At 42.5% G+C, this 57671-nt stretch carries 53 protein-coding genes (2 of these 53 cut by a window edge); 38 read left to right on the top strand and 15 right to left on the bottom strand.

The window, feature by feature from the left end:
- Positions 1 to 198, bottom strand: the beginning of a protein-coding gene (locus BIW53_RS10955) for a DUF350 domain-containing protein (protein WP_070991917.1). The gene continues 696 nt to the left of window position 1, outside the view; 198 of the gene's 894 nt are visible here — the first part of the coding sequence; its start codon is at positions 196 to 198; its stop codon lies off the left edge, out of view.
- An 80-nt stretch (positions 199 to 278) separates the two neighbouring features.
- On the opposite strand from BIW53_RS10955, the gene glnE reads away from it, so the two are divergent.
- The gene (glnE, locus tag BIW53_RS10950) at positions 279 to 3092 is read left to right on the top strand and encodes a bifunctional [glutamate--ammonia ligase]-adenylyl-L-tyrosine phosphorylase/[glutamate--ammonia-ligase] adenylyltransferase (protein ID WP_070991916.1); all 2814 of its coding nucleotides are present in this window, start codon (positions 279 to 281) and stop codon (positions 3090 to 3092) included.
- 43 nt (positions 3093 to 3135) lie between these two features.
- Here the strand turns inward: glnE and BIW53_RS10945 are convergent, their stop codons facing one another.
- The 3 genes from BIW53_RS10945 to tolC form a co-directional block, all read right to left on the bottom strand.
- A complete protein-coding gene (locus tag BIW53_RS10945) occupies positions 3136 to 3711 on the bottom strand; it encodes a TcpQ domain-containing protein (RefSeq protein WP_070992255.1) in 576 nt (191 codons plus the stop codon).
- 113 nt (positions 3712 to 3824) lie between these two features.
- Positions 3825 to 4751, bottom strand: a complete 927-nt coding sequence (gene lpxL / locus BIW53_RS10940) for an LpxL/LpxP family Kdo(2)-lipid IV(A) lauroyl/palmitoleoyl acyltransferase (protein WP_070991915.1) — start codon at positions 4749 to 4751, stop codon at positions 3825 to 3827.
- A gap of 107 nt (positions 4752 to 4858) precedes the next feature.
- A complete protein-coding gene (gene tolC, locus BIW53_RS10935) occupies positions 4859 to 6205 on the bottom strand; it encodes an outer membrane channel protein TolC (protein ID WP_070991914.1) in 1347 nt (448 codons plus the stop codon).
- Between the two features lie 219 nt (positions 6206 to 6424).
- Here tolC and BIW53_RS10930 point away from each other — a divergent pair, with 219 nt between their 5' ends.
- The 9 genes from BIW53_RS10930 (at position 6425) to BIW53_RS20875 (ending at position 16691) form a co-directional block, all read left to right on the top strand.
- Positions 6425 to 7042 carry an NUDIX domain-containing protein gene (locus BIW53_RS10930; RefSeq protein WP_070991913.1) on the top strand — a complete coding sequence of 206 codons (618 nt, stop codon included), beginning with the start codon at positions 6425 to 6427 and terminating at the stop codon, positions 7040 to 7042.
- A gap of 20 nt (positions 7043 to 7062) precedes the next feature.
- Positions 7063 to 7518: a DUF1249 domain-containing protein gene (locus BIW53_RS10925; protein WP_070991912.1), complete on the top strand. Its 456-nt coding sequence runs from the start codon at positions 7063 to 7065 to the stop codon at positions 7516 to 7518.
- Complete coding sequence (locus BIW53_RS10920; RefSeq protein WP_070991911.1) at positions 7505 to 8278, top strand: metallophosphoesterase; 774 nt, start codon at positions 7505 to 7507, stop codon at positions 8276 to 8278. Before BIW53_RS10925 ends, BIW53_RS10920 begins: the two co-directional genes overlap by 14 nt.
- Positions 8263 to 8829: a YqiA/YcfP family alpha/beta fold hydrolase gene (locus BIW53_RS10915; RefSeq protein WP_070991910.1), complete on the top strand. Its 567-nt coding sequence runs from the start codon at positions 8263 to 8265 to the stop codon at positions 8827 to 8829. The genes BIW53_RS10920 and BIW53_RS10915 overlap by 16 nt, the downstream gene beginning before the upstream one ends.
- Before the next feature lie 32 nt (positions 8830 to 8861).
- Entirely contained in the window at positions 8862 to 10757 is a 1896-nt protein-coding gene (gene parE, locus BIW53_RS10910; RefSeq protein WP_070991909.1) for a DNA topoisomerase IV subunit B, read from the top strand.
- A 2-nt stretch (positions 10758 to 10759) separates the two neighbouring features.
- A complete protein-coding gene (locus tag BIW53_RS10905; RefSeq protein ID WP_070991908.1) occupies positions 10760 to 11878 on the top strand; it encodes a PQQ-dependent sugar dehydrogenase in 1119 nt (372 codons plus the stop codon).
- Between the two features lie 8 nt (positions 11879 to 11886).
- A complete protein-coding gene (parC, locus tag BIW53_RS10900; RefSeq protein ID WP_070991907.1) occupies positions 11887 to 14190 on the top strand; it encodes a DNA topoisomerase IV subunit A in 2304 nt (767 codons plus the stop codon).
- Positions 14191 to 14639: 449 nt separating this feature from the next.
- Positions 14640 to 15803, top strand: coding sequence for a winged helix-turn-helix domain-containing protein (locus BIW53_RS10895; RefSeq protein ID WP_070991906.1), 1164 nt, complete (start codon positions 14640 to 14642; stop codon positions 15801 to 15803).
- 720 nt (positions 15804 to 16523) lie between these two features.
- Positions 16524 to 16691, top strand: a complete 168-nt coding sequence (locus BIW53_RS20875) for a phosphopantetheine-binding protein (RefSeq protein WP_175442121.1) — start codon at positions 16524 to 16526, stop codon at positions 16689 to 16691.
- Between the two features lie 295 nt (positions 16692 to 16986).
- Here the strand turns inward: BIW53_RS20875 and BIW53_RS10885 are convergent, their stop codons facing one another.
- From BIW53_RS10885 to BIW53_RS10855, 6 genes are all read right to left on the bottom strand, one after another.
- Entirely contained in the window at positions 16987 to 17244 is a 258-nt protein-coding gene (locus BIW53_RS10885; RefSeq protein ID WP_070991904.1) for a helix-turn-helix transcriptional regulator, read from the bottom strand.
- 9 nt (positions 17245 to 17253) lie between these two features.
- On the bottom strand, positions 17254 to 17622 hold the full coding sequence (locus BIW53_RS10880; RefSeq protein ID WP_070991903.1) for a hypothetical protein: 369 nt from the start codon (positions 17620 to 17622) through the stop codon (positions 17254 to 17256).
- 342 nt (positions 17623 to 17964) lie between these two features.
- Entirely contained in the window at positions 17965 to 18780 is an 816-nt protein-coding gene (locus BIW53_RS10875; RefSeq protein WP_084228130.1) for a helix-turn-helix domain-containing protein, read from the bottom strand.
- Positions 18781 to 18858: 78 nt separating this feature from the next.
- Positions 18859 to 19452 carry a hypothetical protein gene (locus tag BIW53_RS10870; RefSeq protein ID WP_070991902.1) on the bottom strand — a complete coding sequence of 198 codons (594 nt, stop codon included), beginning with the start codon at positions 19450 to 19452 and terminating at the stop codon, positions 18859 to 18861.
- A 392-nt stretch (positions 19453 to 19844) separates the two neighbouring features.
- A complete protein-coding gene (locus BIW53_RS10860; RefSeq protein ID WP_070991900.1) occupies positions 19845 to 20102 on the bottom strand; it encodes a helix-turn-helix domain-containing protein in 258 nt (85 codons plus the stop codon).
- 404 nt (positions 20103 to 20506) lie between these two features.
- The gene (locus tag BIW53_RS10855) at positions 20507 to 21367 is read right to left on the bottom strand and encodes a YicC/YloC family endoribonuclease (RefSeq protein ID WP_070991899.1); all 861 of its coding nucleotides are present in this window, start codon (positions 21365 to 21367) and stop codon (positions 20507 to 20509) included.
- Positions 21368 to 21552: 185 nt separating this feature from the next.
- Between BIW53_RS10855 and rph the strand changes: the two genes are divergently transcribed.
- The 7 genes from rph to trmB all read left to right on the top strand — a co-directional run bounded on the left by rph (position 21553) and on the right by trmB (position 27513).
- A complete protein-coding gene (gene rph, locus BIW53_RS10850; protein WP_070983339.1) occupies positions 21553 to 22266 on the top strand; it encodes a ribonuclease PH in 714 nt (237 codons plus the stop codon).
- Between the two features lie 25 nt (positions 22267 to 22291).
- Positions 22292 to 22936 carry an orotate phosphoribosyltransferase gene (gene pyrE / locus BIW53_RS10845; RefSeq protein WP_070991898.1) on the top strand — a complete coding sequence of 215 codons (645 nt, stop codon included), beginning with the start codon at positions 22292 to 22294 and terminating at the stop codon, positions 22934 to 22936.
- Positions 22937 to 23142: 206 nt separating this feature from the next.
- On the top strand, positions 23143 to 24516 hold the full coding sequence (gene mpl, locus BIW53_RS10840) for a UDP-N-acetylmuramate:L-alanyl-gamma-D-glutamyl-meso-diaminopimelate ligase (protein WP_070991897.1): 1374 nt from the start codon (positions 23143 to 23145) through the stop codon (positions 24514 to 24516).
- A gap of 13 nt (positions 24517 to 24529) precedes the next feature.
- Complete coding sequence (locus BIW53_RS10835) at positions 24530 to 25153, top strand: flavin prenyltransferase UbiX (protein ID WP_070991896.1); 624 nt, start codon at positions 24530 to 24532, stop codon at positions 25151 to 25153.
- 1 nt (position 25154) lies between these two features.
- Positions 25155 to 26075 carry an ABC transporter ATP-binding protein gene (locus BIW53_RS10830; protein WP_070991895.1) on the top strand — a complete coding sequence of 307 codons (921 nt, stop codon included), beginning with the start codon at positions 25155 to 25157 and terminating at the stop codon, positions 26073 to 26075.
- Positions 26076 to 26077: 2 nt separating this feature from the next.
- On the top strand, positions 26078 to 26845 hold the full coding sequence (locus tag BIW53_RS10825) for an ABC transporter permease (protein ID WP_084228146.1): 768 nt from the start codon (positions 26078 to 26080) through the stop codon (positions 26843 to 26845).
- Positions 26845 to 27513: a tRNA (guanine(46)-N(7))-methyltransferase TrmB gene (trmB, locus tag BIW53_RS10820; RefSeq protein ID WP_070991893.1), complete on the top strand. Its 669-nt coding sequence runs from the start codon at positions 26845 to 26847 to the stop codon at positions 27511 to 27513. The genes BIW53_RS10825 and trmB overlap by 1 nt, the downstream gene beginning before the upstream one ends.
- Here trmB and BIW53_RS10815 read toward each other — a convergent pair.
- Complete coding sequence (locus BIW53_RS10815; RefSeq protein ID WP_070991892.1) at positions 27481 to 29358, bottom strand: GGDEF domain-containing protein; 1878 nt, start codon at positions 29356 to 29358, stop codon at positions 27481 to 27483. The genes trmB and BIW53_RS10815 overlap by 33 nt on opposite strands.
- 347 nt (positions 29359 to 29705) lie before the next feature.
- On the opposite strand from BIW53_RS10815, the gene panP reads away from it, so the two are divergent.
- Positions 29706 to 31334, top strand: a complete 1629-nt coding sequence (gene panP / locus BIW53_RS10810) for a pyridoxal-dependent aspartate 1-decarboxylase PanP (protein ID WP_070991891.1) — start codon at positions 29706 to 29708, stop codon at positions 31332 to 31334.
- 134 nt (positions 31335 to 31468) lie between these two features.
- The gene (locus BIW53_RS10805; protein WP_070991890.1) at positions 31469 to 32509 is read left to right on the top strand and encodes a sensor domain-containing diguanylate cyclase; all 1041 of its coding nucleotides are present in this window, start codon (positions 31469 to 31471) and stop codon (positions 32507 to 32509) included.
- 74 nt (positions 32510 to 32583) lie between these two features.
- Here BIW53_RS10805 and BIW53_RS10800 read toward each other — a convergent pair whose 3' ends face one another.
- The 3 genes from BIW53_RS10800 to aepX all read right to left on the bottom strand — a co-directional run bounded on the left by BIW53_RS10800 (position 32584) and on the right by aepX (position 35298).
- A complete protein-coding gene (locus BIW53_RS10800; protein ID WP_070991889.1) occupies positions 32584 to 32979 on the bottom strand; it encodes a VOC family protein in 396 nt (131 codons plus the stop codon).
- Between the two features lie 11 nt (positions 32980 to 32990).
- Complete coding sequence (locus BIW53_RS10795) at positions 32991 to 34241, bottom strand: efflux RND transporter periplasmic adaptor subunit (RefSeq protein WP_070991888.1); 1251 nt, start codon at positions 34239 to 34241, stop codon at positions 32991 to 32993.
- A gap of 148 nt (positions 34242 to 34389) precedes the next feature.
- The gene (gene aepX / locus BIW53_RS10790; RefSeq protein ID WP_217495710.1) at positions 34390 to 35298 is read right to left on the bottom strand and encodes a phosphoenolpyruvate mutase; all 909 of its coding nucleotides are present in this window, start codon (positions 35296 to 35298) and stop codon (positions 34390 to 34392) included.
- A gap of 488 nt (positions 35299 to 35786) precedes the next feature.
- Between aepX and BIW53_RS10785 the strand changes: the two genes are divergently transcribed.
- The 17 genes from BIW53_RS10785 to BIW53_RS10705 are packed head-to-tail and all read left to right on the top strand — an operon-like array spanning position 35787 to position 55842.
- The gene (locus tag BIW53_RS10785) at positions 35787 to 37313 is read left to right on the top strand and encodes an iron-containing redox enzyme family protein (protein ID WP_070991886.1); all 1527 of its coding nucleotides are present in this window, start codon (positions 35787 to 35789) and stop codon (positions 37311 to 37313) included.
- Positions 37314 to 37322: 9 nt separating this feature from the next.
- Positions 37323 to 38540, top strand: a complete 1218-nt coding sequence (locus tag BIW53_RS10780) for an MFS transporter (RefSeq protein WP_070991885.1) — start codon at positions 37323 to 37325, stop codon at positions 38538 to 38540.
- Positions 38537 to 39793 carry a nucleotidyltransferase family protein gene (locus BIW53_RS10775; protein ID WP_070991884.1) on the top strand — a complete coding sequence of 419 codons (1257 nt, stop codon included), beginning with the start codon at positions 38537 to 38539 and terminating at the stop codon, positions 39791 to 39793. The genes BIW53_RS10780 and BIW53_RS10775 overlap by 4 nt, the downstream gene beginning before the upstream one ends.
- The gene (locus BIW53_RS10770; protein ID WP_070991883.1) at positions 39793 to 41556 is read left to right on the top strand and encodes a M3 family metallopeptidase; all 1764 of its coding nucleotides are present in this window, start codon (positions 39793 to 39795) and stop codon (positions 41554 to 41556) included. The genes BIW53_RS10775 and BIW53_RS10770 overlap by 1 nt, the downstream gene beginning before the upstream one ends.
- On the top strand, positions 41557 to 42225 hold the full coding sequence (locus BIW53_RS10765) for an ABC transporter ATP-binding protein (RefSeq protein WP_070991882.1): 669 nt from the start codon (positions 41557 to 41559) through the stop codon (positions 42223 to 42225). It abuts the gene before it with no gap.
- Positions 42222 to 43544 (top strand): ABC transporter permease, encoded by a 1323-nt coding sequence (locus BIW53_RS10760; protein ID WP_084228129.1) that lies wholly within the window; start codon positions 42222 to 42224, stop codon positions 43542 to 43544. The genes BIW53_RS10765 and BIW53_RS10760 overlap by 4 nt, the downstream gene beginning before the upstream one ends.
- The gene (locus BIW53_RS10755) at positions 43541 to 44749 is read left to right on the top strand and encodes an ABC transporter permease (protein WP_070991880.1); all 1209 of its coding nucleotides are present in this window, start codon (positions 43541 to 43543) and stop codon (positions 44747 to 44749) included. Before BIW53_RS10760 ends, BIW53_RS10755 begins: the two co-directional genes overlap by 4 nt.
- 24 nt (positions 44750 to 44773) lie before the next feature.
- A complete protein-coding gene (locus tag BIW53_RS10750) occupies positions 44774 to 47053 on the top strand; it encodes an FAD/NAD(P)-binding protein (RefSeq protein WP_070991879.1) in 2280 nt (759 codons plus the stop codon).
- Complete coding sequence (locus BIW53_RS10745) at positions 47050 to 48390, top strand: aminotransferase class III-fold pyridoxal phosphate-dependent enzyme (protein WP_070991878.1); 1341 nt, start codon at positions 47050 to 47052, stop codon at positions 48388 to 48390. Before BIW53_RS10750 ends, BIW53_RS10745 begins: the two co-directional genes overlap by 4 nt.
- Positions 48387 to 49547: a phosphoglycerate kinase gene (gene pgk / locus BIW53_RS10740; protein ID WP_070991877.1), complete on the top strand. Its 1161-nt coding sequence runs from the start codon at positions 48387 to 48389 to the stop codon at positions 49545 to 49547. Before BIW53_RS10745 ends, pgk begins: the two co-directional genes overlap by 4 nt.
- 11 nt (positions 49548 to 49558) lie before the next feature.
- Positions 49559 to 50674, top strand: coding sequence for an iron-containing alcohol dehydrogenase family protein (locus BIW53_RS10735; protein WP_070991876.1), 1116 nt, complete (start codon positions 49559 to 49561; stop codon positions 50672 to 50674).
- Entirely contained in the window at positions 50664 to 51686 is a 1023-nt protein-coding gene (locus tag BIW53_RS10730; protein ID WP_070991875.1) for a zinc-dependent alcohol dehydrogenase, read from the top strand. The genes BIW53_RS10735 and BIW53_RS10730 overlap by 11 nt, the downstream gene beginning before the upstream one ends.
- An 11-nt stretch (positions 51687 to 51697) precedes the next feature.
- Positions 51698 to 52789, top strand: a complete 1092-nt coding sequence (gene argC, locus BIW53_RS10725; protein ID WP_217495709.1) for an N-acetyl-gamma-glutamyl-phosphate reductase — start codon at positions 51698 to 51700, stop codon at positions 52787 to 52789.
- Positions 52790 to 52809: 20 nt separating this feature from the next.
- Complete coding sequence (locus BIW53_RS10720) at positions 52810 to 53742, top strand: NAD(P)-dependent oxidoreductase (protein WP_070991873.1); 933 nt, start codon at positions 52810 to 52812, stop codon at positions 53740 to 53742.
- Positions 53717 to 54556, top strand: a complete 840-nt coding sequence (locus tag BIW53_RS10715; RefSeq protein WP_084228127.1) for an amino acid kinase family protein — start codon at positions 53717 to 53719, stop codon at positions 54554 to 54556. Before BIW53_RS10720 ends, BIW53_RS10715 begins: the two co-directional genes overlap by 26 nt.
- 2 nt (positions 54557 to 54558) lie before the next feature.
- Positions 54559 to 55185 carry a nucleoside/nucleotide kinase family protein gene (locus BIW53_RS10710; protein WP_070991871.1) on the top strand — a complete coding sequence of 209 codons (627 nt, stop codon included), beginning with the start codon at positions 54559 to 54561 and terminating at the stop codon, positions 55183 to 55185.
- Positions 55186 to 55194: 9 nt separating this feature from the next.
- Positions 55195 to 55842, top strand: coding sequence for a pyridoxine/pyridoxamine 5'-phosphate oxidase (locus BIW53_RS10705; RefSeq protein ID WP_070991870.1), 648 nt, complete (start codon positions 55195 to 55197; stop codon positions 55840 to 55842).
- A gap of 74 nt (positions 55843 to 55916) precedes the next feature.
- Here the strand turns inward: BIW53_RS10705 and BIW53_RS10700 are convergent, their stop codons facing one another.
- Positions 55917 to 56717, bottom strand: coding sequence for an alpha/beta hydrolase (locus BIW53_RS10700; protein ID WP_245699394.1), 801 nt, complete (start codon positions 56715 to 56717; stop codon positions 55917 to 55919).
- A 351-nt stretch (positions 56718 to 57068) separates the two neighbouring features.
- Between BIW53_RS10700 and BIW53_RS10695 the strand changes: the two genes are divergently transcribed.
- On the top strand, positions 57069 to 57527 hold the full coding sequence (locus tag BIW53_RS10695) for a hypothetical protein (protein ID WP_139158830.1): 459 nt from the start codon (positions 57069 to 57071) through the stop codon (positions 57525 to 57527).
- A 21-nt stretch (positions 57528 to 57548) separates the two neighbouring features.
- A protein-coding gene (locus BIW53_RS10690; RefSeq protein ID WP_070991868.1) for a DUF7674 family protein crosses the window boundary here: on the top strand, positions 57549 to 57671 show its 5' portion. Its footprint extends 243 nt past the window's final position; only the first 123 of its 366 coding nucleotides appear in the window; the start codon lies at positions 57549 to 57551; the stop codon falls past the right edge of the window.

Raw genomic sequence — 57671 nt, 5'->3', positions numbered from 1 at the left:
ACTAAAGGCTATTACCGATATTTGGCATGCATAGCTGATACCCAAGGCAAAATTATCCCGTTTGGCCAGCTCCTCTTGTAGCTCCTGTTTAGCTCGATACTGCACCAACAAACGTAAAACGATAACAACCAGACAAATAACGATAAAACTAGAAAAAATCGCAAAAAAATTGATGTTCTCTAACGACAAATAAGTCATATTCGCTCTACTGATAAATTTTAGATATTGTTACTATAACGACTCCCAACTCATTGAGCCATATAGCTATGGAGATTTTTATGCATGATGTCACCTTACCCCCTACGTTGGCTCAATTAGCACAACAGCGCTGGCAGCAGCTATACGATACGGATCCGGTTGATGCTGGGTTGGCGCGTTTACTTGCGATGAGTGATTTTGCTTTTAAGGTTTTGCAGCAAGACCCTTCGTTAGGTGATTGGTTACGTGATGAACAGCTAGTGCAAGCGCGAGATGTGCCAAATCCATTACCAGACGATTTATCATCCCTTGATGAACAAAGCTGTTTTAGATTGCTGAGGAAGTACCGCCAACGCTATTGGCTAAAGGTCATGTGGTTGGATTTAGTAAAAGGTAATGAGATTGCTGACAGTATTGATTATGTGTCTAAGTTGTCAGAGAGGTTGATTGATGCGGCTAACCAATGGGCCTTTGCTCAAACCGTAAAACAATGTGGTACGCCCCTTGATGATGTCGGTAATGCGTTACCCATGTTGGTATTGGGGATGGGTAAACTCGGAGGAAGAGAGCTAAACTTTTCATCGGACATAGACCTTATTTTTTGTTACCCCCATAACGTTCATACTCAAGGTGGGCGCAAAAGTGTCGAAGCGCAGGTTTTTTATACTAAGGTAGCGCAAAAGCTCATTGCTGCTTTAAATCAAGTTACTGTTGATGGTCAGGTTTTTCGAGTCGATATGCGTTTGAGGCCTTTCGGTGACAGTGGCCCGTTAGTCATGAGTTTATCGGCGATGGAAGATTACTATCAGGATCAGGGGCGTGAATGGGAGCGTTACGCCATGCTCAAAGCGCGTTTGTTGGGCGAAGCTAACAAGTACTGGACTGTATTTTACCAAATGATGCGCCCTTTTGTGTATCGCCGTTATATCGACTTCTCGGTTATTGAGTCGCTTAGAAAAATGAAGCACATGATAGCCCAAGAAGTGCGGCGTAAAGGGTTGATAAATAATATAAAGCTTGGAGCTGGCGGGATCCGTGAAGTTGAATTTATTGTGCAAGCTTTGCAGATGATCCGTGGCGGTCGAGACACTAGTTTACAAACTCCATCTTTACTAGAGGCGCTCAGCCAATTAGATGAACTTGAAGTGATCCCCCACGATGCGGTGTGTTCATTAAGAGAAAGCTATTTATATTTGCGCACAATTGAGCAGTATTTACAGGCCTTTGATGATCAACAAACGCAGACCTTGCCACAAAACGAAGTATGTCAGTCGCGGTTACGTATACTGATGGAAAAAACCGATTATCAACACTGCCTTGAGTGTATTCAAGACATCATGACGAAGATCCGTGATGAATTTACTCAGGTGATCGGTGATGAACCTTTTGAGCAGACTCAGTTTGATGAAGCTTTTACTTATGTATGGCTAGAAGGTGATACACAGCAATTGGCAGATAAGCTCGAAGCTGAACAAGTTGAACCATGGCACAATGCGTTACAAAGCTTCAAACAGGCGTTAAAAAAGCGGCAAATGGGTGCCCGGGGTGCTGATATTCTCGATAAACTGATCCCGTGTTTATTGTATCAAGCGGCCGAGCAACAGCTAGTGGCTGAAGAGCTAACGAGTGTGCTCAATATTATAGCCATGATAGCTTCAAGAACAGCTTACTTAGAGTTGTTATATGAAAATCAGGGAGCTCTGAAGCAACTGGTGTATCTGTGTTCCCATAGCTTATGGATAGCCGAGCACATCGCTAAATACCCAATGCTGCTCGATGAGTTGCTAGACCCGGCCGCGCTATACAAGCCATTACCTTTGAATGCCTACAAGCTCGAAATCCGGCAGTATTTTTTACGCATTGAGCAGCATGATCTTGAGCAACAAATGGAGGCTTTACGGCAGTTTAAGCAGGCTCATCAATTACGTATTGCAGCGGCAGATGCCACCGGCGTACTCAGTATTATGAAAGTGAGTGACCATTTGACGGCATTGGCTGAAGCCATTGTAGAGCAGGCGGTTAACTTAGCTTGGCAACAAATGATTGAGCGCTATGGACAACCAGAAGGTTGTAATGACGCGGCAAAAGGGTTCGCAGTTATTGCTTATGGAAAGGCCGGAGGTTGGGAGTTGGGATATGACTCTGATCTAGATTTGGTATTTGTGCATAACAGTGATGGGGACAGTTATACGCAAGGAGAAAAGGCTATTCCCGCAAGACAATTTTATTTAAAACTGGCACAGCGACTCATGCACTTGTTTAATACCAGAACGGCATCGGGCATATTATACGAACTTGATACTAGGTTGCGCCCTGAGGGGAACTCTGGCTTATTAGCAATTAATCTAGAGAGCTTTTATCAATATCAGCTCCAGCAAGCTTGGACCTGGGAGCATCAGGCTTTGGTTCGTGCTCGTATGGTGCTTGGAGAGCAGGAGATGTATGAACGTTTTGGACAGATCCGCACAGCTGTTTTGACACAATCACGAGATTGCAAAGAACTGGCAGAGAATGTTGTTTCAATGCGAGAGAAAATGCGCACGCATTTGTCCAAAGACAGTGACGATACATTCGATCTCAAGCAGGGGCTCGGTGGGATGACGGATATAGAGTTTTTAGCACAATTCCTAGTATTAAATTTTGCGGCAGAGCATCCTCTTATGACTGAGCACACTGACAATGTTCGTATTTTGTCTCACGCAAAAGAGCTCGCAATACTCAATGATGAAGAACAAGTGCTGCTAACGCAGGCATATTGTTTCTTTAGAGAGCAATACCACAAACAAAGTTTAAACCGACAAGGTAAATGTGTGGGCAGGGACACACAGTTAGAACAGTTATCAGCGCAGGTGGTGACGATTTTCAAACGTCATTTAGGTGATTTAGTCAATTAACAATAACATGAATACGGCAGACCGCGAATACTAACGGTCTGCTCTAATTGGCTATTTTACGGCAATTATCTCTAACAAAGCGGGTTGGCTTTTCAGTAATGACAGCTGCCCGTTGGCGATAACAGAAGAACGTATAGATCTCATACTCAAAGTCATCGTTGATTGCTCTGCCTACTTGATACAGAGCGGACAAAAAGTTACTGTCAACACGGAAGTTTGTCTTCACCACGTAATCTTTATCTAAATACCAAAATAACTCTATATCTTCTCTGCGAGCATACTCAGATAATACGCCACGTAGCGTGTCGCCCGATTCGAAGCGCCTAGGTTCATACTCACCAGTCCAACGTTGACTTGACGGTTTTACAGCTCTTTCACGGTCCTTCAGTGCTTCATCTAGTCTAAAGCTTGGTGAACCTAACTCAATGACAAATTTTGCACGTTCGGTATCGCGACTTGAAGTTCGGTTGCGAAAGCTTTCATAAAATTGAGAGAAGCCTCGGGCCGCAACGTTTGAACTAGTACCCATATTCATTTTTGGTAATGCGCCGAATAAAAAGTAGTAGGCTGCGAAAACCAAGATGAAGGCAAGTGATAAGTGCTTAACCCAAAACCACATGGCGGAAACAGGTCTGGCCTTTTTCTTTTTTTTCACTTGAGGCTCAGTGTTTACCTTAGGTTTTGGTGTCGGTTTTTGTATTTTTTTACTTTTTCTTATAACCATAAATAAAGTTAACCGTAGTAAGATGGTGCGTTTTCATCGGGCCTTGTTTTGAAACGACGGTGCAACCACATATATTGTTCAGGGGCCAACATAATCGCTTCCTCCATTCGTTGATTGACTCTTGTCACATCTTGCTTGGCATCGTCACTTGGAAAATCAGCCAACGCTGGGTAAATCTTAAGGTGGTACTTACCGCTAGCATCTCTTGTGCCACTTAGGCTCAGTGTTTCACAATTCTTACTCGATGAAAATATCAAAGTGCCTGTTGTCGTCGCTGCATCAGGGACTGCAAAAAAATTGGTAAACTCGCAGCGGTTTCGGCCATAGTCTTGATCGGGTAAGTAATAACACATTTTTTTATCCTTCAATGCTTGCAGTAGTCCTTTCACATCTCGTTTGGTAATGAGGCTTTCATTGGAACGTAGTCGACCTTTGGTCATAAAGTATTCCATGAGAGGATTGTTATGTGGTCGATAAAAGCCAATACCTTGCTGCGCAGTGCCTAGCAGTCGGCCAAGCATTTCTAAGTGTAGCATATGCGGCACTAGCAATAAGACGCCTTTGCCTTGCTTTTGAGTTTGCTCAACGTGTTCAATACCTTCAATGGAGCCAATTACTCGGTTGATACGCCATTGGGGCCACCACCATGCCATTCCTGTTTCTAATGTTGCAATCCCTGTATTTTCCATGTTTTTTAACACCATTTCATGCTGTTGTTGTTCATTTAACTGTGGGAAGCACAGCTTGACATTGACCTCAGCAATTTTGCGACGTTTTTTCACAAAACGATGTACAAGGCGGCCAAGTAACTTACCAAGGAAGAACTGGACTCGCTGTGGCAGCCAAGATATCAGGTATAAAAACAATACGCCAAGCCAGGTTAACCAGTAACGAGGTGCAAGGAACGACCATTTGAAAGTAGGGGTTGTGACCACAAAATTTATCTCTTACTACACAATGGCAATAGTTTATCGACAAGTGTTCTAAAATACAAAAGCCGACTTTCGTCGGCTTTTATATTTAAAGGTACTGAACGTTGGATTTAGCCTTGGATCAAGCCTTTGTTGATAGCTTCTAAATCACTACGTGAAAGAGTGCCCGCAGCTTGCTTTAAACGCAGCGAAGACAACACATATTGGTAACGAAGGTTTGCAAGGTTCTTTTTCGCGTTGTACAAGCTCTGTGTGCTAACTAGTACGTCTACGATCGTACGAGTACCCACTTCAAAACCAGCTTCGGTTGCTTGTAGCGCACTTTGCGCAGAAACGACCGATTGCTCTAACGCGCGATATGTCGCAACATTCGAAACCACTTGATTATAAGAGGTGATGACTGAACGCGTCACTTCTCTCATGCTCGCTTCTAAATCTTGGCTTGCACCAACGTAGAGAGCGCGTGCTTGTTCAGTTGCCGCAAGAGTAGTGCCACCTGAGTAAATTGGAACGTTGAAAGTCACGCCTACCGTTGTTTGATCTTCTCTTGGCTTGTGTACCATACCGTTAGAGTCGGTAAGAGAGTCGCCATAGCTAGCGTTTAAGTTCAGCGTTGGGTAGTGACCAGCTCGCGCAAGTTCGATCTGATCCTGTGCAATATCTAGACTCGCTTTAGCGATAGCCAGTGATAGATTCTTGTCTTTTGCTACACCAATGAAGTCATTGACTTGTTTGCTAGGTGATACTGTTGAGAAGGTTTCTGTATTTAGCGGGTCAAGCTGACTATGATACTTGCCAGTGATAGTACGAAGTGCTTCACGAGCTGTTTCTACGTCATTTTCTGCGCCAATTTCATTGGCCACTGCGCGGTCATACTGAGCTTGAGCCTCATGAACATCGGTAATTGCTGTTAAACCAACTTCATAGCGTTGTTTGGTTTGCTCTAGCTGACGTTCAATTGCGCGTTTTTCTGCTTGAACAAATTCAAGGCTATCTAGCGCACCTAGAACGTCAAAGTAGCCCTGAGCGATGCGCACAACAAGTTCTTGTTGCGCCTGCTCATATAGAGTCGTTGTTTGTAATGCTTGCTTTTCTGCGATATCTAAATTTTTCCAAGATGACATGTCAAAAATGGTTTGGCGCAGTGATAAGGTACGGCTAAACGTATCGCGAAAGCCACTGCTCATGGTGTAGCCTGTCGCGTCGCTTTGATTACCAGGAAATGCATCTGAGTCTATCTGGCTATAGCCAGCTTCAAAACCGAGCTGAGGAAGTAATACACCTAGAGCTCTGTCTTTAGCAAATTTTTGTGCATCTGCCTGTGCTTTTGCTTTTAGCACTGTTGGATCGTTTGCAGTTGCTATGTCGTATACTTGGAGTAAATCTTCGGCTTGCGATAGATTAGAAGTTAGCGCGCAGGATAAGCCAACTAACAGAGATATAATGCTTTTTTTCATCGTTCGTTCAGTCCTTAGACAACTTTTGTATTGAATGCATGTTACCTTGTTTTTCTTCAGAACGAAAAAGTTAAAACGTAAAACAGCATCAACAAATGTAACAGAATATAATACTTCTTTTTACTAGAAGTAAAAGACCCACAAAGGGTAATAAAGGTACATCATGGGGCTAATTACGCTTAATTTAAACCCCTACTGTCAAAAATTAGGATCTATTTTATGTCAACAATTACGTGTTTTGATAACAAAGATGTATTACTGGAAGATGTACAAACAGTTTTTAGAGGTTTTTTTAAGATCCAAACGTATCACTTTCGCCATGCGTTATTCGCAGGGGGAATGTCTCAAACGATTACCAGAGAAATATTAGAGCGTGGGCATGCTGTAGCTGTATTGCCATATGACCCCGCTACAGATTCACTACTTTTAATCGAACAAATCAGGATCGGTGCAATGGCGAGCAAAGATTCACCTTGGTTGCTGGAATGTATCGCTGGTATGGCAGAGGGAAGTGAGGATTTTGAACAAGTGGCACGCAAAGAAGCGCATGAAGAAGCCGGTTTACAGCTTGATGAACTGTACTTTATGACCTCTTACCTCTCAAGTCCAGGTGGTACGACAGAACGTTTATACCTTTACCTAGCAAAAGCTGACTTGTCAGACGCGGGTGGAATTTTTGGTCTTGATACCGAAGGTGAAGACATCAAGAGTCATGTGCTACCATACAGTGATGCTATTGCGCGATTAAACAGTGGCGAGATAGACAATGCTGCGACCGTGATTAGTTTACAGTGGCTAGCGTTAAATAAAGAGCGGATGTTGGCCCAATGGGCATAATTTAGAAGTGGGGTATATCGTTGAGTGACATAGTAGTAGAACGCGCTTATGTGCAGTCTTTGCCAAAATACATTACGTTGTGTGAACGTAACTATTTGCGTGCGCTCAAGGTGTTACCTCAAGAAGAACATGGGGCGCAAAGGGCGATAGAGCTTGCCAATGTGCATTACGTCATTGAAGTACAAGGGTGCGCTAGATACACGACCGATATCACTATCAAACAGACTTCTGTCAGTAGTGAATTTTTTCCAAACTTGCATTTGTCTGTACGCCTTTATCACGATGCTAAAGTTGCGGAAGTGATCCATGATGATTATCACCAACGCATTAAACCTTCATATCGTTACCCTAACCCAAACATGCATCAAAAAGATGAAAAATATCAAATTAATGCCTTTTTAGCAGATTGGTTAATGGCATGCTTGGAAAGTGGTAAGACGCCACTGAACTGGGATGTAAATAATGGCTTGGTTTGAGCAAACTCACTATTTTAAAAAGCGGCAAATTAAGCTTGCTCATGTTACAGATAGTCATCTTTTTGGTGACCCACAAGGCCAGTATTTTAATGTGAATACCGCAGAATACTTACAGCGAGTATTTGAGCAACTTACAGAGTATGATATCGACGGGGTGATATTTGGTGGTGATCTGACGCAAGATCACAGTCGCGCCTCATATGAGTTATTTAGCTTGCTGCTCAAGCGCTCTGGGTTGTCTTGTCCGGTATTTTGGGTACCAGGCAATCATGATGAAATACAGTTGCTTGAGGATATCAGTGAGGGCCAGATAAGTGCTGCAAAACATTTGTACACGAACAATCTAGATATTTTACTGTTAGACTCCAAAGGGAATACGCCAGCTGGCTGGTGTACAGCACAGCATCTTAGAGAGATCACAGCAGTACTTGAAAGATCAGACAAAAAAACGATTGCTTTTTGCCACCATCATCCGCTACCCATTAGTGGCTACTTAGATAAGCACATTCTTGAAAATGGGCCGCAGTTACTTAATACACTGGTTGATGGCACTGGTGTATTAGCGCTTTTTCATGGTCATGTGCATAACGAGTATCAAGCCCACTTTAGAGGCCTTGATGTATATGCAACGCCAGCTACATCCGTTCAGTTTGCAAAACATGTCAGCGACTGGCAGCAGCAGGATACAGGCCCAGCATGGCGATTACTCAGCATTGATGGACAGAGCTATTATACTGAGGTTATATGGTTAAACGAGTGATTTACATTCATGGTTTTAACAGTTCAGAACTATCAGCCAAGGCCCAGCAATTTGGTTTATGGCTAAAAGAGCAAGCTTTTCAATGTCACTATATTACACCGCGTTTGCACTATGACCCTCGTGTTGCCATTGTCCAGCTTGAAGCTTTAGTTGATGGTAATACGGTGTTGATGGGAAGCTCCCTTGGAGGGTTTTATGCCACATATCTATCGCAGCGGCATAATATTCCAGCGGTTGTGATTAATCCTGCTGTTAGACCTTTTGAATTATTGGCGGATTATTTGGGCCCACAGTATAATCCCTATCAACAGATACATTATCAACTGGGTCAAGAACATGTGTATGCTCTGCGGAAATTGTACTTACAGCGACTCACAGCCCCATCATTGTTGATGCTTTTGCAGCAAATGGGTGATGAAGTTCTGCCGTACCAACATGCGCTGCAATACTACAAATCATGCCTGCAACGAGTAGAGTTTGCTGGTGATCACAGTTTTATGGGCTTTCAACGTTACTTTGACACTGTTGTCAATTTTCTTAAAATCACGTAAAACAGAACGAATTAAATAAAAAGAATTTACCTATGAGCGAGCAAAATTATAACGCCGAAGCTATTGAGGTTTTAAATGGTCTAGAACCTGTAAAACGTCGTCCAGGCATGTATACGGATACCACACGTCCTAACCACCTTGGACAAGAGGTGATCGATAACAGCGTGGACGAAGCGCTCGCGGGGCATGCTACTAAAATAGATGTTATTTTACATGAAGATAACTCGCTCGAAGTGCTTGATGACGGCCGTGGTATGCCTGTGGATATTCACCCAGAAGAAGGCTTGCCAGGCGTAGAGCTTATTCTTACTAAACTCCATGCTGGTGGTAAGTTTTCTAATAAGAACTATCAGTTTTCAGGTGGTTTGCATGGGGTAGGGATCTCGGTTGTAAACGCCTTGTCTAGCCGTGTTGAGATCACTGTCAAGCGTGATGGGCAAGTATATGAAATGGCCTTTGAGCATGGTGATAAAGTACAAGATTTAACGGTGACTGGCACCGTGGGCAAGCGTAACACCGGTACGTCGGTACATTTTTGGCCTGACGCTAGCTATTTTGACTCTGCAAATTTCTCTTTAGCCAAACTTAATCATGTACTTAAAGCAAAAGCGGTGCTGTGTCCAGGTCTTAGAATTCGTTTTGTTAATAAACAAACAAAAGAAACTCAGGAATGGCACTATGAAGCGGGGCTTGAGGACTATTTAAAAGACAGTTCACAAGGTTACGAAGTCTTACCAAAAAATCCATTTACTGGCAGTTTTAGTGGTTCCACAGAGGGCGTTGATTGGGCTCTGCATTGGTTGCCTGAAGGTGGCGAGTCAATCACCGAAAGTTATGTGAACCTCATACCGACTGCACAAGGCGGTACTCATGTAAATGGCTTAAGACAGGGCTTACTTGAAGCAATGCGAGAGTTTTGTGAGTTTCGTAACCTGTTACCACGTGGCGTAAAGCTTACACCTGACGATATTTGGGATCGATGTAGTTATGTATTGTCGGTAAAAATGCAGGATCCGCAATTTGCGGGGCAAACCAAAGAAAAACTTTCTTCGCGTTCGTGTGCCACATTCGTATCAGGTATCGTCAAAGATGCATTTAGCCTTTGGTTGAACGAGCATACCGATACGGCAGAATTGCTTGCTGAATTATGTATCAGCAATGCTCAAAAGCGGATGCGAGCGGCGAAAAAAGTGGTCCGAAAGAAGGTCACTTCAGGCCCTGCATTACCCGGCAAACTTACTGATTGCTCGGGCAGTGAAACAGAGCGTTCTGAATTATTTCTGGTTGAAGGGGATTCTGCTGGAGGGTCTGCAAAACAAGCGCGAGACCGTGAGTTTCAGGCAATTATGCCGCTCAGAGGTAAAATCTTAAATACTTGGGAAGTTGATTCGGGTCAGATCCTCGCCTCACAAGAAGTCCATGATATTTCAGTAGCATTGGGGATTGACCCTGACTCTGAGGATTTATCGGGCCTACGCTATGGCAAAATTTGTATCCTTGCCGATGCGGACTCTGATGGGTTGCACATTGCGACCCTGTTATGTGCGCTATTTGTGCGTCACTTCCCAACCTTGGTTAAACAAGGGCATGTGTATGTCGCGATGCCTCCGCTGTTTCGTATAGATGTGGGCAAAGAGGTTTATTATGCATTGGATGAAGATGAGAAAAAAGGCGTGTTGGACCGCATCGAAGCCGAGAAAAAGCGAGGTAAGGTAAACGTACAGCGCTTTAAAGGTCTAGGTGAGATGAACCCTTTACAACTTCGTGAAACAACAATGGATCCAAATACGCGACGCTTGGTGCAGTTAACACTGGATGAGCAGGAACAGACCATGGAAATGATGGACATGTTATTGGCCAAAAAGCGCTCAGGTGATAGAAAAGAGTGGCTTGAAAATCATGGTGATAAAGCACAGGTAGAGGTGTGATCATGATTCGGTTTGGCATACTAGCAACAGCAGTAGTCACCAGTTTACTTATGTTGATTAACCCTGTCAGTGCAAATGATGAGTTGTTAGCCCGATTAACTTTGCCAAAAGGCTATGAGCTCAACTACTTTGCAAAAAATGTTGAGAACGCTAGACAGTTAGCGGTTTCATCATCAGGAGTGGTGTATGTTGGCTCGCGAAAGGCAGGCAAAGTGTATGCGCTGATTGACCACAATCAGGATGGCGTTGCGGATCGCCAGATTGTATTGGCTCAAGGGCTTAATATGCCATCTGGTTTGGCGTTTAATCAGGGCGATTTATATGTCGCTGAAGTCCATCGTATTATACGTTTCAAAAATATTGATAAACAACTCACAAAACCAACCTTTGAGGTGGTTTTTGATAAGTTACCAACCGCTCGTCACCATGGTTGGAAGTTTATTCGCTTTGCTGATAATGGCGAGCTTTTAGTGCCAGTGGGCGTGCCTTGTAACGTGTGCGCCGAAGACGAAAAATATGGGCGTATTTTCTCTCTTAATTTAGAGAGTAAAAAACTCACCACCATAGCCCAAGGGGTACGCAACTCTGTTGGGTTTGATATCAATCCGCAAAGTGGTGCGCTTTGGTTTTCTGATAATGGTCGAGACATGATGGGGGATGATATTCCGCCCGATGAAATAAACCGTGTGAGCTTTGATGGCGAGCACTTTGGTTTTCCATATGTCCATGGTGGCAGTGTGTTAGACCCTGAGTTTGGCAAAGGCAAAACGCTAGCTGATATGCAAAAATACACAGCGCCTAAACTTGCTTTGCAAGCTCATGTTGCCCCGCTGGGCATTCACTTTTACCGTGGTAAGCAGTTTGCAAAGGTGATGCATAATAGGCTGTTTGTTGCAGAGCATGGCTCTTGGAATCGCAGTGAAAAAGTAGGTTATCGAGTAATGATGGCCACCATCAAAGAAGGCGAAATTACTGCCTATGAGCCCTTTATTAGCGGCTTTTTAGATAAAGAACAAACCTTGGGTCGTCCGGTTGCATTTGCCGAGCTTGCAGATGGCAGCTTGTTGGTGTCGGACGATTTTGCCAATGCGATATATCGCGTTCGCTATAACAATAAATAGGGTGTTACATGACTGATCCTCAAACCTTGTCTTTACAGGGGATTGAACAACAAACGATGGGGCGTTTTACCGAAGACGCCTATTTGAACTACTCCATGTATGTGATCATGGACCGAGCTTTGCCTCATATTGGTGATGGTTTAAAGCCGGTGCAGCGTCGTATCGTGTATGCCATGAGCGAGCTGGGGTTATCAGCTGCCGCTAAGTACAAAAAATCAGCCCGTACGGTGGGTGACGTGTTAGGTAAATATCATCCACATGGAGATAGTGCCTGTTACGAAGCCATGGTATTAATGGCGCAACCGTTCTCATACCGTTACCCATTGGTCGATGGGCAAGGTAACTGGGGTGCCGCGGATGATCCTAAATCATTTGCTGCCATGCGTTATACCGAAGCGCGTTTGTCAAAATTCTCAGAAGTATTACTCAAAGAACTTGGCCAAGGAACCGTAGATTGGACACCAAACTTTGATGGCACCATGGATGAACCCAAGGTATTACCATCTCGTTTGCCACATATTCTACTCAATGGTGTAACTGGTATTGCCGTTGGTATGGCAACAGATATTCCGCCTCATAATGTCAATGAATTAGCTACCGCTTGTTGTATGCTGCTTGATCAGCCAAAGACTACTCTTGAAGAGCTGTTAGAAGTGGTGCAAGCACCTGATTACCCCACAGATGCAGAGATAATTACCGCTAAATCTGATATTCAAAAGATTTATACTACAGGTCGCGGCTCTATCAAAATGCGTGCAGTTTATAGTGAAGAGCAAGGAGACATTGTCATCACCGCTTTGCCTCACCAATGTTCAGGTGCCAAAGTGCTGGAGCAAATAGCGGCCCAAATGACCGCGAAAAAACTGCCGATGGTTGCAGACTTGCGTGATGAGTCTGATCATGAAAACCCAACCCGTATTGTAATTGTACCGCGTTCAAACCGTGTGAAACTTGAACCTTTGATGGCGCATCTATTCGCCACCACTGACTTAGAGAAAAGTTATCGCGTTAACCTTAATATGATTGGCCTTGATGGTCGTCCACAGGTTAAAGATTTACTGCAAATTTTATCAGAGTGGCTGGTGTTCCGTCGTGAAACGGTACGCCGACGTTTGCAATATCGCCTAGATAAAGTCTTGGCTCGCTTGCATATTTTAGAAGGCTTAATGACCGCGTTTTTGAATATAGACGAAGTCATAGAAATTATTCGCACCCAAGATAAGCCAAAAGAAGAGTTAATAGCGCGCTTTGACTTATCGGATAAGCAGGCTGAAGCCATTCTTGATTTAAAACTACGTCACTTAGCTAAGTTAGAAGAAGTGAAAATTCGTGGTGAGCAGGATGAGTTATGCATTGAGCGCGATAAGTTACAGCTCACCTTGGGTTCTGAGCGTCGCATGTCGACACTGATGAAAAAAGAAATCCAAGAAGCGGCTGAGCTATATGGCGATGAGCGTCGTTCACCAGTGATCGAGCGCTCAGAGGCAAAAGCGCTAAGCGAAAAAGATTTGATCCCATCCGAGTCGGTTACGGTGGTGCTCTCAGATAAGGGCTGGGCGCGTGTAGCTAAAGGCCATGATATTGATGCAGAAGGTTTAAGTTACCGCTCAGGTGATAGCTATAAAGCGTCAGCGAAAGGGCGCAGTAATCAACCAGCGGTATTTTTAGATACCTCTGGTCGAGCTTTTGCTACTGAAGCACATAGTTTGCCCTCTGCGCGTAGCCAAGGCGAACCAATGACTGGGCGCTTCAACCTAGGAGCTGGGAGTATCTTTGAGCATGTGGTAATGGGCGATGAAAAAACCCTATACCTAATGGCAACCGATGGTGGTTATGGCTTTATCACTGAGTTTAACGACCTAGTGAGTAAAAACAAAAATGGTAAGGCGCTGGTCAGCGTGCCAAAAGGCGCGCAGCTTATGGCACCTATTACTGTAAATGATGTGGCCACTGACATGTGTATGGCGATTTCAAACGAAGGTCGAATGCTATTGTTCCCACTTCGTGATTTGCCAAAATTGGGCAAAGGTAAGGGGAATAAGATTATTTCAATCCCCAGTGCTAAAGTTCAAGCTCGAGAAGAGTTTGTTAAGGTTTTGGCTTGTGTACCAGAGGGCTGCTCAGTCACCCTTCATGCAGGTAAGCGAAAACTAACGCTTAAGCCCAGTGATTTAGAACACTATCATGGTGAGCGAGGCCGTCGCGGTAATAAATTGCCCCGTGGTTTACAGCGTGTTGATGAGTACGAAATTGAGAATAAACTTGTCAATTCAGTTATCGAAGATGCATCAATTGAGCAACATGAAGAATAAGCTTTGATGTCAATTACGATTCAGAACGGCGCTGACAAGCGCCGTTTTTGTTTCTTTTTGTTTGGTTGCTACCAATACCTCAACTAATTCATACATCTATTTAAATCATATTGATAGCTTTTACATGTACTGTAGCTCCTCTCAAGAAAGTCTAAAGGGGCTAGTCTGCGCTTAATAGTTAGTAAATGGGTGACCCTGCCGCGGTACAACTTGTATGATAACCCCTATTCCAGAGTTAACCGTGTTAGATAGGTGCTTAAGGAAATATGTGTAGCGTACTAAGAATAACTGGCCAAACTTGACAGCCAAAGGAAAGGTTTAAAGTCGTCTTGAGCAATCAATCCAAATGTCGGTAGTTCAGTTATTGAGCCAGTATTAGGCAAGTTGTAAAAGGCACTAGAAACTTGTTTATGGACAACCCCTATTTTAGTGAGGAACAGGAGTGTTATATGGAGCAATTTGAACAACTTAGGCGTATTACGCTGGCCAAACAAGGGCTACTTTCTGAGGTTGAGTCGAGTGATGGCTTGCAAGCAACCAAGCTTGTTATTGAGCATTTGGGTTATGTGCAAATTGATACACTAAGCGTTGTAGAGCGCGCGCATAATCATGTGTTATGGAGTCGCGTGCCTAACTACAACCCCAATTACCTCAATCAACTAATTAAAGAGCAAAGCATTTTCGAATATTGGTATCACGCCGCGGCGTATTTACCAATGCAAGACTATCGGTTCGCACTGATACAAATGAACAGTATACGTAATGGTGAAAATCGCTATTTTCAAAGCACGCATACTCAACTGATGAAAGATGTACTGGCGCGCGTAAAATCTGAAGGCCCATTGCGGCTTCGAGATATTGATAAAAAAGGAGGCGCCAAAGGCAACTGGTGGAGTTATGGACCGGGTAAACGTGCTGTAGAACATCTGTTTATGCGTGGTGAGCTAATGGTGTGCAAGCGTAACGGTATGGAAAAAGTCTATGACTTACCTGAGCGTTGTTTGCCCTGCGGCCTGAATACGAGCACTCCATCATTAAGTGAATATGCAGAGTATTTATTTAACACTACCAGAAGAGCTCATGGCGTGTTCAATTGGAAGCAACTCGTGCATTTACGACCAGGAAAACCGCTTAGAGAAGAAATGCGCCAGCTCCTCAATGACCACATTCAATCTGGAGATATTACGGTCGTTAAACATGGTAAGGGCAAAGAGCTTTATGTGGATACTCAGACCTTTGAGCAACCAATTCAATCTAAGAGCGTGGTAAAGGTTTTATCGCCTTTTGACAATTTGGTAATTCACAGAGAGCGACTAAACGAGTTGTTTGGCTTTGATTACAAAATCGAATGCTATGTCGCTCAAGACAAAAGAAAATACGGATATTTTTGTTTGCCAATTTTGTTTGCTGATCAGCTAGTAGGGCGTATTGATTGTAAAGCTCATCGCAGTGAGCAGCGCTTTGAAGTATTGAGCTTACATTTAGAGGACTTGGAGTTTGATAGGGAAGAGTTCTTTTCTTTGTTAAGCAAAGAACTAGAAAAGTTCGCTAGCTTTAATGGATGCCCTATATTGGATAAAAAAGTTGTCGATAAAAGCTATCGGAACAGTTAGATATATAGGTGTATATACTTGTCAATGATTGAGATGTAATAGGAAACTGTTTTGTTATGAGTGGGGCATTTATTTTTTTACAAAATGCTCATATGCAGGTCGGTGAAATATAGCTACTGGGATAACTAGGGCACCACCAGAGAAACACTTCAAAACCGTTTTGCAAACGATGACTGTGGAAAGCGCTATCTTAACACTGGCGATTTAGGTTTTATTGATGGAGAAAACCTATTTATTACTTGCATAGTCAAAGGCTTACTGATTTTTAACGGTCGCAAAATTTACCCACAAGATGTTGAGTTATGTAGCTACAACGCCCATGAAGCGCTCACAAATGAGCGTTGTGCTGCGATGTACATGTATGACAACAACAAAGAGTACCAGCTCCTCGTTCATGAAGTAGAACGCACCCATGTAAAAAATGCCGATTGCGTTGATGTGACTAATGCGATTTGAAAAGCGGTATTTGAGAGTTTGCGATATCTGTATACCACATTGTATTGCTGCAACCTTCTACTGTAGCTATGACTCCAAGCGGAAAAATACGCCACTAAACTTGTGCGAGCAATTTATTAGTGGCCGGCTTAGCTTAGTAGTGATCAAGTGGATGTTAGATAGGCAAGGAGTTTAAAGTGGAACACATCAATTAAAGACCTAGTGATGAGCTCGGGCACTCGTTTTGTAACCAAAAACTTTAACTAAGAGCACATGAAGCTGGATATGTCATTACTGGGGCTTGAGCTAATTGATGTGGTAGAGTTTTGTGAACTGTTGGAAGAAAAAGCCGGTATTTATGTTGATTTTGAATGGGTTATGGATTGTAGTAACCTCAATGAGCTGGTGGATAAGGTAAAAGCCGAGATGACTCAAGAAGTTTCAGCAATCTGAATAACAGGAACGTATATGAATATGTGAACATATTCTCTGTCATTCCCGAGTCAATCAAAGCCCCGTTAGTTAACGGGGTTTTTTATGGCAAAATTTAAACAAGGAACGAGGTGTATTATTGCAATAAGCACAGCGAATTAAGTTGCATGAAAATTTTAATAGTTTTACAGATGAATGGGTTTGCCCATTGTGGGCGGTTATCTGCTTTAGAAAGTCAGACTATTTAGGATGCGCATCCCTTACGAAGGAACAGCGTTAAGCCTTCAATACAAGCCTAATTATAGGCTATTTACGGTTAATAGCCGGACGCTAACGCCAGCGTTGGGTTTGAAAAATCCTTACCAAATACCAGTACCAACTCGTATGCCTGAGTGATACTCATGACGGTTTTGCCACTTTCAAAGTTACTGATGGTCGCCTGATCTACGCCTAAAATTGTTGCCAATTGCCTTTGTGTAAGCCCTCTTTCCTTGCGTAGATTGCGAATACTGATCTGTAATTCTGTTTTAAAACGATCAACTTGCGCCTGTCTCATTGCCATATTGTTTCTCATATCCTTTCCTCATAGCAAAATGGTATCGATTAAATGCGTTGCAGATGCTAAAGGCATCGTTCTTTGCATAGCAACCTCTTTACTCACTCCCTGAATCGCCTCATAGTCATCTAAAAAGAAGGCTAAGTCATGCTCCCCCGGCAACTTGTTTTTAACATGAACAAGTACATAACAGCGCAGATTGAGCGTATCTAATTGTTTAATAAATTCAATATTTTGAGCGCTCATGTCGGGTTTGACCTTGGCTGGGAGTTTATTCATAAACACATGCTTAATGTAAACGGCTTGCCTGCCCTTTCTGTACAGCACCACATCATCAAACCCTTTAGCGGCTTGTACATTTGCTTTAACACCACTTAAAAATCTCGTTCCACACATGATTTTATTTAACCTTTGGTTACTTGGTGTTTACATTATCTAATACTGTGTGTGGAAAAATCTCCACACGTAGAAAAAATTCCAAAATATTGCATAACATATATTTTGGTCACGAGTGCGTGCTAGGCTGATTAAGGGTTTGGGCGTTAAAGTCTGTGACCTGCGGGAATGATAACGCAAGCACTAAATAGTTGTAGGGCTTTTATGGTAGCTGCAAGTTATAGAGCTTTAAGTATTCTGGCAGTAGGTTAGAGGTGCACTCGTGTAGTGAGCGGTCACAGTTCACAAGTGCAAAGCAGGCTTTAAAATGAGGATTGATTGCGCACTCAAGCCCAGTCATTATTAAGAAACATTAGCGCCGTTTACCGGTTTGCTTTTAGTTGAACAGATCATCATGCTTAACAGCGCACTACAGCAAAGTACCCAAGCGAAATAGATCAGCCCTTCGAAGTTATCGTAGATGGGGGTCCATGATTTAAGGTCAAGAAGGAGGTAAGCCATGTCTTCCAAAAGCGCAGCAAGGTTAACAATTGCTAAGTAAATAAAAATCCAATGAAAGATGCCATCAAAAGGGGTTAGCTTAATAGAGTCAGCCTTGGATAGCCGACGAGAAAGTTGCACCCTAAAAGTAAGAAGAAATGTGGCGGTAAGGCAAAGTAGCAGTTGAGTACCAAAAATAAGTATACTCTGTAAAACTTGATTTTCGTCAGGCGTTGCTTTATTGATTAAGCCTGACTCAAAAATTACATAACCCGCCCCAGTTAACGCAAAGATAATGCCTGCGATATGAGCCATGTTGATGTTTTTTGTATATACGCCATAGATAATACAAATACCAATCAAGGTTAAGTATATTGGCGTGATGATAATAGGGCTCCATAATTGGCTCAATACAAACCCTATGGTGACAAAATCCAGAATTTTAGCTCTGCCGTTATCATTTGCATCATCACGGATCGCTTTTATCTGACCTAGCAATACACCCAAATCAAGCTTGCAGCATTGTAGCCAGCGAAATAGCTTTTTTGAGGGAATATCACTGACCCCCAACTCATAATTGATGATGGTTTTTCTATCGCAGCCAAGCTTGTCAGACATCGCCTTTTGGGGAATACCAGCTTGTATCCGCAGCGCCTTTAAATCTTCACCATCAATCATGCGTTATCCATGTTGTTGTATATCTTCCGTTTTACAGTGTCGCTAAAAGCGAAGAACAGTGAGTGCCGCAATGCGCAACTAAGCCAACTCATTTGTGTTGGTTGGCTTTTTGCTACAAATCACCATAGTTAATAGCGCACCACAACATAGCGCCCAAGCAATATAAATCAAGCCTTCGAAGTTATCGTAGATTAGTGTCAAAGATTTCAGTTCGAAGAAGGTGTAGGCAATCTCCTCAGCAAGCGCTAAAAAGTAAATACTTGAACTGTAAAGATATAGCCAATGAAAAATACCATCAAAATGGGTTAACTCAACTTGATCCGACTTAGATAATAGTCTAGAAAACTGAACTCTAAAAATTAGTATCAATGCAGTTGTAAGACTGAATAATAGTTGTATGCCATAAATGATTAAACCTTGCTGTATTTCGTTATCACTCGGAGTAACATAATTGACCAAGTCAGTTTCAAAAATAGCAAGATTGATCGTGGTCAAAACAAGAATAAACCCAGCAATATGAGAGACGTTGATATCTCTAATATACATACCGTAAAGGGTACTCATACCAAGGAGTGACAAATAAATGGGTGTGACAAGTTTTTGATCCCACAATTGAATGTAGAAAAACAGTAATGAAGCAATACTGAGTAGAATTAAGTTTGAGACTTTCATTATCTATCCTTGTAGACTATCCGTGGATATGGTGGGGAGCAGACAAGGGCTAGTTGCTGATCTCGGTTTTTTTATAGCTAAATTCCCACCAGTTACTAAAGTACAGGTGTCCGCTGTAAGTTTACGTGGACTTACACAGCTTCTAGCGAAACCGGTAGGTTGCATTACAACGTTATGATTGTTCATCACCTGTTTAAATGTTGAAGAACTACCACACGCAAAAGTAACCTCAATTACATTGTTTGTTACTAGCCTCACAGAGTTGATATTACAGTTTTTTGCAATATCATTCGAAGTTATCGACGGAAACCTGCTTGTGGAATTATTCTCCTGTTTATCACCAAACGAGATTAAAAAATTCATTAAATTTAATAAAAGAGCGTTTAACTTGTTCATGGTTCTTCATCCTGTAAGTTTGGTTTTTCTTTACTGTTGACCTGATCGCGGATCTGCTTAATCTCACTCAAGAGAGACCCAGAATCTATCTTACAATATAGAAGCCACATGAAAAGCTGTTTGGAACGAATGTCACTGACTCCTAGCTCATAATTGATGATGGTTTTTCGATCACACCTGAGCTTTTTAGCCATAGCTTCTTGAGATATGCGAGCATTGACTCTCATCGCCCTTAAATCATCACCATTTATCACGTGTCCTTGTCCTTTTATTAATGGGGAGATTTTCCACAGTTAATGTACATGTTGTTAACAACGAAGAGTGATTGTGCAGGCTAAAAATACGTACCAACGTTGTCAAAGGTTGAAAAACAATGAATTCAGCCTGAATAAATATTGAAGTAAAGATATTTGTAAATGACCAAAAAGTCAACATTTCGTTTACAATGGAGTTGTAAACTAATTGCCCATGATGGGGTGTCTACTAGGTATTTTTTCACCTAGTGTACTACTACACATCAGTAGTTTGAGGTTAGCAGTGAAAATACTCACCAATTGGATGAAACAGAATGAAAAAATACGGAATCATAAAAAACAAAACCTCGCTATAAAGCGAGATTTTTCAAGTGTTTATGAATATTCTTGAAAGCTAGTGAGCTTTACTCAATATTCTGGATCTGCTCTCTCATTTGCTCTATCAACACTTTTAGCTCTACTGCTGCGTTGGTGATTTCGGTGTTGATTGATTTTGAGGCGAGGGTGTTTGACTCGCGGTTGAACTCTTGCATCATAAAGTCTAAACGTCGGCCGCAGGCGCCGCCTTTTTTCAATATTTTGTGAGTTTCTTTAACGTGTGACTTTAAGCGGTCTAGCTCTTCGGCGACGTCTTGTTTTTGTGCAAGGTAGATAAGCTCTTGCTCTAGGCGGTTTTCGTCGATTTCCGCTTTAAGTTCTTCTAACTTAGTGGTGAGCTTTTCGCGTTGCCATTTGTTTACCTCTGGCATGTGGCCTTCAACAATGGCGACTTGCTCTACAATTGAGTCTAAACGGGTGGTGATCATGGTTTCTAGGTTTTCACCTTCACTGGCGCGAGCAGCTTTAAAGTCTTCGATTAATTCGTCAAAACCTGCAAGTAGCTGACTATTTACAGTGTCTAGGTCTACTTCTTGCGCTTCCATTACGCCGGGCCAACGTAGAATATCTACTGGGTTGATCTCGCCCTTGCTGTGTTGTTGCACCCACTGAGCGCTTTTGATCAATTGCTCTGCTAAGGTTTCATTAATAGACAACTCACCCACGTGGGCTGGGTTGGCAGTAAACTTCAAATACACTTCTACCTTGCCGCGCTGTAGGTGTTTGCGCAGGCGTTCACGTACTACTGGCTCCATGGCACGGAACTGTTCAGGTGCGCGGATAAAGGTTTCTAGGTAGCGCTGGTTAACCGAGCGAATTTCCCAAACCCCTGTGCCCCATTCACCCTTAACTTCTCGGCGTGCGTAGGCGGTCATACTATGGATCATGTAAAGTTCCTAATCTATTAACAAATTTTGCTGCGCCATTATAGCTTATAAAGCGCGCAAGGCGACAGAGGAAATAATTAGCAAATTTTGTGAGCTGTGCTCACAACAATTTATTAGCTTAACGCATAGCATCGTATCGGCTGAGCCTTTATAATAGGCAAAATTCTGAATTTAGGGGAACGTGGATGCGTCCAAGCGAAAGAACAGCAAACCAAATAAGACCAGTAACATTTACCCGTAACTATACTATGCATGCCGAAGGGTCGGTGTTGGTAGAGTTCGGTAACACCAAAGTATTGTGTACTGCCACTGTTGAAGCGGGTGTACCTCGTTTTATGAAAGGTCAAGGTAAAGGCTGGATCACCGCTGAATACGGTATGTTGCCACGTTCTACTCATACTCGAAATAACCGTGAAGCGGCCAAAGGCAAACAAGGTGGTCGCACTATGGAGATCCAACGTTTGATCGCGCGTGCCTTACGTGCTGCAGTTGATTTAAAAGCGCTTGGTGAGAACACCATTACCATCGACTGTGATGTGTTGCAGGCGGATGGCGGGACGCGTACCGCTTCAATCAGCGGCGCGTGCGTTGCATTGGTTGACGCACTGACCCACATGCGTGCTAAGGGGATGATCAACAACAATCCACTTAAGTTTATGATTGCTGCGATTTCGGTCGGTGTTTACAACGGCGAAGCGATTTCTGACTTAGAGTACCTTGAAGATTCAGAAGCAGAAACTGACATGAACGTGATCATGACAGAAACGGGTAAACTAATTGAAGTACAAGGCACCGCAGAGGGTGAACCATTCTCATTCGAAGAGCTTGATGAGCTACTGGGTTTGGCGAAGCATTCAATCCGTGAAATCATAGATTTACAGAAAAAAGCACTGGCATAAGTCCGTTAGATACAATAGGTAAGACATGAAAGCATATCAAAAAGAGTTTATTGAATTTGCCCTTGAAAAGCAGGTGCTTAAGTTTGGTGAGTTTACACTAAAATCAGGCCGTACCAGCCCTTACTTTTTTAACGCCGGCCTGTTTAACACGGGTCGTGACTTAGCGCGCTTAGGCCGTTTTTATGCCGCCGCACTTGAAGATGCAGGCATTGAATATGACGTACTTTTTGGCCCTGCATATAAAGGTATTCCTATTGCGACTACTACGGCGGTTGCATTGGCGGATCACTACAACAAAGATGTGCCTTATTGCTTTAATCGTAAAGAGAAAAAGCAACATGGTGAAGGTGGCTCATTGGTAGGGTCACCGCTTGAGGGTCGTATCATGTTAGTTGATGATGTGATAACCGCTGGGACTGCTATTCGTGAGTCGATGGAGATCATTTCACAGGCGGGCGCAGACTTGTCAGGTGTATTGATTGCGTTAGACCGCCAAGAAAAGGGCAAAGCTGAGTTATCTGCGATTCAAGAAGTAGAGCGTGACTTTAATACTCAGGTGGTGTCTATCGTGAAACTGGCTGATCTGATCACTTACCTTGAGCAACAAGGTGGTATGGCAGAGCACCTTGAAGCGGTTAAAGCCTACCGTGACCAATACGGTGTTGCGTAATCGGCGGTTAAAATATTAGTAAAAATGCCAGTCTGTGACTGGCATTTTTTTTATCTAAACTCATAAAAAGTTCAGCATAAGCGGTTATTATTGCCGATTGCGCATAGCTGTTTTGCTCGGCCAAAATTGGTTTATTGCGTTTAAATTTGGCATAGTAGACACCCTGCCAATGGCGGTATAAATATTAGAAAAGGCAAATTATTTTCATGGCAAGTCAGCAAACTAAGCAACAGCATATACATATTTTAGGGATCTGCGGCACGTTTATGGGCGGCATTGCGGCGATTGCGCAAGCGCTGGGTTTTAGAGTGACCGGCTCAGATCAAAATGTGTATCCGCCAATGAGCACACAGCTTGAGTCTTTAGGTATTGAGCTAACCACGGGGTATGACCCCGCGCAACTAGAGCCTGCCCCTGACATGGTGGTGATTGGTAATGCGATGAGCCGAGGCAACCCGTGTGTTGAGTATGTGCTTGAGCAGCGTATTCCTTATACCTCAGGCCCTGAATGGCTAAAGCACAATTTATTGCAAGAAGCTTGGGTGCTTGCGGTGGCGGGCACGCATGGTAAAACCACCACTGCTAGTATGTTGGCATGGTTGCTAGAATATGCAGGCTTACGCCCGGGTTTTTTGATTGGCGGTATTGTGCAGAATTTTGGCGTGTCAGCGCGGATCAGCGATACCCCATTTTTTGTGATTGAAGCGGATGAGTACGACACCGCGTTTTTTGATAAGCGCAGTAAATTTGTTCATTATTTGCCGCGCACCCTGATCATGAATAACCTTGAGTTTGACCACGCTGATATTTTTAGCGATCTCAATGCTATACAAACGCAGTTCCATCATTTATTACGTACGCTACCGGCACAAGGCAAAGCCATTTATCCGCAAGATGATGAACCACTAAATGAGGTGATCAAACGCGGTTTTTGGAGCCAACAAGAAACCCTAAATGGCGATTGGACGTACAAACTACTGCAAAGCGACGGCTCGCAATTTGAGGTCTATCTTCATGGCGCGCTGCAAGGCGTAGTGAGTTGGTCGGCCATAGGCGAGCATAATGTTAAAAATGCCATGATGGCGATAGCCGCGGCTCGTCATGTGGGCATTCCAGTGTCGGTAAGCATTGACGCACTCAGTGAGTTTAAATCACCCAAACGCCGCATGGAGTTACTGGGCGAAGTAAACGGTGTGCGGGTGTACGATGACTTTGCGCATCATCCCACCGCGATAACAACTACGCTTGCGGGGTTGAAGGCCAGTGTTGGCGATGATTCAGTGATTGCCATTTTAGAGCCTCGTTCAAACACCATGAAGATGGGCGTGCATCAAAGCACATTGCTTGATTCTTTGGCGCTCGCTGATGAAGCCTATCTGTTTGAACCGCAGGGGCTTGGCTGGTCGCTGCGCGAGCAGGCGCAAAAGGCAGGGCGCAAGTGTAGCGATAACATTGACGATATCATTGCTCAGGTGTGTGAGCATGCGCAGCCTGGACAACATATTTTGATCATGAGTAACGGTGGCTTTGACGGGCTACATCAAAAGTTACTTCAAGCGCTCAAGCAGCGAATTAACTAAGCAGGAATTTATTGTGAGCGAGTTTAAACCAGCTATTACCTTAGCATTTAGCGGCGCATCGGGCGCACCTTACGGGCTGCGTTTGTTAGAAGTATTAGTCGCCATGAATTATCAGGTGTTTGTGCTTATCTCCAGTGCAGCACGGGTGGTGCTTGATACAGAGTCGGGCATCAAGCTTTCGGGTAACGAGCAAAAGGCGACCGAGCAGTTAAGCGCCTTGTGTCAGGCCAAACCTGAGCAAATCAAAGTTTTTGGCAAAGATAACTGGTTTAGCCCGGTTGCTTCTGGCTCCGCCGCACCGAAAAAAATGGTGGTTTGCCCATGCAGTGCGGGGTCTGTGTCAGCCATTGCTATGGGGGCATCGGATAACCTGTTGGAGCGCGCCGCTGATGTGGTGATAAAAGAACGCGGCCAACTCATTTTAGTACCTAGAGAAACTCCATTTAGCTCTATTCACCTTGAAAATATGCTCAAGCTTAGCCAACTTGGTGTCACCATTATGCCTGCGGCTCCGGGTTTTTATCACCAGCCTGAATCTATTCAGGATTTAGTCGATTTTATGGTGGCCCGTATTCTTGATCATTTAAACATCGAACATACCTTGGCCAAACGCTGGGGTTATGGAGAACAACATTAACATGACGATAGCACTGAATATTAAAGGCTTGAAAAAAGTCTATAAAAACGGCGTTGAAGCGGTAAAAGGAATTGACTTGCAAGTTGAGCAAGGCGATTTTTTTGCGCTGCTTGGTCCTAATGGCGCGGGAAAATCCACCACCATTGGCGTCATCGCCTCACTGGTTAACAAAACTGAGGGGCAGGTTGAAGTATTTGGTCACAGCATTGATACCGCGCTTGAAGACGCTAAATCGGAGTTAGGCCTAGTACCACAAGAGTTTAACTTTGGTCAGTTTGAAACACTTAACCAGATTTTGGTCAATCAAGCTGGATACTACGGTGTACCGCGAGCTTTGGCCCATGAGCGCGCTGAAAAATATCTCAAACAGCTTGGCTTGTTTGAGAAAAAAGATAAGCAAGCACGCACACTATCGGGCGGCATGAAGCGTCGTTTAATGATTGCTAGAGCTTTGATGCATGAGCCCAAACTGCTCATTCTTGATGAACCAACGGCAGGCGTAGACATCGAACTGCGCCGCTCAATGTGGGATTTTTTACGCCAGATCAACAAGCAAGGCGTGACTATTATTTTAACCACTCACTACCTTGAAGAAGCCGAATTACTGTGTAAAAACATCGCCATTATTGATAAAGGCGTAATTGTTGAAAATACCACTATCAAAGCCTTGCTTGCCAAATTAGACAAAGAAACCTTTGTCCTGGACTTAAAAGCGCCGATTCAGCCGGTCACGCTCACGGGTTATCAATTCACTATGGTTGATGATCACACGGTTGAAGTAGAAGTGGCCAAATCTCAAGGGTTGAACGAAGTATTTAGTCAACTTACTGCGCAAGGCAATACGGTATTAAGTATGCGTAACAAAGCCAACCGTTTGGAAGAGTTGTTTGTGGGATTATTAGAACAGGGGCGCACAGCATGAATATCACCCGCTACGGTGTTGCACTAAAAAGTATTTGGATCAAAGAATGTATTCGCTTTTTGCGTATTTGGGTGCAAACCCTAGTACCACCTGCCATTACCATGACGTTATATTTTGTGATTTTTGGCAGTTTGATAGGCTCAAGAATTGGTGAGATGGGAGGCTTTAGTTACATGGAGTTTATCGTTCCTGGCCTTATCATGATGTCAGTGATCACCAACTCATACTCCAACGTGGCTTCAAGTTTTTATTCCACTAAATTCCAAAAGAGTATTGAAGAGTTGCTGGTGGCACCTGTGCCTAACTACATTATCGTGTTGGGATACATCGGGGGCGGTATGGCTCGTGGTATGTTAGTGGGGCTTATCGTAACTTTGGTATCGCTATTTTTTGTTGATATTAAAATTCACAACCTAGCGGTGATCATCGCAACGGTGATCATGACCTCAGCGGTATTTTCGCTAGGGGGATTGATCAATGCGGTGTATGCCAACAGTTTTGACGACATCAGTATTATTCCTACTTTTGTGTTAACCCCGCTGACCTACCTAGGGGGCGTGTTCTACTCAATCACACTGTTGCCAGAGTTTTGGCAGGGCGTGTCTCAGGTCAATCCCATTATTTATATGGTTAATGCCTTTAGGTATGGCTTTTTAGGGGTATCTGATGTGAACATTTACACTGCTTTTGCGGTATTATTCGCGTTTATTTCTGGATTATTTATTCTGGCGTTGAGTTTGATCCGCCGGGGAGTAGGGTTACGTCATTGATGAGTGAAGCAAATTCAAGAAGCATTGTTTCAAACCAGCCTAGCTTGCATGACAAGCTAGACGAAATAGTTACAAAGCACTTACAGGCAGAGTTTAAAAAGCCCGTTGCTGAACATACGCAACGCGCCTTTGATGAAGTCAATGCCCGGGTTTTGGCATTTGATGGTCCGATTATCTTAGACTCCTGTTGTGGAGTGGGAGAAAGTACCGCCAATCTTGCAAAGCTGCATCCGGATGCCTTGGTGATAGGTATCGATAAGTCGTCTCATCGTCTTGAAAAGCATGATGTAGAATACAAGCAAACTGATGCCGGTCAGTATGTATTGGTACAGGCGGATCTCAATGACTTTTGGCGTTTAGCGGTGGCTGCCAATTGGCAGCCAACACACCATTATTTGCTGTATCCAAATCCTTGGCCAAAGGCTAAACACATCCAACGTCGTTGGCATGGTGCGGCGGTGTTTCCATTTATTGTTAAGCTTGGTGGAGTGCTTGAGGTACGTAGCAACTGGGATATTTACGTAAAGGAATTTGCCCGCGCGCTGCAATTGGCTGGGCACCCAACGCCTGTTGAGCCGTATCAAAGTGATACGGCTATCACGCCGTTTGAACGTAAATACTGGGCAAGTGGTCAATCAAGCACGCGCTTGGTGATTAAGCTGTCCTAATTTATTACAAATATGTGGGGCTGCTTTAGCAATATAGTGCCCCTCTACCAAATCAACTCCAGCTTCAGAGAGTCTGCTGTATTGCTGCTCTGACTCAACTCCTGCCACCAACAACAGAATGTGCTTATCGCTACATAGTTTGGCTATGTTTTTTATAAACTCAAAAACTTGCTCATCTTCTGCAATGTAGGAGGTCAGTGTTTCATCGAGCAACAACATGTCTATATTTAGTTTCATCACGCGGCTAACTGTGAGTAAGCCACTGCTCACTGCGTTAATAGAGACTTTGACGCCCTTACTTTTGAGTACATTGATACAGACCGCCATGGCATTGAAGTTGTCCAGTACATCCTTTTCATCTAACTCAAATGTAATGAGCTGTGGTTGTGGATAACGACGTAATTCTTGATCTATAAAATCAAGCAATTGCGGGTCGGTGGCATCTTGAAAACTCAGTTTTATGCTCCAAGCCGAGGTGGTTTTTCTAAAGCGTGTAATACACTGAGTAAAAATACAGCGAGTTAGTTTACTTTGTAGACGAGATTGGCGTACTACTTCACTAAAGCTTTCGGTTTTTAATATCGCCCCTTGTTCGGTAATGATGCGTGCACTACAACCATGCTGCAAGATTTGCTCGGTCTTGGGGTTAACTCTGGGCGTGAAGTAGGTAGCAATACGCTCACGGTCAAAAGCATCTTGAAGAATATTGGCAATCGCAAGGTGGTTTTTTTGTTTTAATCTGGCATCTAGGCTGTCGACGCTGAACAGGCAAACAGTCTGCTGGTTTTGCTTAGCTTGTCGACAAGCAATTGAGGCATTTTCTAGCAATAAAGATTTGTTGCCAGCGGCGATACCGGCATGTAACTGAATGTATAAATGGGGTTTGTTCAGCACTGGGCTGGACTTAGGAAAATTAGTAATAAGTTCACTTAAATAGGCTTCGCCGTCTTTAACATCGCTCATAATGACCAACTTTGAGGTTGCAAGGCGGTATACCTGATGGGGATGTGTGAAGCGCTTAAAATAGGTCATCACTTTTTGTAACACTAGGTCGCCAACCTGAGTGCCATAAAAGCCAATAATGTCTTCGAGTTCATCAACGGTCACGATTGCTAATGCTAAGTGTTGATCTTGCTTTTTAGTGAGATCTCGCTCAAGTGCCACGCGGTTGGCAAATCCGGTGCGTGGGTCGGTGCTCATTGACTTACGGTATAGCTGTAAATACAAAGCCGCAACCAACACCGCAATAAAGAAGAAAAAACTCGCGGTTAGGGTCGCTTTGGTCACGCTTTCTTGTAGTCGAGCATCTACTTTGTTAATGGTTATATCTGCACCGGTAATATACGGTGTGCCATCAGGGGCGATATATGGGATAAAAATACTTTTAAAATGTCCCCACTGGTCTTTTGAGACCTCAAATACCGGCTCGGTGGAGCGAAAGGCTGCTTTGTTAATGGCAGTGGCTTCCTCGTAAAGATCCAGAAACTGAGTCACTTTGTTTTGTTTGATATCACTTTGGGTAAAGCTTGAAGCGGTAAAGTAGACGTTTGGCGCACGGTAAACCATGGTATACACATATTCCACGCCTATGGCTTGGGCAAGCGCGGTCAACTGAGCACTTTTTTGTTGGTACTCGTGTGGGTCGACTGAACTAAGTTGAGCATGATAGTCGTCTCCCAAAATGAGCTGCGCACTTTTGGCTGCGTGCAACAACTGCTTATCAATGTTATCCATAATGGCTTGGCGAGTAGATTGGTATGTGTAGGCGACATAGCCAATCAAGCTGGAGAAAAATAGCAAAAACCCAACCAAAGACCATGTCATCGCAGAGGCCTTCCTGTACATAATGATCCTTATAATCTGTATGTTCCCAAATAGTAAACTTCTACTTTTATAAACGAGAAGTTTACCAACAGAATAACTGTATACAAGTCTAGACAGCTTTTAAACTTTTGAATAGTGTGAAGTTTTGTAACTACGCTGGCAAATAGAAGCTAAGCTTTTATATCAGCTTAAATTTCAAAGAACTGTCTTTATCACAACATAAAAATGTCATATCAAACTGGGTCAAGTTAAGACTTTTCGCTATACAATAGAAGACATTATGGCTAACTTACAGTAAAGTTAGCCATTTCGTAATAACAAGCTGGTGGGACACTTTGCCGTGGCCCATAAAAACACTGGGTAATGTAATGGGTCCAAAGCGTTGTGCTGTCGCTTCTGAAGAAAGTTTGATGCGTATTTTTACGGTGCCAGAAGCGCCTGACTCGACTCTGAGTAAGATAGAGTTAGAGATCTCAAATAATCTTGCGGGTTTCTTAAATGAAAACATAGCCGCTATTGAAAAGCCCTTACACGAGATAGAGAAGGACTTTCAATCGGCCGTGATCCCAGAAGAGCCCATGTTTGTTTCTGATTATGCACAAGACATCATGGAACAGCTTGTTGCCCATTCAGTCCATACCGCAGCCCCAAGCTTTATAGGCCACATGACTTCCGCGCTGCCACATTTTGTGTTGCCATTGTCAAAGCTGATGGTGGGCTTAAACCAGAACTTGGTAAAAATAGAAACATCTAAAGCATTCACACCGTTAGAAAGACAGGTGTTAGGTATGATGCACCATTTAGCTTATGGGGCGTCAGACAAGTTTTATGATAAGTGGATGCACAGCGCGAGTACTTCTTTGGGGGCATTTTGCTCTGGGGGAACCATTGCTAATATTACGGCTCTGTGGATAGCTCGCAACCGCTTGTTAAGGGCCGATGGTGACTTCAGAGGTATAGCAGCTCAAGGCGTGGTAGCAGCGATGCTACATTATGGCTATAAAGGGTTGGCGGTGCTGGTTTCTGAGCGTGGTCACTATTCTTTGGGTAAAGCTGCCGATGTATTGGGGCTTGGCCGAGACAATTTCATTGCCATTGAAACCGATGCCAATAATAAAGTTAATGTTAGTAAAATGCGCCAGCAGGCTTTAGCGCTCGAAGCGCAAGGCATTAAGGTTATGGCGCTAGTGGGTGTAGCAGGCACCACTGAAACTGGCAATATCGATCCCCTCCATGAGATGGCTGATTTGAGTGAAGAACTTGGTTGCCATTTCCATGTAGATGCCGCTTGGGGCGGTGCTACTTTATTATCTAGTAATAACAGGCACTTACTGAATGGGATTGAACGCGCGGATTCAATAACCATTGACGCACACAAACAAATGTATGTGCCAATGGGGGCAGGGCTGGTGTTATTTAAAGACCCAGCTGCATCGGATGCCATTGAGCACCATGCCGAATACATTCTTCGTAAAGGCTCTAAAGACTTAGGTAGTCATACCTTAGAGGGGAGCCGTCCTGGTATGGCTATGCTGGTACATGCCTGTTTGCGTGTGATTGGCCGAAAAGGCTACGAAATGCTGATAGATAAAGGCATTGAAAAGGCTAAGTACTTTGCCGAGCTAGTCAAACAAGACCCTGATTTTGAACTGATCTCAGAGCCTGAGTTATGTTTGCTAACCTATCGTTACGTGCCTGCACAAATTCGTGAGGCGATTGCCAAAGCCAATGAGCAAGAGCGTATTGATATCTATGCCGCACTGAATCGTTTTACCGCCAGTATGCAAAAGCGTCAGCGTGAGGCGGGGATCTCATTTGTGTCTCGTACGCGTTTAACACCCGAACAATACGACCATCAACCGACAGTGGTATTTCGTGTGGTACTTGCTAACCCTTTGACGTCACATAGTATTTTGCAAAGCATTCTAGAAGAGCAAAAACAGTTGGCAAAAACAGATCCAGTGTTTAAAAAATACTTGGCAAAATATATGCAGTAAGTTATTCGGGTCATAGTTCACCTTTAAAATAATTGTGTATAAACATTTACCAATTTGTTTGCTGTTTAGGTATTATGATCATCAAATGAGCAGGTCTCTTTGGTATCAAATAATTTAAATATAAATGGCTTACTATGTTTATTGATCTCAGTGAAGTAACTCAACGGCTAAGGCGTATGAGTTCTGAAGAGTTAGATGTATCGGGTAGTTACCAAAGCTTTTTGCTGGACTTGATCTGTGAAGGCAAAGACACCTTAGTGGTTGATCAGGTGTCAGTATGGCTTTTTGACGATATTTCTAACCCTAAAAAGCTGATCAATGTTGCCAATACTCAATGGGACAATGACCTTAACGCTGAAGATTATCCCGTGTTATTGTGTGAAGAGTACCCCAACTACTTCAAAGCCATTTCAACTGGCGTGTCAATCAATGCCACTGATGCGCATAGCGACCCGCGTACCGCCGAATTTAGAGATACCTACCTAATTAGTAACAACATTACTACTATGCTCGATGCCACGATTTTTAAAAATGGCATTCCACATGGTGTCGTGTGTTGCGAAGGCCGGGGTCCTTTGCGAGAGTGGCAAAGTGCTGAGATTGCCTATGCGGAGATGGTGGCTGATTGTTGTAGCCGCCGCCTATTGGTCAGCGAGCTTTGGACCTTGCAACAGCAAATGACTAAGTTGGCTTTTCATGATGCGCTCACGGGCTTAAAAAACCGCCGCTATTTGATGGACAGCGGACACCGAGAGATCCGACGTCATATTCGTGCTGGCGAACAATTGAGTGTGGTGATGTTAGACATTGACCACTTCAAGCGTATTAACGACAGTTACGGTCATGAAATTGGCGATGTGGTATTAAAAGCATTCGCCCAGTGCTGCCAAGGGACCTTGCGAGCGGAAGACTGTCTATGCCGTTTAGGTGGAGAAGAGTTTATCGTATTGCTACCCAATACCCCCACTGAAGGTGCACGAGAAGTCGCCGAGCGACTGCGTATCAGCGTAGAAAAAAATATTATTGAAACTGCCCATCATCACATTCAAGTGACTGTAAGCTGCGGCGTTGCTCAGGTGAACCTCGCAAAACCTTTTAGTTATTCACTCAAGCAAGTTGACCATGCGATATATGACGCCAAGGCACAAGGTCGCAATTGCGTGGTATGCTGTTAACCGTTCACTTAGTTTAGGGGCATGGTAAGTAAAGTGTTTGAAACTGACAGAGCAGCTCAGTCAGTTTCTGCTCGTTAATTACCGTTCCAAATGAATTCGACACGTAAGCCACCAGGTTCATAGCATATAAAGTGCTGTCTTGGGCCCTGCTTTAGTGGCTCCGGCTCAAACTCTAAGGTGATGTCGTTGGTCTGAATACGATTATAGATCTCCATGAGTTTATCGTATGTTGCGACTTGAAATGCAACGTGGTGCAGTCCAATATTTTTCCTGCGATCAAATTCTTGAATGTCTAAATTATGGTCAACTTGCCACAGTGTTAGACGGCAACTTCCATCTGAAACTGCACTGCGAGGGTAGCTATCGTCACGGCCTGACTCCTCCCAACCTAGCACATTGACGAAAAAGTCTACACTGGCCTGTAAATCTTTAACACTAAGCCCTAAATGATCGATTCCTTGTGTGGTCATGCGTTCTCCTATTACTGTCTTAGAGTGAGCGTATCGTAGTTCATGATCTGGGCTAAATCAGATGTAACAATGGTTTCACCTGCCTTAAGTCCTGATAGTATTTCAACCTGATCCTTCGATGTTAAGCCAAATCGTACGGATCGCTTAGTCAGCATGCCATTTTCGGCAACGAAAGCGAATTTTTTGTTCAATTGTTCATAGTAATACCCTTTCTTCACAACCAGAGTATCGGGTTTTATTCTAGCCTGAATATTGACGCTAACTGTGCGGTTATTTCGTAATTGTACCTGATTGTCTAAAGCGAGGCGTACTGCAATCTTTCCTTCAATTACCTCAGAAGAAATCGATAAAATAGAGGCGTTTACAGACTTTTCGCCAAATTCAACTAACGCGGGGGTGTCTTGATCGATGTACTCTATAAAGCTCTCTGGTATGGCTGCTTCTATTAACAGCTCACCTTCACTTACAATGGAGGTGAGTTTTTGATTTTTGGTAACGAAGTCCCCAGACTCTATATTGAAGGTGCCAAGTTGGCCATCAAATGGTGCAAATAAACTTAAGTTATCTAAGCGCCGCTTGAGTTCCTCAATCGTTTTTTTACGCACTTCAACTTGCTTTTTACTAATACCAATTTGTTTTTGAAGCTCGCGAACTTCTTGTTCTGTATTTATTTTCAAGTAAGCATGATTGTTTTTACTAATTTCATAGCTGTCAGCGGCTTTTAAGTACTCCGCAGTTGAAATAACACCAAGATCAATTGATTTTTTAGACCTTTCCAGCTCTCTGAGCGCAAAGCTTTCTTTCAGTTGTGCGTCTTTTACTTTGTACGCGTTGGTACTTTTAAGCTTTTCAAGTGACACACTTTTTGCGTCGAGTTGTGCTAAGTCTTGCTCTAGCCGCTTAGTCTCAAGTTGATATTCACTTTCGAGAGAGGGAGAAGAAATACTGAGTAGCTTTTGCCCCGTTAATACATTGGAACCTGAACTGGTATGTAATATGACGATACCTTCTTCTTGCGCGTAAAGGTTTTTGCTATTTTTAGCGATGGTTTTACCCGATGCGATGATAGACCTTGATATGTCACCGGCTGTGACTTTGGCTAATTCAACGCTATCAATATCGACCACAGCGTCTGTTGTCTTGAATAACGTGTTGTATATAAAAAACAGCAAGAAACACAGTGCTAGGCCGCCGACAATAAATGCTGTTTTATTAGCTTTTGGCTTGGCAATTATATCCTGTCCAGACGTATCTTTTATCATAAGTAAGTTACCGACTATTTATGATGGGAACAAATGGTAAGTGATGATTATTAAAGCCGATATAACCAAGCACGCTTTCGTGAGTAAACTAACGCGGAAATATAATGTTTTATACGGCTTTACACTTTTGTTCTGCTAAATACCAATATTAAATGATAGGTGTATATGCCTGTTCAGCATCTTTTAGCTCACTATAATCCAGCAGGTTAAATACTTCTGACAAGGTAGCAATATCAGAGTTTATGTGGCCGATTGAGCGAGCTTTATATATCTTATTGGCTGCAAGTTGCATCGCTTTCAATGAAGCTCGCATCAGATGGTTTGCACAAATGTATACGTTAATACCTGCTTGATAAAGTGTTTCTGGCGGGATATCAGCATAAGTGGTGGGAGCAACAACTAAGGGGCAGCGTTTTTCCCAAAGTTTTGCAAACTCAAGAATTTCGGTCGCATCTGATTTTTTCGAGTGGATAAATATGGCATCCGCTCCTGCTAGGTGATAGCGCTCTGCTCGGCGCAGCGCTTCATCTACACTCAGTCCGGCAATTAAAGTTTCAGTTCTAGCAATGACACTAAAGTCGCTATTTTGTTTCGCGTCCTGTGCTGCTTTGATTTTACCTTCAAACTCTTCTATCGACACGAGACTATGGGCGCCTTTGATAAAAGAATTCATTTTTGGATACACTTTGTCTTCCAAAGAGATGCCAGCAATACCGTACTGGGAGAGCTTTTTAACGACATGCCTCACGTTGTTAAAATTACCAAATCCAGAATCACCGTCAAACAGCACCGGGACATCGACTGAGTCGTTAATGAACTCAGCGATATCAAGTATTTGACTCCATGATGCTTCATTACAGTCTCGCAGACCAAGTGAAGAGGAAATTGAAAGACCTGATGCCCAAACGGCGGGGAAGCCTGCCTGTTCAACTATTTTTGCAGACATGCCATTGTGTGCTTCTAAAATCATTTCTGCCTGTGTGCTATTTAAAAGTGCGCGAAAACGCTGGCATTTATCCATAGATCTTTCTATCTGTGAGTTCGTATTGATATTCATTTCCTTCTCCACGTTATATTCCTCAGCCACTATTTAGTGGGTGGTTTAGCTAGTTAGATCATAAAACATACTTATATTTTTATTTAAAGTAAATAGTCTGGTTGTTATGTTTGTTTAAAGTTGCAGAAATGTTTATCAAAGTGAATTTTTTTGTTGATATCAATTGGTGAGTATGCTTATTATGAAATTGCGTTTCGAGCAGATAAGGAATCATGTTGCCGAAGTTTAGCTTTATTTATCTATGAGCTAAGCCTATTTGATCTTGATTAAATTGGTGTCTCGATAGTGAGTTAACAATGTGATTAGCCACTGTTTTTAGCGCATTTCAATTCAAATTAATTTAATTTTAACTAAAGGAGAAACGTTATGACTATCAAACGTTCAAATCGCGCTCGTCGTATTCAAATGGTTCTTTAATGAACTGCTGGGCCATTGATTAATCAGTGGCCCACATAAACTTGCCTAATAACATTGAATAAGGAATATACATGTCTTTTGCGTTTCAAAAGCCGAGAATTCGGTTATCAACTACATTTTCACCAGAAACATCTAGTTTGCTTTATAAAGGGAATGATTTTGAGCTTGAGTTTGATTCGAATGAAAGCGTGAATAAGTTTAATGAACTATTTAAATTCCTTGAGATGGGTTTAGCGCTTGTTGAATTACAAGCTGAAGCAGAAAGGATCGGGTACTCAAAAGACGAGTTAGACGATATTTTACATGCTTTAGATGATTGCCGTTTATTAACGGAAGTCCAGCAAACTTCAAATGAAGGTATGACAGGATTGGAGTTAGCCTTTCATTTAGAGGATTTATACTTCAATGAATGGAAACCGAAAGATGGTGAAACACCACTTACTCAGTTATTTCTCGATGGACAGCCTAGTACTGAAATAATTACGGGGTGGTCATTCGAATATTACAATGTAACTAAGTTAGCCCATGATGCAATTATCAGCTTAGTATTACCTAGTCACGGTAAAGTAAAAGCGCAGGCCGTGGACTTTTATAATGAAGAATATCGTCATGATAAGCTGATGTTAAAATCCTTACAGGCACTTGGATATACAGAAGTTGAAATTGAAAGTTCTATTCCGCTTCCTGCTACGCTTGCACTTATTAATCTATTGGCTCATTGGGGGAAAACGGATCCATTGAGCTATATGGCCAGCTTATTTATCTATGAAGGTGAAGTGTCTGATTATCGACCTTATACCGACGCATTAAGAAATAATGGAATGCCTGACGAGTTTGTTCATGGTCAGGAAGTACATAATGATATAAATGTTGATGGTGGTCATGGTTTTGAAAGCCGAGAGTTCTTATCACTAATACCATTTGTAAGTAACGAAGACATAAAACGAGTTGAGTTTAATCTTCGTCGATTGATAGAGACTGAAAGGTTGGTTCATGAACAAATCATGTCTTACTATCAATCACCTCAGGTTAGTATACCAAGACGCCTCAATGTCACAGCACAAAGTGAAATCACGCCATATACAGCCGCGTTCCAAAGTGTAGGTAGTATTGCCGAGCTAGCGGTAAATGCACCTTCACAACTCCCTAAATATGATTCAGATAAGCAGGTTGCAGATCACTTTATTTTTACTGGAATGAACTTATTAGCGTCTGTTCTACCCAGAGTACCCGATGCAAATGTGCACAAGTTATCAAAGTACTTTGTTAGGTTTAACCGACATGCATCGTCTGAAGAACTATTTGAAAATATTCATGTGGCAGATGAAAAGTTGAATTTCATTTCATTACAAGTGCTAGAAGCAAGTTATAAGAATCCAATGATTGGCTTATTTTTATATAAAACAGTCATTGAACAATTATTCAGCTTCGATGCTTCAAATGATGAAAATGATGGTGTTGGTAAGCTTGAACGCTTTCATGAAGAACTCACAGAATATTTTACATCAATACCAGGTGCGTTATCTGAGACTGAAATGTACTACTTCCATAGCCAAATATATGTTCTTAACCAAGCATTAAGTCAACTTGAAAAGTAAGGTTTAACGATGTTATTTGGAAAAGTCGGAAAGGGGTTTTCAGCGATATTTTACTTGGTCAGCATGGTCAATTTAGTAGAAGTTGTATTCGCTTTTACGGTACCACTGGTTGCATATAATCTGGCTAGTAGTGCAAGTGATATGGGTTTAGTAAGAGCGGCTGAGTTTTTACCCCATCTGATTTTATCGGTGTTTATCGGTGTTCTAGTTGATAATTTTGATAAGAAAAAACTAATTAGGCTTTGCTTGGTTGCTTGCACGATTATAGCCGCTGCATTTCCAATAGTAATATCCCATTTTGAAGTGGATATATATTTTTATGCGATGAGTATTTTCTTAATATCAGCTTTGGTATTAATTGTTAGAGCATCGATAAACGTTACTTTAAAAGAGAGTGTAGACAAAGATTTATTGATTAGAGCAAACAGTAAAATTCAATCAACCGCAGAATTTTTACATACAGTGGGCCCTATCCTTTCTGGATTTGTTTTTTATCTCTCGTTTCCAAAGTATGGCTTTTACGGCTGTGCGGTGGGATTTGTCATCGCTTTACTGGTCAGTTTTGCTCTGAAATCTAATAATGAAAAATCGAATGACACCACTAAGACTGTTAATTCCGTTCTCCACCAGTTGGTTGAGGGGTTTTCAATTTTTAAGAAAATGCCCAAACTCATTCATATGTCACTCATCATTATGTTTGTGAATGCGATTATATCCAGTGCAAACCTGTTAAATATATTTGTTATCAAAGATGAGTTAAAACTATCTGATTTATATCTCGGGATAGCGGTTTCGATAGGAGCTGTGGGAGCTTTTCTTGGGGGGATTACTTTACATCGCTTTGAAGAAAAAATCAGCGAGTTTAAATTAATCGCAACGTCTTTGGCTTTATCTGCGCTTGGATACATCTTTATTTATTCATTTAAGAGCTATACCGCGATTTGTTTCTCTATGTTTTTAGAGGGACTGTCATCTATCTGGATTGCGGTTACCGTGTGGACATATCGACAAAAGGTGACGTCATCCGAGGTGTTAGGAAGAATCTCAGGGATCACTGGCATGATATTCAAAGTACTTGTGCCAGTAGGATTATTAGTTTCAACATGGTATGTGGATATATATAACTCTTTTGATTTCTATTTATTCACAATCATATTGAGCTTTATTGTGTGCATTGCATGTTTGATCTTAGAGCGTGAATCAGGTGCATTGGAGCCACAAGTATGAATCTAGTAAAAGAATTATTTAACATATATTGGTCGGAAAATTATTCTTTCCAGCCATCGTTTTCATACTCAGACGACCATATCAACGGTTTAGTAGAATTGGCTGCTAAGCATAAGGTTTTACCTTATTTGCTAAAGTTTTTTGATAAAAATCAAATAAATTACCAGCTCAGTGAGGGTTGCCAAGCGATTGTTGATAAGTTCAATTATGAACGCTCTGCATGGTTAACATTTTTGCAAATGATGAATAAATCATCAGAGTTTGATTATCGATATGTGGTACTCAAGGGATTAACGTTTGAGTCATATTACCCCGATGATCGTGAGCGATTTTGTTTAGACATGGATATTGTCGCCTGTGCAGAGGACGTTTTCTGGCAGGTCATGAATGTTGCATTGTGCGATAAATTCGTTATGCCAGGGATGTTTCAGTTGTTTAAAAGTCAGCAAGACGAACACCTAGAAGGGCTTGCTAAATTCGGCCTAGATTATGAACATATCGTTGGTGGTATTGAAGTCCATTTGCGACGTTTTCAACTTACAGATGATACGTTTTTGCACTGGAGTATGTTGAGTGAGTTCGCTGTAGAGAAGATGCAGGTAGCAGGGGTCACCCTGTACAAACCTAATACGGCAGTATCTTTAGTTACTTACCTTAGCGAAATGGTCACAAGAGATGAAGTTAACATCCGTGATGGCTATGATGCGCTACGACTTTTTAGCGTCACTTATAACGAGCAGGAAATTAAATATATTACGCAGATGGTGTCTGTGTTAGGACTTGAACCTGTATTGTTAAGAATAAGGGCGTTTTTCAAACAATTTGATAGCACAGAGCCGGCTCTATTGATGTCAATTTTGCCGTCTCAATTTAGCGACTCAGTAGATGCCTTATCCCACCATTATCAACGATTTTATGAGCAGTACACACTGATAAGAAGAATAAAGTACAGGTCAGTTTACTGGCTGCGACGTTTGATGGACCGTTTAGCCGAAAAAGATTCTTTACTTTGGCTTTTAAGGTTAACAGATAAGTCAGCTGTAACTCAGTGGATGTTTAATCAGGGGTTCCCTATTTTTTGCTTGCCAGTTGATGCCGAGTCGCAAGAATTAAATCTACCTAACAAATTGAAAATTGGTGATTTTCAGCTTCGCTGTACGGGGGGGATGTGTTTCATCTTTGCTGCCAATGCCATTGTGACTGATGATGATTTGGATATGGTCGAGCAGGCCCTTGCTCAAGGAGCCATTTGATGTACGAAAAACACCTGAGTACATTAGCTGAGTTACTGCAAGCCCCAGATGACAACGAAAAGTTCGCGGGCTTTGCTAAGCATTCTAAAGCGGCCATTAGTGATTTTTTTGAAACTCTGGTTGCCTGTCAGGACTGTTTTGAGCCTTCATTAGAGCGTCGTTTGGCTAACGGCTTAAGCGAAATACAATACTACCTCAGTACCGTTCAGATAGTATTTTCTATATCGTTGCTGGAGCAGTATGATGAATTAACCGATGAACTGTTCTGTTTACTCGAAACGCATTTCGATGAGCTTCAGCAAAATCTGCACACTTTAGAATCCCAACATACGTTTGCCAGCTCTCGATTAGGCAAGCAATTAATCAGCTTTTTAAATCAACAACAAACGGATTGTTTTGGTGAGAATTATCTTGATTTGGAACAAGCTCTGGCATTTCAAACGGCGAATCTGTCTGCGGGTATCGAGCAGGGCTTGAAGGTGAAGGAATCCGAACTCGAATTAGTAGAAACAATTTGCGGTGCAGAAAGTGAAATTGACCGCCGTCTTGCTTGGGAAAGATTTAATCAACTACACCGTGATAACTTACCCATGTTTTTAGAGCTATGCTCGATGCGGGCAAGCGCTGTCGCAAAAAAAGGTTACCGTTCTTTAGCGGGTTATCTAGAAGAATCAAATGCCTTGAGTCTTGAAATCATAAAGGAACTGTTCGCTCATACATCTGAAAGCATTAGATCATTTTTTGCAACCCATATGCAAAGCATTGGTGCCAGTAAAAATAGCCCTTGGAATTATGCTTATTATAAAGAAGTTAATTCGAACAGCCAGCATCAGTTGCAAGAAGTTCTCCCATGTTTAGATAAACAGCAAAGTATTGCTAATTGTATTGCATATTTTTCTGACATGTTTGGTGTTGTGAGTGAATGCAAGCTTGTGTCAAATGATACAGCGTATGTGCTTTTAAAATCAGAGCATACGGAACAAACACTTTATATTCACTACGGGCAGCGTCAGGGAAAATCAAATACGCCATGGTGTGAGCTTATTACAACTCATTTGTGCCATGAACAAACCGGTGCAGCGATAAGAAGCAACCTTGTTGGCATTTTTTTTGTGACACAAGAGCGTGAACATATTTCATTTCAAGAGCTAAAGGTACTGTGTCATGAGCTGGGACATGCTTTTGAAATGCTGCTCAATGATGTGGACGATTTTCAATTTCCTGCCAAAGGAGGATTACCAAAACAGAGTAAAGAACTTTACAGCATGTTTTGTGAGTCTTTTGTTTATTTTCCCGAGTTTTTATCAATTGTAACTGGCAATGATATCAATGGTTCTCATATCAGGGCTCTGTCATTGCAGCCAAACCAATATAGAGAGTTTGCTAGATTGTTAGAAATCTCTCTATTTGATCTCAAATTAAGCGAACTAGATGTAGCAACTGAGCTGACAGGGCCTTTATTTACGCAACTTTACAAAGAGTCAGTGGAACAGGCAGGACTCTTTTCTCATGTTGACGCTAATCAGCGTTATCTGAGTTATTCGCAGTTATTCGACGAGGAATATAGTGGACTCAGTTATGGCTATTTTCTGTATTTATTTTTAGGTGGGTTATTGGCCGAAAAAGTAATCGCAAAAGGGCCCACACATCAGGTCTTAGACATTTTGAAAAGTGAGTCAACCAGAGTCGAATATATACATAATACATTCCTATCGGAACTGGACTTTGAACGAGTTTTGAAAAGGATTTTTGGGGAGTCGTAGATGTTAAAAATTAATGGGTTATCTAAGTATTTTCAAAGTGGAGAAGTGCTCACAAAAGCGATTGATGGGATCTCAATGTCAGTTGGCAGCGGTGAGTTTGTTGCAATTACAGGCGCTTCGGGTGCAGGCAAAAGTACACTGTTGAATGTATTAGGGTTGCTTGAGAATTTTAACGAAGGAAGTTATGAGATAAATGGCACAGAAGTCTCAAAGATGGGGGATCGTCAAAAAGCTCAAGTTCGCAACGAAAATATCGGCTTTATATTCCAAAGTTTTAATTTGTTACCGTATTTGAGCGTGTATGAAAATATAGAGCTTCCTCTGAAAATTCGCGGTATCAACAAGTCTGAACGCAAAAAAAGTGTCGAACAACTGTTGGAAAAATTTGGCTTGGCTAATCGTGCGAAACATCTGCCTTCTCAGCTATCAGGTGGCCAGCAACAGCGAGTGTCAATTGCTCGTGCCTTGTCGTGTGCACCCAAGCTGATCCTCGCCGATGAACCGACGGGTAACCTCAATTCGGAAATGGCGAACGAAGTCTTCAGCATGTTTGAGGAGATCAATCGTGAAGGAACGACTATTTTGGTGGTGACCCACGATGAAGGGTTAGCAAGCCGAGCACATAAAACAATTCAAATCGGTGATGGCAAGGTAATGCAGGTGTCATGATGAAAGCCGAGACAGAAATTTCCCTAGCTATTAAGAGCTTTGGCTTTCAATGGCAAAAATATATGTTTATAGCAGCCGTTATGTCGCTGGGTATTGCGGTATTTCTCGTAGTGTCTAATTTGTACATCAACTTAACTTCAGCCTTTGAACAACCGCATTTACACCAGCTCTATAAACCCGTGTTGAATGACTGGAAAAAAGATGAGGCTTTTGATGAGTTAGATAGCAGCAAATTGCCGCCCTTGATGTCATATCAAAACAGTATGGCATTAGCACAAATTGAACCTGGACAGAATGCATCTTCATTCAAAACAGAGGTTATCTACTATCCAAGTCAAGCCCAGTCTTTGAGCTTACTACCATTGTCTACGAGAGTAAGCAGCATCAGTTTTTTTGAGATATTTAATTTGCACTTTAAGTTTGGTGGCAAAGATGAATTAACGCAAAAATCAGGTGCCTGGGTAGTGTTATCAAATCAAACCAATGAACGTCTATTCGCTGGGGCTAACAGTGTTGGTAAAAAACTTAATTTGAATGGACACTATTTTGAAGTGGCAGCCGTTTTAGAAGAGAAAACACATTTGTTCAGAGAGCATGATGTTGTAAATGGCGCATTTGAAGGAAGTGAGGATATATATTTACCATGGCAAGCGGCCGATGTGTTAAACCCGGTTATTCGCGGTAAAAAGCTCTGCAAGGATGGTAAATATGCTAGTCGATATCTGGATGTCAAAGAAGGGAGCTGCCTGTGGGTAAATCATTGGGTAAAACTAGCTGATAGTGAATTACACGCATATGAGCAAGAGGTGAGCAGCTATGCGCAGCAACTCAGCGCAACGGGTATGTTAACAGGAGAGACTCCCTATCAGATATATCGAGCAAAAGATTGGTATGAAAAGTCAGGGGTTATCAATAACGACAGTAAGATTTTTCCCTTACTGGCAATAGCTTTTATGTTTGTATGCGCAGTAAATGCTTGTGTCATTTTATATGCTCAAGCAATTGAACAAAAACCTGATGCGGCCAACTGGTATGCTTTTGGCCTAAGTCGTCGCAGTATATTGTCAGTATTCTTAATTCAATCTGGTATTTGCAGTTTATTCATCGTGGCACTTACATTTGTTTTTAGTCTTGTTGGTATTAGTGTTTTTAAAGGTATATTTCCAGCCTATGAAACTTCCTTATATCTTGGTTTAGATAGCTTTTTTATAATGGTTGTTATCTCTATTTCTTTTATGCTTTTCTTCTCGTTATTTCCTGGTATCTCTTTAAGCAGAGTTAAGCCTGTTGTCTATTTAAAGCAAGGAGGAGTGGCATGAATATCTTACTTGTTTTTAAAGAGGTTTTATTTAATAGGTGGACAAGTTTTTTATTAATTGTTCAAATTTCTTTAGTCATTATAGTGCTTAGCAATGTTGCACTAATATATGAGGATAAAGCTCAGAGCCTAGCAGAAAAGTCAGGAATGCCAGAAGAGCATATTCTAACGCTGATGGTAAGACAGAGCAGTGATGATGTTGATGTAGAGCAACAAGTTAAAAAGATCCAGAGTTTGCTTGAAGATATAAATGGTGTTGAGGGCGTTACTACAATTAATGGTGTGCCATTGAGTAGTGGTGCTGGTTGGCAGCAAGAGTTCAGTACGGTAGCAGATGTACAAGCTGACAAGGTTAACACCACATTATACATGGTTAATAGCGCAGCACTCTCAGCGCTGGATCTCAAGCTTGAAAAAGGACGTTTCTTTGAAGCACATGAAGTGCAATTCAGCAATGCATCAGACTATAACCTCCCGCATTTGGCGATTATAAATAAGGCAACGGAAAAGCGACTATTCGATGATCAAAGTGCTGTAGGGAAGTTAATTTACATGCCTGAAGATCTACAAAATCCGATGACCGTTATTGGTGTTGTTGAAGAGTTAAAAGGCGTTTGGCCTAAATCGCCGAGCTATGATTTTTCGGTAATGGTGCCCAGAGTTGATCTGGCTTTTCGCACTTTCTATATGATTAGGCACGAACGCCCAATTACCACTGAATTCTCAGAGAAAATAACCTCATTGATTAATAATGAAATAAAAACAGTGCTGGTGGAGCGGGTAAATAGCTTGAAAGATGTAAAAAGGAAATCTTTTCAAGATAATATCTCTCTTTTGGGAGTTTTGAATTTCATCGCTCTAATCTTGGTTTTATTAACTTTGTCATGTGTTTTTGTTATTTCGTTTTTTGAAGTTAAAAGACAGAAGAAAAATGTGGCAATAAAGTTTTCTTTAGGTTATTCGAGGAAAAATATACTGGGCTATTTCTTATGGAGAAATATTTTAGTTTATATCGTTGTGGTTGTGATATCCCTTCCAATCAATATATACGCCAGTAATTACACTTCACTATTATACGGTACCCCAACGTTATCATGGCTAGAGCTATCATCAGTGGTGCTGTTAATTGGAACGGTTGTAATTATGGCGACGGCATTTCCAAGCTGGTTAGCAACTAAAACCGAAGTTGCAAGATTGCTTAAGTAGTGGACTATTAAGGAAAAGTAAAAGATGGCTACAAATAATAATCATAAAAAACATAAAGTTGGGTTTTCATTAGTGATAGTAGGTGCTGGACCTAATAGTACATATGCTATGGAACGATTGGCTGCTGAATTAACAGCCGTTCCGCCTAACCAGCCTGTGCATATTCATGTTGTTGAGAAAAGCGGTCATTTTGGCGCAGGCTGGGTACATAGCCCGACTCAGCCACCAAGTAGTATGCTTAACCGAATAGTAGGCCAAATCGCTTTTGCCTGTGATGAAACCAATGTGGAAGCTAAACATCTTTTACCTAAGTCACAACGCCCAACGTTTTATGAATGGTGTCGAGATAAATTTATAAAAACGCAGGACAAGCGTTTTGATTTACAACCTGAAGATTGGCCTAGACGATATTTGCATGGTGTGGCATTAGTGGAAATGTTCGCCAGATATCAAGACATACTAGAGACAATTCCCAACGTATCAGTGCACTTATATAACAGTGAAGTGGTAGATGTAAAACCAGAACAGGAACGCTACAAAGTGGCTCTGGCCGACGCAGAGCATGGGCCGATAACAGCTGATCATATTTTATTCGTAACGGGGCACTCGGTGAACCGCCCACGAGAAGGCTCACATGTAGAGTTGGTGCAAAACTTTGCGAATCAAAGTGGCTTTCCTTATGTTCCATTTGCTTATCCTTTGGAAAGTAATGTACTTGCACAGTTTACGAGTAAAGAACATGTGGTTGGCTGTGTGGGACTTGGGCTTACAGCGATCGATGTGATCTTATATTTGACAGAAGGTCGAGGAGGGGAGTTTAAACTCGATGCAAATGGTCGAAGCTATTCGTATCAAGCCAGTGGTGAGGAACCAGCTAAGATCGTTGGCTTTAGTCAAAGTGGTCTGTTCACGGGCGCCCGACCCTTTAATGCTAAAGAAGAAGATTTGGAAAAATTCGAGCATAGAGGCGTCTTTTTTACCGAAGCGACGATTGATCAGTTACGCGAACATTTAGGGATAAGAACGGTCGGGGAAGATGGTCAAGAGATTGTCCAAATTGATTTTGAAAAGCATTTATTTCCAATTGTTTATTTAGAAATGGCACTGTTGTACTACAAGGTTATGTTTGGTGAAAACTATGCAGTCCAATTGACAGAGTTACTCACTCCTGCGGTGCAAAAGTTTATGACAACTGCAATGGACGCACATCAAGATATGTCCGCTGGTATTGATTATTTTGTTGAGCAATTAAACCAGTCAGTAGACCTTGTGTTTGATGTGATTAATCAATTTATACAGGGGACTCCGCTTGCGCAAATAGAGTCTCAGTTTGCAACACCATTTTGCAAAGAAGTTCTCACACATTATTTGCAGTTTATTTTTGGCTTTGCGCAGATTGAACGCATTTCTTCGGTATTGGACAATGATGATCGCAGAGATATTTTGGCCTGGTTTGAGCATTCCACATCGCCATTTGGGCATGAATTAGCACCCAAAGTACATCGCTTTAGTTGGAGCTCACTCATTTCGCCGATAAAACCTGAGCAATATTGTGATGGACAAAGCTATACCAAGGCCTTGTTGGCATTCATGGAATATGATCACCTTCAGGCAGAGCAGGGTAATTTGTGTAATCCTAGCAAAGCCGCCTGTGATGGTGTTTGGCGCGATTTACGTCAGCTTTTTGCATATGCTGCTGATTTTGGCGGTTTTACTGCCAGCTCTCATGAAGTGTTCGTTAAACAATATATGCGCTACCACAATAGGTTGGCCAATGGTACATGTATTGAAGTCATGGAAAAAATGACCGCTTTGGTACGGGCAGGTATTTTGGATGTGTCATTAGGCCCTGCACCAAAAATTGAACCATCAAACAGCGACACGAAGCTATTGTTGAATGGCTGTGGTGGTAATCAAATTAAAGTGGACTCATTGATCGATGCTCGGTTACACGACTTAGATGTCCGTTTGGACCGCACCGCTTTGTACTCTAATTTGTATCAAAATGGCGTTATTGAAGCTTGGGAATATCCATCACATGAGGAGGGGGTATATTACCCTGGTGGGATCAAGTTAAGTGGCGACTTCCACCCGATAGATACACAAGGACAGATAAACAGGGCTCTCACCTTTTTGGGGCCTGTGAGTGAAGGAGTTATGTTCTTCCAAGTTGGGGCAGCTCGTCCTTGTCAGAACCACCATGTGTTAAGTGACATCATCGAATGGAGTGAAGAATTGTTGTCACAAATTGGCACAGGCTCAACACAGCCGCAAGAAGAGTTACAGCATGAGGTTGTATCATGAGTTCGCCTCTATTGTATCCCTCTTTAACTTCCGACGCGCCTTACATCAGTTCGGGCGATGGAGCATGGTTATATGATGAACAAGGTAAAAGTTATATTGATGGTTCATCAGGGGTGATGATCTCGAATATCGGTCACGGTAATGAGGACATTGCGCAAATTGCCAGTGAGCAAATCAAAAAAGTGGCGTTTGCTTATCGTTCACACTTTAGAAACAGACATGCTGAGGATTTAGCGAGTAAATTGGTTGAGTTATCTCAGGATAAATCTCATGTATTTTTCTTAAATAGTGGTTCGGAGGCAAATGACGCTGCAGTGCGTGTTGCTATTCAGTATTGGCAAGAGCTGGGATATGAAAACAAAAAGTTTGTCCTTGGCCGAAATGTCAGTAACCACGGTAATACCATAGCCACCTTGTCTGTAGCTCAAAATAAACGACGCGAAGAGATAGAACCTTTGTGGTTGTCAGTAACAGAGCACAAGTTACCGGCATGTTATTGCTACCGTTGTCCTCTAGGTAAGTCGCCAGACTCATGTCAGCTTGAGTGTGCGCAGGCATTGGAAAAGCAAATTCTGGAGCTAGGAGCTGAGAATGTTGCGGCATTTGTGGCAGAACCTATTACCGCAGCTGCTGGTGGTGTACTGATCCCTCATGATGGTTACTTTGCTCAGATACGTCGCATATGCGATGAGCACAATATATTGTTAATCGTTGACGAAGTGGTCACAGGTTTAGGCCGAACAGGCACTTGGTTTGGTATGCACCATTTTAACGTGTCCTCAGATATTAGCGTGTTGGGTAAAGGGCTTAATGCGGGGTATACGCCTTTGTCAGCTGTTATGATAAACCAGCGGATTTATGATGTGATAGCTGCTGGCAGTCATAATTTGTCAATTGGCCATACTCACAGCGGCAATCCCCTGTCCACGGCAATCGCCAGTGGCGTTGTTGACTATCTTGTTGATAGCAATATGCCCCAAGTTGTCAAAGAAAAAGGTGTGTATCTTAGAGATAAGTTAGACACCATTGCAGCTAAGTATCCCTATGTAGGAGACGTTCGGGCAATCGGTTTACTCAGTGCTATTGAGTTTGTACAAGACAAACAAACTCGAGAAATGTTTCCTTCACACGTTCAGTTATCTAAGCGTATTAGCGCTGCGGCCCTTAAGCATGGTTTAGTGTTATATCCTTGTCGAGGCTTACAGCCTGGTGAACGGGGTGATGCAATGTTAATCGCACCACCTCTAAACTCAACCTATGAAGAGCTTGAAGCCTTGTTTCAACGTCTTGATTTAGCGTTGCAAGAGGTATTTAGCGAACTAGGCTTGCGGTTATGATAGCTGCTGACATGCCGACCTGTTTTGCTGAACAACCACTGCATGCAGGTCAACACTGGCTCTATTGCGCAGGATTTAACGTCAAGCAAGATTTAGCTGACACTAGTCGAATTGATGAAGAGGTGCCAGACCTAGCTCGGCTAGTATCACATGGCTGCCGGGTGACTGTGTTGTCGCATCAGGGGAGTCATGGCAACTATCAACAGCTTGATTACATCGTGCCCTATTTGCAAAGCAAGCTTGCTTGTACAGTTAAATATTGTGACTCATTATGCTGGTCTGAAATCTACCGTCAGGTGGATTTGTTACGTGATGGCGAACTGTTGTTGCTGACGAACAGCCGTTTGTTCGAGGGTGAGTTAGAGAACAAAGCGGAATTAGCTGAACAATTTGCCGGTTTAGGACAGCGTATTGTAATTGGTGGATTTAGCAAAGCGCATCGTTCACACGCCTCCAATGTTGGCGTGAGTCGATATCGGCCCTCGTTTCTTGCCACTGGAATTGCAAATCAAATCGCCTTACTTAAACCCTGGTCTAAAAATATGCCATCTGCTTTATCTCTTGCAGTTGTAGGGGGAATTAAAAAAGAAAAGGTGGATCCGGGTCTTGTGGGATTAGCACGATTCTATGACTTTATCATTCCTACTGGTGCGGTGCTTAACGCCATATTAGCTTACCAAAATATTAATATCGGGGGCTCAGTATTGCCTGAATTTGGTCAATTCGACCGCTCAGCAATTGCCCAGACTGTAACGCAATTCGCGTCGAAACTAATCATGCCTGAGCAATTAATAGTGACTGATGGTGTAAGTTACAAAAAAGTGTCTATTACTCAATTAAATTTGACAGCTCAAGAGCGAATTGTTGACTTTGTACCGACTGATGAAATGCGCAATGTGATCAGTGATGTTGTCTCGCAGCAAGGCAGAATATTACTTGCTGGTACACCAGCAGATGCAACGTTAGCTCATTCCGAAGCGATTGAATTCTTTGAACAGCAACTTACATTCGCGCGCCCATACAGCATTTTATTGGGTGGCGACAGCTGTGCGGATATATCCTTTGACGGAGCTAAATCATCTGGTGGCGGTGCCGCGCTTGTCTATTTATGTGACGGTACGCTGCCAATATTAGAGCATCATAACAAGTCTTTTTAGAGGTACTCATCGTGAATTACGCGTTTCACTTACCTACAAAAATAGAATTTGGTAGCGGTAGCATCAAAAAACTGGGTAAGCATGTCTTAGAGTATGGTCACTCGGCAGTATTGGTAACTGGCCAGTCTGCATTGAGTAACGGCCATGTTGAGTTAGTGCAACAGTTATTGGAGTTGGAATCTGGGAGACTGGAAGGGCATATATTAGTGTCCGCTGATCCTGATTGTACGCAGGTTGCAAATATTGTTGCTGCCATAAAATCAGCTAAACCAGATGTCATCATTGCTTTAGGTGGCGGTAGTGTAATAGACGCAGCTAAAGCGGCTGCGGCGTTACATCAGCAGCCTAGTGTGAATGATTGGGTTGGTAAAACCTTACTTGAATCAATGCGCAGTATACCACTGATAGCGATCCCAACTACTGCTGGCACCGGCTCAGAGGTGACTAAGGGTGCCATTATTTATGATGAAGTAAGGCATTTTAAATCTGGAATTAGAGGGGAGCAGCTGTACCCAAAAGCTGCGTTGATAGACCCAGATCTCATTATTACGATGCCACAGAGGGTAATGCAAGAAACGTTGTTTGATGCATTTACGCATTTGTTTGAAACCTACATGACTAGGCGCTCTACACCACTAGCTAAAAGCTTGTCTCTGTCTGGTTTGACGCTATTGGCAGACTTATTGAAGCAACCTGAGCTGTCGCTGTCTAATCCCGCTCATAGAGACGCGGTCATGCAAATAGCATTATTTGGCGGTATTAATATAGGAGCAGTTGGGTCTTGTTTACCACACCGGTTGCAGCAGGCGATGCCGCCAATTAGTAGTCATAAGGTGTCTCATGGTTGCGGTCTGTCAAGCGTTTATCGCGCATGGATAGAGGAAGTAACCCCCTATGTCGGTGAGCTTAAGACGCCAATTTTAAAGCTATTCGAACGTAATAGTTTGGCTGACATAATCGCTTTCGTACAAGCGAAATTAGATATGCCAACCAGCCTAAGCGCGGTCGGTTATAGTGAACAGCACATCGCGCAAATGTGTCGGGCGATTAGCGGCGACTTAAGCAATGATCCCATTGAATCGGTTACTGAGCCTTTAATTGAAAGGATTTATAACAATGCATTGTAGTAATAATTCTCTTATGAAATCAGCGGTGTTGGTCACTAATCAGCAAATTCAATTGATGGAACAACCCATTCCCACACCAGAGGCGGATGAAGTGCTAGTTAAAGTACTCGCAAGCGGTATATGTGGGTCTGATTTATCAACCTATTGTGGAGAACACCCCTACAAAACAGCACCTGCGGTGTTAGGACATGAATTTAGCGGGGTGATTGTACAAATGGGTACAAAAGTCAGCAGCTTTAAAGTTGGTGATAAAGTTTGTGCAGCAGCCTATGCCAATTGTGGTACATGTGAATTTTGTGATGCACAGAAACATCATTTGTGCACCGCAAAGGCTGCTTTTAGCTTTCAAGGATGGAGTGGCTCTTTTGCGCAGTATCTGATAGCGAAACCCAACAAACTTTATCACTTACCCGAACATCTGGAAGCAGAAATCGGCGCTTTGGTCGAGCCGTTGTCGATAGCCTGCCACGCCGTAAAACTTGCTGCTGTAGAAGGGAAGCGAGTATTGGTACTTGGCTCTGGATGCATAGGGCTATCTACCATTATTAGTGCCAAGCGCATGGGTGCTAAGCATATTACCGCAGTAGATATTGATGCAAGTAAAGAAGATGCTGCTCTCATCTGCGGAGCTGAACAGTTTACAACAGAGACGGCTTTATTAACGACAAAGTTCGATATTTGCATGATAGCGGCATCTTACTCTGAAGCGTTTAACGATGCGGTAAAAGCGGTAAAAGCAGGAGGAAAAGTCTCCATTATTGCTTATTTTGCGCAGCAGCTAACGTGCGATATTAATGAGTTGGTGAAACGGGAAATATCAGTGGTGGGGTCAGCGTTGTCAGAAGATGCCGATTTTAAAACAGTGATTAATTGGTTAGATGAAGGGTCAATCCAGCCTCAGGCCATGATAAGTCATAGATACAGTTTAGAGCAAGCGGGACAGGCAATGCAGATCATGGCAGATCCCACTCAGCCATCATGCAAGATTATTTTACGAGTAGAAGAAATATAAAGGAATTAAGTATGGGTATTAAGGTCGCAATTGTTGGTTCGAATGGGTTGTCCGGTGGGGAGCTTTGCAGACTATTATTAAATCACCCTCAGGTAGATAAAATATATCCACTGGCCAGAAAAGAGCTAGATTTTGACATAGTACATCCAAATTTACTTGGGTGTGGTCTGCGCTTCTATAAGCAAGAAGAACTGCAAGAGCATTTGTCACAAATTGATGTAGTCTTTTTCTGTACACCTACGGGTGAAGCGATGAAAAGTGCTTCTTACTTTCTAAGCAAGAATATAAAAGTAATTGATTTAAGTGCTGATTTTAGATTTCCTGACGCTGAATTATATAAACAAGCCCATGGTCAAGAGCATGAAGACTTAGACAATTTAAGTCGTGCTGTTTACGGTGTATCTGAATTTAACGCAGATAAATTGCGTCAGGCTCAGCTTATTGCAAACCCCGGTTGTTACGTGATCACCGCATTACTGGGTTTAGCGCCTTTAATGGGTTCTGCACTGGTAGACGCACAAAGCTCGATCCATATCAGTGCTATCAATGGTACCAGTGGTGCTGGGGCATCGCTAAAACCTGAAGTCATGCACAGCTATGCAAATAACAATATTTTGCCTTACAACCTAGACGGACACCGTCACGCCCCTGAGCTTGAACATCAATTATCACTACTAGCTGATCAATCCGTTAATGTGGTGTTTAGTACTGCTCATGGCGCTTTCCCAAGAGGTATTTATATTCAGGCTAGTATTAGCGTGCCAGAGCATGTGGCAAACACTTTAACGCGTGAACAGCTTCTTAAGGAATATGTAGAATATTATGGCAAAGGTGCTGAGGGGCATTATTTTGTCAGAATATTGGACCACGCCAGAGTGGGTAAGCTCAACAGTAAGCAATACAATATTTACCCAAGTGTTGCGCGTGTTGCCGGCTCAAATTTTTGTCATATAGGAGTGGATTTCGACACACAGAGTAACACTATCAAAGTGATTTCAGTGACTGATAACCTAGTTAAAGGTGCGGCGGGGTCGGCCATTCAGAATATGAACTTGGCATTTGGCTTTGAAGAACATCTAGGGTTGTCTCAGTTCGGTCTGTGAGCTGTGATGGAGTCGTAGTGATGATAAAAAATATATTGATAGTCGATCCCCTACATGACAGTGCCATCGAATATTTATCTGAACGTTATCATGTTCGGGTGGAAATGCACCCTCAGCATGAACATTTTGTAGAGCTAGTAAAAGATACTGATGTCATAGTGTTGAGAAGTGGTGTTCAGTTAAATAAAGCAGTGTTGTCAGCGGCAGAACAACTTAAGTTGATAGTTCGGGCGGGCAATGGGTTGGATAACATCGATCAGGACTTTGCTCGTAGTAAAGGGGTTTCGGTATTAAACATTCCGCATGCCAGTGTGGTGAGTGTGGCTGAGCATACATTCGCATTGATGTTGTCGTTAGCTCGTCACGTGCCGAAGGCATCTGGTTGGTTGAAAGACGGTATATGGGCTAAAGCTCAGCTGTCTGGTTTTGAACTTAATGAAAAAACCTTGGGCATTGTCGGCATGGGCCGCATCGGTTTGCAAGTAGCCAAACGAGCAAAGGCATTCAATATGGACGTTTTGGCTACTGTTGCAAACGATAGTACCGAAAGACGCATTGAATTACATGAGCAAGGGGTTGGTGTGACGTCATTGGATGAGTTACTTACTAAGGCTGATATCATTTGTTTACATGTTCCCTTAACAGCACAGACAGAGCAGTTAATCGATGCACAGAAAATGAGGCTGATGAAGTCGACAGCGGTGTTAATAAATATGGCCCGAGGTGGAGTGGTAGATGAGCATGCTTTATATCAGGCTTTGCAATCTAAACGTATAGCGGGGGCAGCATCGGATGTATTTGCACAAGAAAGAACGCATTCACCTTTATTTGAATTAGATAACTTTATTGGTACCCCCCATATCGGCGCGATGACCGAAGACGTTCAGCGCCATATTGGCAATCAGGTTATAGAGTTTATTGAAACTTATGAGGCCGATGGTGACCAGCGCTGATTTATTAATTGTAAAAGTGGGTGGTAGTCTTTTTTCTGACAAAATGACTGACAGACAACTGGATGAACAAGCCCTGCAAACATATGCGCAATTGATGGCCTCTTTGTATCGCAATGCACCGGGTCACGTGATTATGATAAGCGGTGGCGGCTCTTATGGACACCATGCTGTGCGCTGTATAGATGAAAGTGATGAGCTGTCGCTACTATCTTTAGGCATGATTAACTTTGAGCTTAAGTGCGTGTGGCATGAACAATTAAAACGCTGTGGGATTAAGTCTTACCCTTTGCATTTAGCTTCTATGACATCCTGTGTGAATAGAGAAAACTTTGACTCATCCGCAAAGTTTGTCAATAAGTTGTTGTATGCAAAGTACTTGCCCCTAGTTACAGGAGATGCATTGCTTAATGAACAAGGGGTGTTAGAAGTTGTGGGCAGCGATTATGTGGCTGGCGCCTTTAAAGACCTTGAGTTTAACAAAATAAGAATCGTGATCATGACCGATGTACCGGGTGTGCTGCAAAAGAGTGCTACTGGTCAATTTGAAACGATTAAAGAAATAGACCAGTTTAATGACCCAGCTCAGTGGCTATGGGAGACACCAGAAGGGGACACATCAGGTGCTATGCAAGGCAAAATTGCAGCCTTACTTAAGCAAGCCAAATGGGGCGCTGAGTGCTTTATCGTAGAAGGACAAGCATGTTTGAAAAACCCCCGATGGTTATTTGAAGAACACTCCGATTGGCCTGAAGAGTTTAAGAGCACACAAATTATTTGGCGAGAGAATAACGCAAAAGACACAGAAGGATATTAAAGATGTTGATTTCAATAGTTGGCTCTGATGGTGCAGGCAAGTCGACACTGACCAAAGCTCTATTTGAACACTTCCAAAGTATGAACCGAGATGTCCAGTTGGTTGACCGTTGGGATATTTTGAACGAACAACTAGTGCCCAGTTGTAGTTTTATTGACAGGGATTTAAAAACCTTGCGTACGCGTGTTGCACAAATGCCCTTGAATGCTCGGTTTCGCTTTTTGACTTGGGCGATGTCAATTAGCCTTGATGAAGCGATACAACGCAATAATAAAGAGACTATCCTGATCTTCGATAGCTATTGGTTCAAACATGCTGCAGTGGAAATGGTGTACGGTTTAGATACTGAGTTCGTAATGGGGTTGGTTAACTCATTGCCTAAGCCAGATTTAGTTATTCACTTAGACGCAGAGCCAACGGTGACATTAGAAAGAATTAGAGAAAACTTGGTGCCCTATGAGTGTGGTATGGATGAGCATTGTTCCGATCAGAGCTTTTTAGCGCATCAGCACAAAGTGCAGGACATTTTGGCGACTTGGTCAAAGGCGTACAATTGGCATAAGCTCGATGCTCAAATGCCAACCTCAGAGCAGGTAAAAACAATAGTGACTTTAACTGATACAAATTAAGGATTTGATATGAGAGATACGCTGCGAGCACTACCCGTTTTAACGAATGCCGACAAAGTACCGTTTAACCCAGACGATACGCCAGATTCACCATTCACCCTATTTGTTGACTGGCTAAAAACAGCCATCGATGCAGGTGAACCTGAGCCTCATGTTATGACTGTGTCGACGGTTGCTGAGGATATGAGCGCAGATTGTAGAGCCCTCATCCTAAAAGATGTGGATGAAAAAGGGTGGTACTTTGCGGTCAGCTCAAAGAGTCCAAAGGGCAAACACATTGAAAAAAATCCCAACATCGCGCTGACTTTTTATTGGCAGGGGTTTGCTCGTCAAGTCAGAATTAAGGGACGCGCAGTGGCAATGCCTGACAAGATTAACGAAATTGATTTCTTATCTCGTACTGAGCAGGCGCGTGCGCTCGCCTCATTAGGGATGCAAAGTGAGCCGCTTAGCAATGAACAGGAGTTGATTGATAAGTGGCAAAGCCAATTGGAAAGTATCAAGCAACAACCTGATTTTGTATCACAATATTGGACTGTGTATTGTGTGCGGGCCAATAGCGTTGAGTTCTGGCAAGGTCAGTCAAGCAGACGACATACTCGCCTTCGCTATGTTTTAGAGGATGGAGGGTTTAAAAAAGAGAAACTTTGGCCCTAAATAGTGTGAGTGTGATTACATCAAAACGCCTTGATATTTGTAAGTAATCACACTAGGTACGATATTTATCTCGTTTATAGCTTTAGCGTACTTTGGTAACCATGCAGTGCTTTCAAAGCGCGGTACAAGCCTGCGACCATAGTGAAGTCATGATCTTCGCTATCAAAGGTATCTAATTGTAGGGCTAAATCGGTTGAGCGATTTCTTAAAATAGTTTGTGACAAGTCGTCATAAACTTGTCTCATCTCACCGCCTTCACTACCTATGTTCATGTACAAAAAGGTGCCTACATCATCGTCAGAAAGTACATATTGCTTTGTTGCTTTTGCGGTTTCTCTAGCGGCCCACCAAACGGCAGGGCTAAACGCCATATGCGCCTGAAAAAGGTTGGGGCGTGTGTGAAAAGTGTGTATAACAAATAGCCCCGCGATGGAGTGCCCAGCAATGACATTGTGATGATTGGTACGATATTGTTTGTTGACTGTGGTCATCAGCTCTTTTTGCATAAAGTCCAAAAGTTTATCAGCACCACCGCCTGCGCCAACAGGGCCTCTTGGGTCTTGGTTAATGGTCGGCGCAAAATCTCTGAGTCTATCCGTACTGCTAACTCCCACGATAATATGCTCATGAGCACCTTTAGACGCATGTAATCTATCTAAAGCCCCATAAACCAGTTCACCATTTAAATCGCCATCTAACAGATACAAAACTGGATAACGTTTGCTTTTATTGGAGTTATAAGAGGCTGGTAGCGCAATGGTTATTTTTGGCATCTCAGTCATAAAACGAGATTGAGGTACTTCAAGGTTGGCAAAGTTTGTGGCGCTGACATTAGCGGATAATAAAACCAACACAGCGAAAAGCAGCTTGTTCAAAATATAGAGTCCTTTTTATATGGTATGAATTGATGTTTATTTTCATTTGTATCACTTTAAGCAACGCTGTAGCAATTTGTTTTAACTGGGTTTTGTGATCAGTGTGAAGTGTTAGGGGGATTGTTAGAGTTAATAATTAACAATGTCGAATGCCGTTGCTTCGCGCATTATCCAACCTACAGGGCCATGTGGGGTTACACACTCAGGTTCTTTAAAGTACTGCTGTAGGTCGGCATAAGCGACGCGCCATCCGACGTTTTAACCTTAAGCTCTCTGGTTATCCCTTGGGTAATTATTTATAGTTACCAAAAAATAGTAGGCCAGTATAAGAAAATAATGTCTGCAGTTAGAGTGTATAAACCGAGTTTGGCGAGAAGAATAAAGTTTTGCATCGCAATTGTTATTGTTTGCGCTTTATCATTATCTTTGTTTTTTCTTCAGCCAAAAGGTGAGCAAGTTGAAGCTAAAGTCATGATTGCAAATGCTTTGTCTATTGTATTGTTTTATATTTTAATTTGGGGGATTTTTGACCTATTTAGACTCGCCAAAGGGAGATTAGAGGTCGATGAAAAGGCCATAAAATATGGTGCAAGTGACAGCCCCAATTCTATCCTTTGGGAGCAGGTAATAAGCGCAACCTATTATAATAATTTGCACATTTTAGAAGTTCGAGATATAAAAACCAATGCTCTTGAGCTTAAAATAATAAAACTTTATGAGTATCAGGTTGATGGTGAAGCGTTTTTAGAGACGCTGCGTCTTAATTCTGAAATTTATAAATTCCAATTAAATATAGATAGCTGTCAGTGAAATACGTGTTAAAGGGAACTAATGGCTAAAGCAGACGTAACAAGGTTTATTGAGGAAATAAAAACGCGCTTTCCTGAAGTTAGTCCTTTGATGAAAAAGCACGAATCATGGGCGTTCACATCTCTCATGGAAGAGTTTGCAAAT

The sequence above is a fragment of the Pseudoalteromonas byunsanensis genome (assembly GCF_001854475.1).
In the GTDB taxonomy this organism is placed as follows: domain Bacteria; phylum Pseudomonadota; class Gammaproteobacteria; order Enterobacterales; family Alteromonadaceae; genus Pseudoalteromonas; species Pseudoalteromonas byunsanensis.
This window is presented reverse-complemented; position numbering and strand designations above follow the sequence as displayed.

What these genes read in the sequence shown, in the direction of transcription:
- BIW53_RS10785 (WP_070991886.1), top strand. Translation starts at nt 35,787, where the DNA reads ATGTCTTTTGCGTTTCAAAAGCCGAGAATTCGGTTATCAACTACATTT.
- tolC (WP_070991914.1), bottom strand. Translation starts at nt 6,205, where the DNA reads ATGAAAAAAAGCATTATATCTCTGTTAGTTGGCTTATCCTGCGCGCTA.
- BIW53_RS10795 (WP_070991888.1), bottom strand. Translation starts at nt 34,241, where the DNA reads ATGATAAAAGATACGTCTGGACAGGATATAATTGCCAAGCCAAAAGCT.
- pyrE (WP_070991898.1), top strand. Translation starts at nt 22,292, where the DNA reads ATGAAAGCATATCAAAAAGAGTTTATTGAATTTGCCCTTGAAAAGCAG.
- mpl (WP_070991897.1), top strand. Translation starts at nt 23,143, where the DNA reads ATGGCAAGTCAGCAAACTAAGCAACAGCATATACATATTTTAGGGATC.
- glnE (WP_070991916.1), top strand. Translation starts at nt 279, where the DNA reads ATGCATGATGTCACCTTACCCCCTACGTTGGCTCAATTAGCACAACAG.
- BIW53_RS10920 (WP_070991911.1), top strand. Translation starts at nt 7,505, where the DNA reads ATGGCTTGGTTTGAGCAAACTCACTATTTTAAAAAGCGGCAAATTAAG.
- BIW53_RS10815 (WP_070991892.1), bottom strand. Translation starts at nt 29,358, where the DNA reads ATGTACAGGAAGGCCTCTGCGATGACATGGTCTTTGGTTGGGTTTTTG.
- BIW53_RS10770 (WP_070991883.1), top strand. Translation starts at nt 39,793, where the DNA reads ATGTACGAAAAACACCTGAGTACATTAGCTGAGTTACTGCAAGCCCCA.
- aepX (WP_217495710.1), bottom strand. Translation starts at nt 35,298, where the DNA reads ATGAATATCAATACGAACTCACAGATAGAAAGATCTATGGATAAATGC.
- BIW53_RS10730 (WP_070991875.1), top strand. Translation starts at nt 50,664, where the DNA reads ATGCATTGTAGTAATAATTCTCTTATGAAATCAGCGGTGTTGGTCACT.
- BIW53_RS10885 (WP_070991904.1), bottom strand. Translation starts at nt 17,244, where the DNA reads ATGAGAAACAATATGGCAATGAGACAGGCGCAAGTTGATCGTTTTAAA.
- BIW53_RS10875 (WP_084228130.1), bottom strand. Translation starts at nt 18,780, where the DNA reads ATGATTGATGGTGAAGATTTAAAGGCGCTGCGGATACAAGCTGGTATT.
- BIW53_RS10710 (WP_070991871.1), top strand. Translation starts at nt 54,559, where the DNA reads ATGTTGATTTCAATAGTTGGCTCTGATGGTGCAGGCAAGTCGACACTG.
- BIW53_RS10805 (WP_070991890.1), top strand. Translation starts at nt 31,469, where the DNA reads ATGTTTATTGATCTCAGTGAAGTAACTCAACGGCTAAGGCGTATGAGT.
- BIW53_RS10855 (WP_070991899.1), bottom strand. Translation starts at nt 21,367, where the DNA reads ATGATCCATAGTATGACCGCCTACGCACGCCGAGAAGTTAAGGGTGAA.
- pgk (WP_070991877.1), top strand. Translation starts at nt 48,387, where the DNA reads ATGATAGCTGCTGACATGCCGACCTGTTTTGCTGAACAACCACTGCAT.
- parE (WP_070991909.1), top strand. Translation starts at nt 8,862, where the DNA reads ATGAGCGAGCAAAATTATAACGCCGAAGCTATTGAGGTTTTAAATGGT.
- BIW53_RS10775 (WP_070991884.1), top strand. Translation starts at nt 38,537, where the DNA reads ATGAATCTAGTAAAAGAATTATTTAACATATATTGGTCGGAAAATTAT.
- BIW53_RS10755 (WP_070991880.1), top strand. Translation starts at nt 43,541, where the DNA reads ATGAATATCTTACTTGTTTTTAAAGAGGTTTTATTTAATAGGTGGACA.
- argC (WP_217495709.1), top strand. Translation starts at nt 51,698, where the DNA reads ATGGGTATTAAGGTCGCAATTGTTGGTTCGAATGGGTTGTCCGGTGGG.
- BIW53_RS10715 (WP_084228127.1), top strand. Translation starts at nt 53,717, where the DNA reads ATGAGGCCGATGGTGACCAGCGCTGATTTATTAATTGTAAAAGTGGGT.
- BIW53_RS10915 (WP_070991910.1), top strand. Translation starts at nt 8,263, where the DNA reads ATGGTTAAACGAGTGATTTACATTCATGGTTTTAACAGTTCAGAACTA.
- BIW53_RS10930 (WP_070991913.1), top strand. Translation starts at nt 6,425, where the DNA reads ATGTCAACAATTACGTGTTTTGATAACAAAGATGTATTACTGGAAGAT.
- BIW53_RS10870 (WP_070991902.1), bottom strand. Translation starts at nt 19,452, where the DNA reads ATGAAAGTCTCAAACTTAATTCTACTCAGTATTGCTTCATTACTGTTT.
- panP (WP_070991891.1), top strand. Translation starts at nt 29,706, where the DNA reads ATGGGTCCAAAGCGTTGTGCTGTCGCTTCTGAAGAAAGTTTGATGCGT.
- BIW53_RS10880 (WP_070991903.1), bottom strand. Translation starts at nt 17,622, where the DNA reads ATGTGTGGAACGAGATTTTTAAGTGGTGTTAAAGCAAATGTACAAGCC.
- BIW53_RS20875 (WP_175442121.1), top strand. Translation starts at nt 16,524, where the DNA reads ATGTCATTACTGGGGCTTGAGCTAATTGATGTGGTAGAGTTTTGTGAA.
- BIW53_RS10895 (WP_070991906.1), top strand. Translation starts at nt 14,640, where the DNA reads ATGGAGCAATTTGAACAACTTAGGCGTATTACGCTGGCCAAACAAGGG.
- BIW53_RS10720 (WP_070991873.1), top strand. Translation starts at nt 52,810, where the DNA reads ATGATAAAAAATATATTGATAGTCGATCCCCTACATGACAGTGCCATC.
- BIW53_RS10780 (WP_070991885.1), top strand. Translation starts at nt 37,323, where the DNA reads ATGTTATTTGGAAAAGTCGGAAAGGGGTTTTCAGCGATATTTTACTTG.
- BIW53_RS10905 (WP_070991908.1), top strand. Translation starts at nt 10,760, where the DNA reads ATGATTCGGTTTGGCATACTAGCAACAGCAGTAGTCACCAGTTTACTT.
- BIW53_RS10705 (WP_070991870.1), top strand. Translation starts at nt 55,195, where the DNA reads ATGAGAGATACGCTGCGAGCACTACCCGTTTTAACGAATGCCGACAAA.
- BIW53_RS10800 (WP_070991889.1), bottom strand. Translation starts at nt 32,979, where the DNA reads ATGACCACACAAGGAATCGATCATTTAGGGCTTAGTGTTAAAGATTTA.
- BIW53_RS10745 (WP_070991878.1), top strand. Translation starts at nt 47,050, where the DNA reads ATGAGTTCGCCTCTATTGTATCCCTCTTTAACTTCCGACGCGCCTTAC.
- BIW53_RS10765 (WP_070991882.1), top strand. Translation starts at nt 41,557, where the DNA reads ATGTTAAAAATTAATGGGTTATCTAAGTATTTTCAAAGTGGAGAAGTG.
- parC (WP_070991907.1), top strand. Translation starts at nt 11,887, where the DNA reads ATGACTGATCCTCAAACCTTGTCTTTACAGGGGATTGAACAACAAACG.
- BIW53_RS10830 (WP_070991895.1), top strand. Translation starts at nt 25,155, where the DNA reads ATGACGATAGCACTGAATATTAAAGGCTTGAAAAAAGTCTATAAAAAC.
- trmB (WP_070991893.1), top strand. Translation starts at nt 26,845, where the DNA reads ATGAGTGAAGCAAATTCAAGAAGCATTGTTTCAAACCAGCCTAGCTTG.
- BIW53_RS10760 (WP_084228129.1), top strand. Translation starts at nt 42,222, where the DNA reads ATGATGAAAGCCGAGACAGAAATTTCCCTAGCTATTAAGAGCTTTGGC.
- BIW53_RS10945 (WP_070992255.1), bottom strand. Translation starts at nt 3,711, where the DNA reads ATGTGGTTTTGGGTTAAGCACTTATCACTTGCCTTCATCTTGGTTTTC.
- rph (WP_070983339.1), top strand. Translation starts at nt 21,553, where the DNA reads ATGCGTCCAAGCGAAAGAACAGCAAACCAAATAAGACCAGTAACATTT.
- BIW53_RS10750 (WP_070991879.1), top strand. Translation starts at nt 44,774, where the DNA reads ATGGCTACAAATAATAATCATAAAAAACATAAAGTTGGGTTTTCATTA.